We start from the raw sequence: 57,671 nt of genomic DNA on the forward strand, positions 1-57,671 counted from the left end.
TGCGCGGCAGCGCAGCCCTGCGCTAGATTGTCGGTCGTCCCTGCGAACTTGGTGGAGTGGCGGGTTCGTCCTGCGGTGCCGCGAAATATTTGTGGGTTTTGTTGAGTGATTTGGGAGCTTTTGGTCTAGTCACGGCTCGCGAGTACGCTCGCCCTCCCATTAAGTTGGTGGGAGGCGTTGGTGGGGAATTATGTTGTTGAACGTAGTCGCCAGGCTTCGGGCGATCCGGTAGCTTATCGGCAAATGAATCGCGTTTACTTGGTCCTCGCGTTTTTGCTGCTTGCATTGCTTCCGGCTTACGCCACCGATTGGCCGCAATTTCTTGGCCCGACGCGCAATGGCGTTTATCCCGGCAAAGACCTCGCCGCGACGTGGCCTACGGACGGGCCGCCGGTGGTTTGGCAGAAATCCGTCGGCCAAGGTTTTAGCGGGCCCGCAGTTGCGAATCATAAACTGATTCTTTTTCATCGCGTGGAAAATCAGGAGACGGTGGATTGTCTTGATGCGAAGGACGGCAAGACTCTTTGGACGTTTGCGTATCCCACCGCGTATGTGGATGACTTCGGTTTCGATGAAGGCCCGCGCGCGACGCCGAGCATCGCCGATGGCCGCGTGTTCACGTACGGCGCGGAAGGCAGGCTGCATTGCCTGGACTTCGCCACCGGCAAAAAAATCTGGAGCGTGGACGCCAAAAAAGTTTTCGGCGCGCCCAAGGGATTTTTTGGAATCGCCTGCTCGCCGCTGGTGGAGAGCAACGCGGTCCTGCTCAATATCGGCGGCAGCGATGGCGCGGGAATCGTCGCGTTCGATCAGGCGACCGGCAAAGTGTTGTGGAAAAGTTCCGAGGAAGCCGCGAGTTACTCGTCACCGGTGGCAGCGACGGTCAACGGGCGGCGATATGTTTTCTTCTTTACCCAAAGCGGACTTGTGGCCGTGGACCCGGCCGACGGGAAAATTCAATTTCGTTACACCTGGCATCCGCCCACGCGCACGTCCGTCAGCACAGCGACGCCGCTGGTCATCGGCGATTTAATTTTTCTTTCGGCGAGCTACGGAACCGGCGCGATTCTTCTGCGCATAAAAGATAATGCCGCTGAGAAAGTCTGGTCCGGCGACGACATTCTATCGAATCATTACGCGACGAGCGTCGAGCACAATGGATTTTTATTCGGCATAGATGGGCGTGCTGACCCGGGATTTTCGCCGGAACCGAGTTTGCGCTGCGTAGAATTGAAGACTGGAAAAATCCGCTGGAAAGATTCTTCTCTCGGTCCCGCCTCGGTGACGCTCGCCGGTGATGAATTGCTCGTGCTCACGGAAAAAGGCGAATTGATTCGCACACCCGCGATACCCGATGGTTTCAAGCCTGACGCTCGCGCACAGATTTTGCCATTCCAGGTGCGCGCGTTTCCGGCGATTGCGGACGGTTATCTGTACGCGCGCAGCAAGGACAAACTGGTTTGCATTAATCTCGGCAAGGCTGGAAATTAGAGGGTGTCTATGAATGAGGTAGTGTTCAGCGGAGCTTGAATCCGCGATCCTGAAGTTCAAATGTTATATAGCTCCATTCCTTTTGCTGCGTTACAACCCTTGATTTGGAAAGAGGTGGCATCCTCCAACTTCCAAAAAATACCTGGCCTGTGATAAAAAATCGCGCCACCGGCCACAACCTCGTTGAGGTTGGGGAACTTTTTCATGCTGACCCAAGGTAGGCCCGAAGACGGGCCAACCTTGGGCTGCGTTCCACAACATCTTCGATGTTGTCCAAAGGGAATGAAGATCAAGCTCTGCCGAACGCTATATCATTTATGGAAACGCTCTAATTTCCGCGTTCGCTTTTCATTGCTAGTCAGGCGGCTTTGAGTAAACGCCGTTTTGCGAGCCAGTTGTTGAATTGGTCGAGCACCACGGCAAGGATGACCACCGCGCCGATGATGATCTGGCTATAGTTCTGGTTGATCTCGAGGATGACGATGCCGGTGCTGATGAGTTGAATCACCAGCGCGCCGAGGGCGGCTCCCAGCGCAGAGCCTTTCCCGCCGGACAAGCTCGCGCCGCCCACGACCGCCGCCGCAATGACATTCAACTCGTAGCCCTGGCCATCGCCGGAGGTTGCCGCGCCGTAATAGCCGATGGAAAGCATCGCCGCGATACCCGCCGTCAAACCGCCGTAAATGAACACACTCAGTTTCACGCGATTGACGGAGATGCCGCTGTACGCGCTGGCAAGCTCATTGCCGCCGATGGCATAAATGCGCCGTCCGGACGCGAGGCGCGTTAGGTAAATTGCCCCCATCACCGTGACCAATATCATGACCATGAGCGGCACGAGCGACAGGCCATCGCCGACTTCCCAGCGGATGAGGTTGCGAAACGCCTGGGGGAAACCGCCGACCGATTGGCCGTTGGTGATGACGAAGGCGATGCCGCGATAAATAGTCATCGTGCCGAGCGTGATGATGAACGGATGCACGCGCAACGCCACGATCATGCTGCCGTTGAAAAATCCGGCGAGCGTGGCCGAGCCAATGCACACGAGAATTCCCAGCGTGACTCCCAGCCACGGCGGAGCGCCGCTGGCCGACCCGTCCGGGCCAAAATGTTGCAGCACCAGCGCGCCCAGCACGGACGCAAGCGCGTAGATGGCCGCGACCGACAAATCTATTCCGCCGGCGATGATGATGAACGTGGCACCGACGGCCATGATGGCGATGAAGCTCGTGTCCTTGGCGACTTGCGCGAGATTTTGGGCGTTGAGAAATTTATTTTTGGTGATGACGACCGGTTCCTGTTCGCCAGCGGCGTTGGTGCGGAACACGCGGACGCGTTCGCCCTGGGCGTTGGTCTCGAATTTGGGAACCTTGACGCTGCCGCCGAAAATCGTGAGCAACGCGGCGAGCACGAGGATGACGACGATGAGGCCGCCTTCCTGAAGGCGCAAAGCGGACCGGCGCGGCACGGCGTGGGTATTTTGGGTCATGCGACGGGGGACGGTAACAAGGTTGGAGGCGGTGATTCAAGCGGCGAGCCGATACAAAAGCGGGGATGCCTATTTGTCTGATTTCCCTGATGCTTAACCGCGGAGGCGCGGAGGTCCTTGCGGACGGCCACTGGGGGAGGGATGGGGAGATTCTGCGGAGTTTGGATTGGTAATAGGAAATACGAGCTTTTATTCGTTTGGTGCTGGCGTACGGGCTTGCCTCGCTGCGCTCGGAATAGTGGGTTTGATGTGGGTGCGGATTCCCCCGGCTGAAGCCGGGGGTTAATGAGAAGCGGTGGGGTTTTTGGGTGTTGATTTAAAAAATTTGGAGTGCTGGCGAGTCGTATTTGGCTTGAGGTCGAAATTAACTGGGAGGGTCCTTGCGGACGGCCACTAGGGGGAGGGATGGGGAGATTCTGCGGAGTTTGGATTGGTAATAGGAAATACGAGCTTTTTTCGTTTAGTGCTGGCGTACGGGCTTGCCTCGCTGCGCTCGGGATAGTGGATTTGATGTGGGTGCGGATTCCCCCGGCTGAAGCCGGGGGTTAATGAGAAGCGGTGGGGTTTTTGGGTGTTGATTTAAAAAATTTGGGAGCAATGGCGAACCGTGTTTGTCTGGCATGAACTCAAATTAATGGGTCCTTACGGACGGCTATTGGGAGAAGGGATTTTTTTAGAGCAAAAAGAGAATGAGAGAGTGCGCCTCTCTTTAGGCGTCATTTATCGGGAAATGTAAAAGAGGGAGGCGATGATTCATAAGATACTAACTATCAGTACTTTGTGCATTTCAACCTCCGCGTCTCCGCGGCTCCGCGGTTAAAAACGGCTCAGCGGAAATTATTTTGAAAAAATTATTTTGCAATTTCGGTCGTGGTGGTTAAAAATTTAGTTGACGTTAATCAAGTAACGCTTGGGCGACCTAATTCCTCACGACCAAGTAAACGTGGTTTCAATCGTGACGGAATGAATGTACCAATTTTCCTCGCCGCATTGAGCGGCGACAAGTCCAACACACCTGAGTTGCTCTACGTGTGGCAGCAAGCCACACCTGAGGCAAAGATCATCATCTTTTGCCTCTTCGTCTTTTCCATCATGGCGTGGTTCGTGATGTTCACCAAGGCGATCCAGATGCGCCGCGCGGCCAAGCTCAACCAATTTTTCGGCGCGGAATTCAAGAGCCAGAAAAATGTGCTCGGCATGTTCGACCGGCGTTTGCAGGTCGAGGGTTGCCCGCTGTTCATGGTTTATCAGGCGGGCAGCGTGGAATTGGACACGCGCTTAAAAAATCCTGAAGGCGGACGCAAACAATACGTCTCACTTAAAGGCATCGAACACGTGAAACGCTCGCTCGAAAATACCGTGGCGCAGGAATCGCTCAAGCTGGAGTCCGGTTTGATCCTGCTGGCGATTGCGGTCAGTGGCGCGCCGTTCCTCGGTTTGCTGGGAACGGTCTGGGGCGTGATGAGCACGTTCGGGCACATCGCGCAGCAGGGCAACGCGAGCCTGGCGGTCATGGCGCCGGGCGTGGCGGCGGCGTTGATCACGACCGTGGCGGGGTTGCTCGTGGCGATTCCCTCGATGTTCGGCTACAACTGGCTGGTTCACAATTTGCGAGTGATGACCGTGCAACTGGACAATTTCGCGCAGGAATTGATTTCGAAGATCGAGACGGAATATCTCGAGGACAACTGATGCGCCGCTTTTCCCAACGGAATTCGCTGGTGACGCTGAGTGATATTAATATCACTCCGCTGCTGGATTTGGCATTCGTATTGCTGATTATTTTCGTCATCACGACGCCGTTGCTGGAGAAAGGGCTGGATCTGCAACTGCCCGCGGGGGTGGGCAGGCAGGACAAGACGCTCCAGAAAAAAGATATTCACGTCGTCGAGGTGAGTTTGGCGGGTTATTACGTTCTCGATCATAAGGCGATGAAGCTCGACCAGATCAGCCGCGTGCTGGAAGACGAATTTCGGGCGAACCCGAACATGCTGGTATTCATCCGTGCGGATGAAAACGGGAAATATAAATTGGTGGCGGATATTTTGGATCGGTGTGAGCGGATTGGGATCACGCGGCTTTCCCTGCGCGGAGATGCGCGGGAAAAATAAATGAATCGGCTGGAAAAAAAATGCATTATGGCCAGCACGGCGTTTCACGGGACGCTGATCGGCATTTTATTGTTCGGTTCGGCGTTGATGCCGAGCCCGGACGACAAGGCTTTCAAACCGTTGACGGTTTATTCCGCCGCCGCGGTTTCCGATGCGCTTTCCAGCGGTGGAAATCCCGAGGCACGCGTGGCTCCGAATCCACCCGCGCCGGTCGCGCCGCCGCAGGAGCAAACTCCACCGACGCCGAAGCCGCTAGTCCAGCCGCCCGCGCCCAAACCGGTGGAGCAAATCGAGCCGCCCAAACCGCGGCGGGAAATTCCCAAGCCGCAGGAAGAGCGAGTCGAAATTCCGAAGGTTGAAAAAATCACCAAGGCGGAGAGGTTGAAGGCCGAGAAAATCAAGCTCGATCCCAAGCCGGAAAAGGCAGCGCCGGTCGAACCGCACAAAATTGTTTTGAGCAAAAATAATTTGAAACAGGCCGTGCGCAAAACGGACGACCGCGAACGCGTCGCGCGCGAAGCGGCGGAAAACGCGGCGATCGCGGCGCGCCGCAATGCGGCCAAGGAATTTACCTCGGCCTATCGCAGCCTTAGCAAAACTCTTTCGTCGAGCACGGTCGTGGAAGCGCCGGGCAACGGGGCGCCGGGCGAACTGTCCGTCAATTATCGCGACCTCATCGCCAGCAAATATTATAATGCCTGGACCGCGCCGACCGACCTGGACGATTCCACGCCCGTCGTCACCGCGTCCGTCACGATTGACCGCGATGGCAATGTGAAAAGCGCGCGCATCGTCACGCCTTCGGGAAATCGCTCGATGGACCGTTCCATTTTAAACGTGTTGAGCGCGGTGACATTTTTTGAACCATTCTCTGCGTCCATGAAAGAGCAGGAGATGACCGTCAGCATTAAATTTAATCTATTGGCCAAACGAGGAACTGGATGAACAAATTATTCGGAAAGAAAATTTCAATCGCGTTGCTCGCGATTGCGCTCGGATTCGCGCGATTGTGGGCGGAAGACATCATTGTTCAAAAGGAAAATGATTTTGCCGGGTTGACGCCGCCGGTTCCGATCGCGGTCATGGGTTTTACCGGCGCGGTCGCGAAAGCCTTGAACTTCGATTTGACGGTGATGGGTTTCAAGGAAGTGCCAGCGGAATCTGCCCAATACGTTTTGTCCGGCAACAACAACGGCCAGGTGCAGGGACAATTAAGCTCGGGGAAAAATGTTTTGCTCTCAAAAATTTACAGCGGCGGTAGCGAACGCGTGCAGGCGCATCGGCTCGCGGATGACGTCGTGTTGAAACTGACCGGCGTGAATGGAATCGCGAGCACCAAGATTGCATTCAAGGGAACGTCCGTCCGAGGCGAGGGGGAAATTTATATTTCAGACTTCGACGGTTACAATCGCCAGGCGATCACGCAGGACAATGTCATTGTCGCCGCGCCGTGCTGGGTTCCGGGACATTTCGCGCTTTATTACACGTCGTATAAAATGGGTTCGCCGGATATTTTTTATCAAAATCTTTCGACCGCCGAGCGCCGCAACTTCGCGCATTACGGCGGCATGAACAGCAGCGCCGCCGTCTCGCCGGACGGACGCCGCGTGGCGATGGTTCTGAGCAAGAGTGGCAGCCCGGATATTTTTGTGTGCGATGCCGACGGCAGCGGTTTGAAACAACTGAGCACCACGCGCGAGGCGTCTTCGCCGTGCTGGTCGCCGGATGGACGATGGATTTGTTTCGCGGCGCGGGTCGCGGGACGCCGTGCGCTTTACAAAGTGCCAGCGAATGGTGGACAGATGGAACGCATCCCAACCAGTGGCATTTCCAATCCCTCGGAACCGGATTGGTCGCCTGACGGGAAGTGGATCGCGTTCACGGCGCAGATGGGCAGCTTCAGTATTTGCGTGGTGCCGTCGTCCGGCGGATCGGCCACGCCGCTGGTCGAGGGAGAAGACCCGAGTTGGTCGCCGAATTCGCGGACATTGGTATTTGTGAGGCGCGGGAGTGGTGGAAATCGCCAGTTGTCTTTGCTTGACGTGCCTACAAAACAAGTCAAGGATGCTGCCCGGGTTTCGGGAAGCAATTCAAGTAACTCACAACCCAGTTGGGCAAGATAAACTTCCCACGGAATAACAATGCACATGAAACTCACGAAGATAACTCATTTATTGGTGTTGGGGACTGCCCTGACAATCACCGCAGTTGGCTGCAAAACCCATCCGTTAAACCCGACGCCGCTTCAGGGTTCGCGCCAGCATATCGGTGATGCCTCTGGTCCTGGCAACGGCATGCCCATCGGGCAGAGCGACATTAACGCCAATCCCATCAGCACGACGAATGGCATTCCTCCGAACGAAAATGACAAACATAAAGATTGGGTGGAAGACCCGGGCGCGCTCAAGGCGCAGACGATTTATTTTGATTTCGACAAGTCATCCATCAAAACCGGCGAACAATCCAAACTGGATGACGTGGCCAATTATCTCAAGAGCAACCCCGCCGCCGCCGTGAAGGTGGAAGGAAATTGCGACGAACGCGGCACGGAAGAATATAACCGCTCGCTCGGCGAACGCCGCGCCCTCGCCGCCCGCGAATACCTCGTGAACCTGGGCATCGAAGCCTCGCGCGTGGACACCATCAGCTTCGGCGAAGACAAGCCCGTGGACCCTTCCCACAACGAAGCCGCCTGGTCCAAAAACCGCCGCGACGACTTCGTGGTGCTCACACCGCCGAAGATGTAATCGCGAAAAATTCTGAGTTTCGAAAAGGTGCGCTGGCATTCGGCGCGCCTTTTTTATTTACGATGGACGATTTACGATTGACGCGCGATGGGCGCACCCATCGCGAAGAAATCTCCGTGGAACCAACACATCTCAGATAAATTTTTTTTAAGCTTCAAACTCCGTTGCCGTCAAACTATTGCATCACGCGAATTTGCGAATGAAAATAAACCCCATTATCGGATTGACGACCTCTTTTTAGGCCCGCCAAAAGCTCAAAACCACCTAAATCCCCGATCACAAATCGTAAATAAAGAGTCTTTACTATCGTTCCGCGATGGCTTAACTTATTTATAACTTAGGAAAGTCTATGAATGCAATTTTAGGTCTGTTCAATCTCGGTGGCGGCGAAATCATTTTGATTCTCGCGGTCGTTCTCCTGCTTTTCGGCGCGAAGAAATTGCCGGAATTGGCCAAGGGTCTCGGCCAGGGCATCAAGGAATTCAAGAAAGCCACGCGCGATGTGAGCGACGAAATGCACAACGCCATGCGCGAGACTCCCGAGCCTCCACCCCAGCGCAAGCTTCCCCCTGCGGTCATCGCTCACGAGCCTGAGCCCACCGTGACGCCGACGCCTAGCCAGAAGGCTTGATCCTGCAGTAACATTGCGTCATGGCAATTGAGCCCGAAGAGGACCGTACTCTGGAGGAGGACGAGGGCGGGCCAGTTAAATCCTTTCTCGAACATCTCGAAGATTTCCGCTGGGCTTTGATCAAAAGCGGCGCGGCGGTCTTGATCGGGGTCATCATCTGCCTGCTCGCGGGCAATTACGTCGTAAAAATCCTCACGCGTCCGCTCACCAAGGCTGTTTCTGCCCGGCCCGGCACCAACCAGGTCGTCTCGGTATTTTTTGGCACAAATCGGCTGAGCATCTTTGACCTGAACAGCGCGCAGCAAAAATTGTTGAACCTCGGCACCAACCGGTTCGTCGCGCTGGACGTTACCCCCATCACGATTTCTTCCGGCACGAATCAAATTCAAGTGCTCGGCCTGACGGTGAACACGAACCTGGAGTTCACCGATCAACCCAAACACATGGAGATGAGTTTGCTGGTACTTGGCCCGGCGCAGGCGTTCCTCGTGGGTTTTCATCTAGCGCTCTACGGAGGCATCGGGCTTGCTTCGCCATTCATTTTTTATTTCCTGGGGCAGTTCGCTTTTCCCGCGCTTAAGCTGCACGAGAAAAAATATTTCTATCGCGGCATCGGCTTTGCGCTGCCGCTGTTTATTTGCGGCGTGACCTTTTGTTATTTCGTCCTCCTGCCCGCGGCGCTGGCGGCATCGCAAGTCTATGCGAATTGGTTCGGTTTCACTTCCACGATGTGGGAGGCGGGAGATTATTTTGGTTTCGTCGCCAAATTTTTGCTGGGTATGGGACTTGGCTTTGAACTGCCGGTCGTGATTTTGGTGCTCGTGAAAATCGGGCTGGTGGATTACGCGCTCCTCTCGAAGATGCGGCCCTACATGATCGTGATCAACCTCGTGCTGGGCGCGGTGCTCACGACGCCGGAAGTTCTGACGCAAGTTTTGATGGCCGTGCCCCTTCAGTTACTTTACGAAATCAGCGTATGGATCGCGTGGTATTGGGAACGCCAGGAAAAGAAACGCGCCGCCGCGCAGGAACGTGACCTGGGCAACCGTCCATAATTACTGATGGCGGTAGAAATTTTGGAATGCATTCCTGGGGAGCGCGCGCGTCTCGCGTGCAGTGGCTGGCGTCCCGTCAGCCACATATCTCTTATCTCTTCGTGACTCAAGTCCGGCTCACTCACCAACAGCCGCCAGGGCGCGTACGTTCCTTAGGAAATGGCGGTTCGTTTCCAGCCATTCGATTTTAAACCGATTCGCACAAAATTATCGCCTCGGTTGAAAACCCCTTTACAAAAGCACGATTGCCGATAGAATATTTTTAACAGACACAAATTTTTATGCGTAACACTGTATATCTGCTCTTGGGTTCAATCACCCTCGCCCTGTTTGCCGCCGGCTGCGCCGGTCCCGAAGAAAAATTAGGCCGTGGTGTCAGCAACATGGGCGAAATCGTCCGCCAGAGCGAATTGCAGCGTTCCGTTGAGCAAAGCGGAACTTTTGGCGGCACTGATGTCGGCCTGACCACCGGTTTCGTCAAAGGCGTTGACCACACGATCGTTCGCACCGGCGTGGGCATCTACGAAATCGTGACCTTCCCGATCCCGCCGTATCATCCCGTGCTGACCGATTATATGCCGCCCAAGTCCCTTTATCCGGACGGCTACAAACCCCGCAAATGGTCCGACGCCACGTTTGATACCGACCGCATGATTGGTTTCAGTGGCGGCGACGTAGCTCCGTGGTTTCCGGGCAGCAAGTTCCGCGTGTTCGACAATTAATATCCGGATTTGAATTTTCCGAATCGCGCCAACATTCGTGTGTTGGCGCTTTTTTTATGTCCGTAAGCCTGCAAAAAGATTCGCCCTGCAAAGTCAATCTGTTGCTCAACATCCTGGGCAAACGGCCCGATGGTTTTCACGAATTGGAAACCGTCATGCATCCCGTCCAATTCTGCGATCAACTGACTTTTTCGCGAAGCGGGCAGGGGATCGAACTCACTTGCAGCGACGCCACCCTGCCGACCGATTCCCGAAATCTCGTGCATCGCGCCGCGTCGTCATTTCTACAAGCCAGCGGCATCACCGACGGTGTGCGCATCCATCTCGAGAAAAAAATTCCCCAGGCTGCTGGGCTCGGCGGCGGCAGCGGCAACGCCGCCACGACCCTGCTCGGCTTGAACGAACTTTTCAGCGCGCCGCTGTCCTTGGAAAAATTGCACACGCTCGCCGCCGCCCTCGGTTCGGACATCAATTTCTTCCTGCAAACCAAGCCTGCCCTTGCCACCGGCCGCGGCGAAAAAGTAATTTCCTTCGAGCCATTTTCCGCGATGCGCGGCGCGGCCTTCGTGCTCGTCCATCCCGGCTTTGGAATTTCCACCGCGTGGTCCTATCAAAACCTCGCGCGCTTTCCCGCCGCGCTGAATGGCCAACCCGGCCGCGCCCAACGCCTGATCCAAGCGCTTCAGAAAGAAACTTTGCCCGCCGCCAGCCGTGAATTTTACAATTCACTCGAAGCGCCCGCGCTGGAAAAATTTCCGCTGCTCGTCTTGTTTCAGGATTTTTTCCGCGAGCACGGCGCGGCGGCAACGCTGATGTCCGGCAGCGGTTCTACGACCTTTGCCGTCGCGGAAAATCTTACGCTTGCCGAAAAACTGGCCGAAGAATTTCGCAAAAAATTCGGAACGAAAAACTGGCTCGCCGTCGTGCCCGCTTAGAAAGCCCGCTTTATTTGCGCGCGATTCCCCTCCCAGCGGATCGCGGGTCTATGACCCGCAGCAATGCACGAATAAGATTGCCGCTCAAGGCCGAATCAAGCGCGGCTTGACCGGATGGACCTTGCTGCGAGGTCATAGACTGCGATCCGCCAGGACTTCCTAATTCTCCTGCGACTTGCGCGGCGGCGTCATCTTCACCGGCTCATTGGCTTTCCGGTGCGCTGCCTCGATGCGCGGATTCCAATCGTCCCAGCTTGAAGCCCAATCATCACCGGTAAGTTTCATCCGCGCGCCCGGCAGGATGTCATCAAGATTTTTTAAATCCCGCAAAGCCCCATTGCGATCGCCCCACTTCAATTCCGCCTCGATAAGATTAAGTTGATTCTCCGGATAATCGGGAAATAATTTTACCGCCGCTTGAAGATGCGTCCGCGCCTTGCTTTTATTGCCATTGCCAATCGGCCATCCTGGCGCTTCAAGATAAAGCAAACCAAGATTGCGATCCGGCCCTGCAAAATCAAATGTAGGATCGAGCTTCAAGGCGATTTTGATTTCCGATTCCATTTGCCCAAGAATTTTCAATGCGCCAATGGTTTTGGTCTGCGCCAGCTGGCCGAGGTTCATGAATAAATAATAGTGCGCGGCGGCGGAATCAGACTCTCGGTTGATCACTTTTTTGCACGCGGCAATGCCCTCAGAAGCGATCATGGCACGCTGGCTATCGGAAGCGGCGAAGTCCGCCCAATCAAAACAGGCGCGGGCAAATTGCCATGCGGCTTCGTCATTACCGGGTTCCGTCTCGAAACGATGCTTGGCGGTTTGATAGGTTCGGCCAACTCGAACGGCAAACTGAGGCTTGCCAGGATTCGTCTGCGGATTGTCAGCTTTTGCGGAAAGATTTGAATGCAGAAGCAAGCCCAGGCATCCAATGATATGGCAGATGCTCCAAATCGTGCGAAAAGGGGCATCCCGCCGTTGAATGGAGGCCAAAGGACGCTTGGAAAAGGGCCAATTAAATATTGCTAACATAACGCTTTAGACGTATATAAAGTAGCATCGAGTGAAATTAAATTGGAAATATAGCACGTTCGCCGTCGTCATAGCCATGACGATGTTGTGTTCGGGTTGCGGGGGCTTCAGTGCTTCACGCGGCGTATCTCCGTTAAACATCTTGATGCCCGCTACTTTGCTTCAGGCAGATCCCAAGCTGCCCTCATCCGAACCTGTTCCGCAAACTGCGCCGATCCAGCAACTGGCGCAAAGCCAATATTAAAATCTAAAATTATTTATGCGATTCCCCTTGGCCCTGACGGCTAAAATCGCCGGGCACATCATTAAACAACGAGTCAAGCGCACACCGAAATTCGCGATGGTGCTGCAACTCGAGCCGCTGCACACCTGCAACCTGACCTGCACCGGTTGTGGCCGCATCCGCGAATATTCCACCAGCCTCAAGGACATGATGTCCCTCGAGGATTGCCTCGGCGCAGCCGTGGAGTGCAACGCCCCGATGGTTTCCATCTGCGGTGGCGAGCCGTTGATTTATCCCAAGATCGAGGAACTCGTGAACGGTTTGCTCGAGCAAGGCCGCATCGTTTACATCTGCACCAACGGCATGTTCATGCGCAAAAAAATGCGCGATTACATGTCGAGCATTTACAGCCCGGAGTTCGAGCCCACCCTCGCGAAGTTGCTTGAAGAAAAATTGGTTTCCGCCAAGGACGCGGACGAAATTCGCAAAGGCAAAAAAGATCGTGCCGTCATCAGCCCGAGTAAATGGACATATTGGAACGTCCATATTGACGGCCTCGAATACATCCATGATTTGATCGTCGAGCGCGAAGGCGTCTTCAAGGAATGCGTGGACGCCATCAAAATGGCGAAAATCCTCGGCTATCAGGTCGCCACGAACACCACCGTTTACAAGGAAACCGAAGTCACGGAAATCGAGCAGATGTTCGAATATTTTTCCTGGCTCGGCGTGGATGCTCACACCATTTCGCCCGGTTACGAATATGACGCCGCGAAAAAAGACATGGTGAAGCGCCTCGACAAGCAGCCGGAAGATTTCTTCCTCACGCGCAAGATGACGCGCCAGAAATTCGCCAAGATGGAAGAATGGGCCGAGAAATACACCATCATCGGCACTGCCGTTTACCAGGAATTTCTCGCCGGCAAACGCGATTTGACTTGCACACCGTGGGCTATTCCCACGCGCAATATCCGCGGCTGGAAAGCCCCCTGCTACCTGATGACCGATGGTCACTACCCCAAGTATCAGGAGATGCTTGAGAAGGTGAATTGGGACAAATACGGTGTGGTGGACGGCGTCGCCCGCGACCCACGCTGCGAGAATTGCATGGTCCATTGCGGTTACGATCCCAGCGGCGCGCTCGGCACGAATTATCAGAGCGGTGACACTTGGAAAAACCTGAAATATAATTTCAGCGCCAAGCCCAAGCCTTCCGAAGCCGGCAAACACGTGAATGCTTTCAACGGCTTCTCCATCGGCAAAGGCCATCTCGCCGAAGCCAAAGCCGCAATCAATTCCCCTCGCGCCGCGATGAATGGCGCGCAGGCAGCGTTCGCCAAACCAGCGGAATCGCATGACCACGCCGACGGCGGCAGTTGCGGCACAGGTGATACCACCCAGCGCGACGAGTTGCTGGCGAAGATTGCGCAGAAGAAGGATGCGTAAGTATCTCAAGATGATGGACGGAGATACCTTTCCTTCTGCACCCAACATTTTTACAAAGAAGAAGTAATGCGCGAAAGCATTGAGTCTTGTCGTGCATCGTGACATCAAAATTTAAACTATGAGCAAAACTCTATTCTTAAGTCCTCCTTCGTTTGACGGTTTTGATGGTGGCGCCGGTGCGCGTTACCAGGCCAAGCGCGAGATCCGCTCGTTCTGGTATCCCACATGGCTCGCGCAACCCGCCGCGCTCGTGCCGAACAGCAAGCTCATGGACTGCCCGCCGCATGACATTGACGTCAAGACCTGTCTCGCCGAGGCCAAAAATTACGACCACGTCATCATCCACACTTCCACGCCTTCGTTGCGCAATGATGCCCGCGTCGCCGAAGCCATCAAGGAACAAAAGCCCGGCACGACCATTGGTTTTGTCGGCGCGCACGCCGCCGTGTTGCCTAGCGAAACGCTGAAAGCGTCGCCTGCGATTGATTGGGTTGGCCGCAAGGAATTCGATTATACCTGCAAAGAAGTCGCCGAAGGCCGTCCGATTTCCGAAGTCACCGGTCTCTCGTATCGCAAGGACGGCAAAGTCGTCCACAATCCCGAACGCGAACTCATTCACGACATGGACGCGCTCCCGTGGGTGACGGACGTTTACAAACGCGACCTCGAAATCGAAAAATATTCCATCGGCTACCTCAAAGACCCCTACGTCTCGCTTTACACCGGCCGCGGTTGTCCCGCGCAATGCACCTTCTGTCTCTGGCCGCAAACCATCGGCGGACACAAATATCGCGTTCGCTCGCCTGAAAACGTCGCCGCCGAAATGGCCCACGCTAAAAAACTTTTCCCGCAAGTGCAGGAATTTTTCTTCGACGACGACACCTTCACCGCGAACCTCCCGCGCGCGCGCGAAATCGCGACGCAACTCAAGCCGCTCGGCCTCACGTGGTCGTGCAACAGTCGCGCGAACGTCAATTACGAGACGATCAAGCACATGAAGGATTGCGGCCTGCGCCTGTTCCTCGTCGGCTACGAATCCGGCAATCAGGAAATCCTCAACCGCATCAAGAAGGGCATCCAAATCGAGGAAGCCAAACAGTTCACGAAAAATTGCAAAGACCTTGGCGTCATCATCCACGGCACATTCATCCTCGGCTTGCCGGTCGAGACGCGCGAGACCATCGAGCAGACGATTCGTTACGCAATGGATTTGGACGTGTTCAGTATCCAGGTTTCACTCGCCGCACCCTATCCCGGCACCGAGCTTTACGAAATGGCCCGTCAAAACGGCTGGTTCGCCAAAAAGGACAAGACCGACATCATCCACGACGACGGCTTGCAGCAATCCACGCTCGAATATCCCGGCCTGACAAAGGAAGAAATTTACGAGTCGGTGGATCGTTTCTATCGCACCTATTATCTGCGCCCGAAACCCATTCTGCGCATCATCAAAACGATGCTTGAGGACAAGGACGTCTGTGTGCGCCGCCTGCGCGAAGGCTATGAATTCTTCAGCACGCTCAATCAGCGTAAAAAAGACGCCGCGTCGGCAGCCTCGGCGGCAGCGTAAGACACAATTATAAAACTTGGCGGCGCTCAATCGAGCGCCGCTTTTTTTTGCATTCAACGCAGCTTTACTTCGTTCCACAACCATTCGACTTTGTTCTTTATCCGGCGCATGATAACTTAAAGATAACGGCCAATCCTTTTCGAGCGGTCGCCATTTTTAGAAAGCCCATGCGCATCTTATTGATTGAGGACGAGCAAAAAGTCGCAGAATTTGTCGCGCGCGGCCTGCGCGCGGAACGCTTCGCGGTGGATACCGCCAGCGACGGACTGCGCGGCTGGGAAATGGCTTCCGCGTATAGTTACGACCTCGTCGTCCTCGATCTCATGCTTCCCGGCCTGAGCGGCACGGAGGTGTTGAAACGCATTCGCCGTCAAAAATCCCAAGTGCCGTTACTTGTGTTGACGGCGCGCGACGGCACGGCGGAGAAGGTCGAAACTTTTGAAGCCGGCGCGGATGATTATCTTACCAAGCCTTTCGCTTTTGCCGAATTGCTCGTGCGCGTGAAGGCGTTGTTGCGCCGTGGCACGACCGATCGTTCGAGCATTCTCCGCGTCGGCGATCTCGAGGTGGATCGTCTCGCGCAACAAGTTCGCCGCGCGGGCAAGCGCATCGAACTCACCTCAAAAGAATACGGCCTGCTCGAATATCTCGTGGCCAATGCCGGACGCGTCCTTTCACGCACGATGATCATCGAGCATGTCTGGGACGAAAGTTTTGAAGGCCTCACCAACATCGTGGATGTTTACGTTCGCCACCTGCGCAGCAAAGTGGACGTGCCGCACGAGACAAAATTGATCCGTACCATTCGTGGTGTCGGCTACAGCATCAGCGACGAACCCGAGCCATGAACACGCGCTCGATCCGATTTCGGCTCGTGGTTTGGTACGCCGGTTTGTTGATCGCGGTTTTTGTTTTGCTGAGCGGATTGATTTACGGCGGCCTGAAATTGTATCTTGAACGCAGTCTCGCGCAGTCGCAAATCCGCCGCGCGCGGCAAATCGCCGAGACCCTGCTGGCAAATATTTCCGCCACCGGGGAAGCGCACGTGATTGACGAAATCAATTCGTGGTTCGCGCCCGAGACGAACGACCGTTTCATCCGCATCACCGGCGAAAACTCCACCGTCCTGTATCGCTCGACCAACCCGCGTGACCGCAGTTTTGACGTGAACGCGGTGCCACCATTTGCTGATACCGGTGATAAAATTTTATGGCGAAAACAAATATTGCCCGAACACAAAGATTTGTTGATCGCCGCGGTGCCGTACATAACTGCCAGCGGAAAACATTACCTCGTTGAAGTCGGCGCATCGCTGGAACCGGTGAAAGATGTGTTGCATCAACTGGTCATGTTGCTCGCGCTGGGGCTGACAGGCATGGTTGTGGCAGCGATTGGCAGTGGCTATTTCTTGGTGACTCGTGCCCTGGCGCCGGTGGACGAACTCAGCAGCAGCGCGCGCCGGATTACCTTGAACAATCTCAAGGAACGATTGCCCGCTGCGCAAACCGGCGATGAATTGGAACGCCTCGCCATTTCCTTGAACCACATGATCGCGCGCCTCGACGATGCTCTCGAGTACAATCGCCGTTTCATTGCCGACGCATCACATGAATTGCGCACGCCGCTGACCATCATGCGCGGCGAATTGGAATCGGTCGTCGAACAAATAGATCCGTCGCCCGAATTGCAGCGCAAAGCCGCCAGCGTGCTTGAGGAAGTCGAACGCCTCGCGCGCATTGTTGAAGGACTGTTCGCCATTTCGCGCCTCGATGCCGGTGAAGCGCAAAAAGAATCCGCACCGTTCGACTTGGGCGAACTCGCCACCAGCACTGCCGAACAAATGTGTCTGCTCGCCGAGGACAAGGACATTACCATCACCGCCAGCGCGCCCGAAAAAGTCATCGTCAAAGGCGACCGCGCGCGCGTGAAACAAGTCGTGGTCAACCTCCTCGACAACGCGATCAAATACACGCAATCCGGCGGCAAGGTGAATTTGCGCGTCTCTCCTCACGCCAGCAAAGCGATCCTCGAAGTTGAGGACAATGGCATCGGCATCCCGACCGATGCCCAGCCGCATATCTTCGAACGATTCTTTCGCGTCGAAGCCGCGCGCTCCCGTGAATCCGGCGGCGCAGGTCTTGGCCTCTCCATCGTGAAATCCATCTGCACCGCCCACGGCGGCCACGTCTCCGTGCAGAGTACCGAAGGCGCGGGCAGTTGCTTCAAAGTCGAACTTCCCCTGGCGCAATAGCCGTTCGCAACTTATTCCATCGCCCTCCCCGGAATAGAGGATTGAAAATAGAATGTGCCGTGGAATAATTCGGCATGACCAAAATTTTTGCATTTCTTGTTCTCTTTTTCTCGCTGCTCTCTCTTCACGCGGATGACGTGAAACCTCCTGTTCGTTTCGCGATGATCGGTCTTGAGCACGACCACGCCAAGGGATTTATTCCCCTCACGCGTGGCCGGCAGGATGCGCAACTCGTGGGAATTGTCGAACCCGACCAAAAATTAACCGCGCTTTATGCCCGGCAGTTTCATCTCAACACCAATTTATTTTATCCCACCCTCGACGCGCTGCTCGCCAAAACGAACATCGAAGCCGTCGCCACCTTCACCAGCACATACGATCACCCGCGCGTCGTTGAAATGTGCGCGCCGCATCATCTTACCGTCATGATGGAAAAACCGCTGGCCGTGGACATGGCCGCCGCCCGTAGAATCGCCAATGCCGCGAAGTCTGGTGGCATCCCCATCATCGTGAATTATGAAACCACTTGGTACGCCGGCAACCATGCTGTTTATAAAATGGTGAAAGACGGCGAGTTTGGCGAAATACGGAAAATGGTCGCGCACGATGGGCATCGTGGACCGGTGGAAATCGGCTGCTCGCCGACTTTTCTCAGTTGGCTGACTGATCCGAAATTAAATGGCGGCGGCGCGTTGATGGACTTCGGCTGCTACGGCGCTGATTTGATGACATGGCTGATGGATGGCCAGCGGCCCACGTCCGTCTTTGCCGTGACCCAACATATCAAGCCGGACATTTATCCCAAGGTTGAGGACGAGGCCACCATCGTCATCACTTACCCGAAAGCGCAAGGCATCATTCAAGGTTCCTGGAATTGGCCCTACAATCGCAAGGATTTGGAAGTCTATGGCAAAACCGGTTGCGTCACCGTGCCCAGCAAAAATCTTCTCCGCGTGCGCCATGGCGATACCGCGGAAACCGAAACCAAGGTTTCTGATTCATCCGCGATTGAGGGTCCCGCCGATCAGCTTGCGTATCTCGCGGCGGTGGCGCGGGGAGACATTCAGCCTTCCGGCCTCGCCTCGCTTCACGTCAATCTGGTCGTCACCGAAATACTCGACGCCGCCCGCAAGTCCGCTCACACCGGCAAGCGGATTGATTTGCCGCACGACCCGGCTTTTTGATGCGGGTTACTTTGCGAAACGGGCAAGTAATGGATTACTCGACCGTGACGCTCTTCGCGAGATTGCGCGGCTTGTCCACGTCACAACCGCGCGCGACCGCCACGTGGTAGGAAAGTAATTGCAGTGGCATAACCGCCAGCAGCGGGAACAGGCATTCCAAAGTCGCCGGGACGTAAATAATATCGTCCACTTTCCCCGCCAGCGTCGTGTTGCCTTCCGTCGTGATCGCGATCACCGGGCCCTTGCGCGCTTTCACGACTTCAAGATTGCTCAAAGTTTTGTCATACATCGCATCGTTGGGAATCACCACCACGCTTGGCGTGTGTTCATCAATCAATGCGATGGGACCGTGCTTCATTTCCGCTGCCGGATAACCTTCTGCGTGGATGTAGGAAATTTCCTTGAGTTTCAACGCGCCTTCGAGCGCGACGGGAAAATTATATTGGCGGCCGAGAAAGAAAAAGTTTTTGGCCGTCGCATATTTTTTGGCGAGTTTCGCGATGGCGTCGTTGTGCTTGAGGATTTGTTCCATCTGGCCGGGAATGGCTTCAAGTCCCTGGATGATTTGCCGCCCGCGATTTAGCGACAGCATCCGTATGCGGCCCATGAGCAACGCGAGCAAAGTCAGCACTGTCACCTGCGACGTGAATGCCTTCGTTGACGCGACGCCGATTTCCGGGCCCGCGTGCAAATAAATGCCGCCGTCCGCCTCGCGCGCGATGGTGCTGCCGACGACATTGCATAACGCCAGCACCGTGTGGCCGCGGCGTTTGGTTTCGCGCAAGCTCGCAAGCGTGTCCGCCGTTTCGCCAGATTGGGTGATGGCCAGCACCAAAGTATTTTTCTCAATCGGCGCATTGCGATAGCGAAACTCGCTCGCGTATTCCACCTCGACGGGGATGTGCGCAAATTCTTCGAGCAAATATTCACCCACCAGGGCCGCGTGCCAGCTTGTGCCGCAGGCGGTGATGACGATCTGATCAATCGCGCGCAATTCTGCCGATGAAAGATTGAGCCCGCCAAACTTCGCCGTGCCTTCTTCAAGATCAACCCGGCCGCGCAACGCGTTCTCGACCGTGCGCGGCTGCTCAAAAATTTCCTTGAGCATGAAGTGGGCGAACTCGCCGCGCTCGGCGGCTTCTGCGCTGAATTCCAACTGACTGATCTGCACTTGCGCCGTGTCCGTGCCGAGACTGGAAACGGTGAAGCGCTCGCGCGAAAGCGTCACGACATCGTAGTCATTCAGGTAAACAACCTGGCGCGTGTGCGGCGCGATGGCGTTCGCATCGCTCGCAAGAAAATGTTCGCCCTCGCCGATGCCGACAATTAATGGCGAACCGCGCCGCGCGCCGATGATGACATCAGGATAATCCGAGCAAACCACCGCGACGCCGTAAGTGCCGATGACTTCGCGCAACGCCGCCGTGACCGCTTGCGCCAGCGGATGCAGCGAATCGTCGGTTTCTTTTTTTAAATTTGCGTAGTGCTCGCCGACCAGATGTGCGAGGACTTCGGTGTCGGTTGACGAATGAAAGCTGTGCCCCGCCTTGAGTTGGCGTTCTTTGAGGCGGTCATAATTTTCGATCACGCCATTGTGGACGACGGCAATTTTCCCAGACTGGTCGAGATGCGGATGCGAGTTTTCATCAGATGGCTGGCCGTGCGTCGCCCAACGAGTGTGGCCTATGCCCAGCGACCCATGCACTGGTTGTTCCTGCAGCAGCCGCGCGAGCCCCTCGTCTATCTTTCCCTTTTTTTTGCGGATGGCCAATTCGCCCGCCTCGATGATGGCCATGCCCGCGCTGTCGTAGCCGCGATATTCCAGCCGCCGCAATCCCTCCAGGATAATTGGAGCCGCAGATTGTTTACCGATATAGCCGACGATGCCGCACATAATAGATTTTATCGCAATCCAATTTTGACTTCCCCAAAACGCCGCTCTGGCCGCCGTGGCATCGGCGGAAAAGGCATTTGACTTTAACTTCCCGCCGCCCGAAAAATAGTTTCACACTCAATGCCACTTGCCCTTGCGGGTCATCGCGGCTTATATACACGTATAACTAACTATCAAAAGGGACCATCTATGTCAGCACAAACCGGAAGGCAGTCGGTCAATACCAGCAATGTCCTCTCGATCATCATGGGCGGCGGGCAGGGCACGCGCCTGTTTCCGCTGACCAAGGAACGCGCCAAACCTGCGGTTCCGCTCGCCGGCAAATATCGCCTGGTGGACATCCCGATTTCCAACTGTATCAATTCCGGTTTGCGCCGCATCTATTTGCTCACGCAATTCAATTCCGCCTCGCTGCACCGGCATATTTCCCAGTCGTATAAATTTGATCATTTCACCGGCGGCTTCGTCGAAATCCTCGCGGCCGAACAAACTTTGTCCGATGCCTCGTGGTATCAGGGAACCGCCGATGCTGTGCGGAAGAATTTGATCCACATGCTCAATCACTCGTTCGATTACCTGTTGATCCTGAGCGGCGACCAGTTGTATCGCATGGATTTTCGTCCCATCATCGAGCAGCATGCCGAATCGCGCGCGGACCTCACTGTCGCCACGATTCCCGTGAGCCGCCAGGACGTTGCGGGCTTCGGCATCATGCACATTGACGCTGACCGTCGCATTACGCGTTTTGTCGAGAAACCGAAGGACCCCGCATTGCAGGACGCCATGCGCCTTGACCGCGGTTCGTACGCGAAGCTCGGCATCAAGGACGACCGCGAATTATTTCTGGCGTCCATGGGCATCTACGTTTTCAACCGCGATGTGCTCGTGAAGATGCTCGAAAATACCCTCACGGATTTTGGCAAGCACATCATCCCGAATGCGATCAACACGCACCGCGTTTTTTCGTATGTCTATCAGGGCTATTGGGAAGACATCGGAACTATCCGCTCGTTCTTCGAGGCTAATCTTGATGTGACTTCGGAATTGCCACGCTTCAATTTCTTCGACATGAGCGCGCCGGTCTTTTCGCGTCCGCGCTTTTTGCCGGGCTCGAAAATCAACGGCGCGCAGATTGACCACGCGGTTGTGTCGGACGGTTGCATCATCAATCACGCGCGAATTTTTCACAGCATCATCGGCGTCCGCAGCATCGTTGGCGCGGGCAGTGAACTGAAACGCGTCGTCGGGTTGGGCTGCGATTATTATGAATCGGAAGCCTCGATTCGGGAAAGCAATGCGAAAGGGCGTCCGCGCGTCGGCATTGGGTCCAACACGCGCATCGAGAATGCCATCATTGATAAGAACGCGCGCATCGGCGACAACGTCGTGATCTCACCTGCCGGAAAGCCTGAAAACATGGACCACGAATCCTATTTCATTCGCGACGGCATTGTGGTCATCCCCAAAAATGGCGTTATCCCGCACGGGACGGTGATATAATTTGGAATTCTTCCGCGCACTCGATAGACCGCGATAAGTTTAAATTTTTTTATGCAAGTCGGACAGAAAGTCGTTTGCGTTGACGACAGTTTTCCCGGACCGCTGGCGAAATATTACGCCAGCCTGCCAGTGAAAGGACGCACTTACACAATCCGCGCCGTGTTCCTTGGCCGCGGCATTATGCACACGAAGCCTGGCGCTTCCGACGGCGAAGTCGGTGTGCTGTTGAAAGAGTTGCAGAACGGTCCCGACCCGCGCAACAAATATGGGCAAGAGCTTGGTTTCAATTCACAGCGGTTTCGTCCGCTGGATGAATTGGAGAGCACCGAGGCGCAGGAGCAGGAAGAAGAATTTGTTTTGGTGCACGATCATTGATTGCGCGATGGAACGACTATCTGGTTCAAGGTGAATTATGAGTAGTGATATTTGGGAAGCGCGTTATCAAAGCGGCGATATGCCGTGGGAAAAAGGCGAGGCATCGCCGGGCCTGGTGGATTTTATGGCGGCGCACCCAAACTTAGCACGCGGAACAGTGGCAGTCCCCGGCTGCGGAACCGGACACGATGTGCGCATCTGGGCGCGGGCGGGTTTTGACGTGTCGGGTTTTGACCTCGCGCCGAGCGCCATTCGTTTGGCGCGCGAAAAAACCTCGCTCGTGGGACTGACGGCTGAATTTATCCAGGGAGATTTTCTGCGCGATGAGCCGCCGCAAAAATTCGCGTGGCTTTTTGAGCACACACTTTTTTGCGCAATAGACCCGGGCGATCGGGAGCAATATGTAAAAGCCGCTTTGCGCTGGCTCGCGCCGCAGGGAAATTACCTGGCCGTGAATTATTTGATCCCCGACAAGGACGGCCCGCCTTTCGGCACGACTCGCGATGAATTAATCAAGCGATTCTCGCCGCACTTTGATTTGATTCAGGAATGGGTTCCGCGCTCGTATCCGAACCGCACCGGCCTTGAACTAATGTTGTGGTGGCGGAAAAAGGCGCAATAAAAAACGCGCGCCGGGATTTCACCAACGCGCGCTTGAAATTAAAATCTTCGTCCGTTACTTCGCCTCGCCGGCCTTAGCCGACAAGCCCACCACCCAGTCAAAAGAAATCTTCACACCGGGGTCGGTTTTGAAAACGCCAAGCTTGACCGGGGGCTTCACGTTGAAATCCGCCATGCTGACAGGGACGGCTGCGGCGCTGATCTTCAACTTCGTTTTGTCCAGGCTCGTGATGCTCACCGGCATGGAAACCTTGTTGGTCACATTGTTGAAACTGAGTTCGCCCTTGGTATCGAATTGAAATGGCGTGCCGGGAGCGTGCGGTGTTTTCAGCGTCATCTCAGTGACGTGATATTTGATCCAGGGAGAAGTGGAAGCGTTCATCGCGTCCTGCATGACGTCGTCCATGCCTTCGTAGCCGTGAATATTCTTGATCGAAGAAATGCGGATGGACACGTCGGCGGTGGCCTTGAGTTTTCCATCAGTGACGCCGCCTACATCCGCCTGTGAAGAATCCAGCACCACATTCGCCGGCACTTCGAGATAGCCGCCGATCAGCGAGCCTTCCATTGTCCAGTCATGCACGTTCGCCACGCCATCAATGCGGACCATGCTGCCAATGGGTTTCGCGCGATAGCGAACCATATCCTCCGCGCGCGCGGAAAGGGACAGCGCGAGCGACGCGGCAACAGCTAAAGTAACAGAAGCGATTTTCAGTTGATTCATAAATGAAGTGAAAGGTTTGCGGTAAATTAAATTTCGAACATGTCTTTGGAGAACTCCAGCGGCTTGCCTTCGACGATGGATTTGTTGGTGATGATGGCGGTAACGGTGGCTTCAAAACCTTCCTGATACGTCGCCGCCGCCGTGCGGCTCTTCGCCAACCCAGTGATATAATCGGCCAGACCCGAAGGGTCATCGCCAAAATTCGCGGCATAATCCGTGAGGCCCGTGCGCACCAAATGGCAATTTTTAACGAATGCCTTCAACGCATAATGCAGCGTGGATTCGGCGTAAGGCGACTCCTGCAAATTGTCGCCCGCCTTCACCGATTTTGTCGAACCCGCCGCCAGCGCGAGACCGCTTTCGTGGCGGAACTGTTCCTTGGACGCATAAATTTCCCAGCCGATCAACGGCGCGTCCACTTCCTTGAACATCCACGCTTTGCTTTCACGTTTGGAATTAGCGGAACTGGATGCCGCTTCGTAACGCATCATCACCGCGGCGAAAGTTCCATAAATCATGTCGTATTCGCCATCAAAAGAATTCGCGAGCGTGGCGTCATACATGAAATTCGCTTTGCCCGGATATTGAATCAGGGATTGAATCGTATCCGCGACATCGCGGCCATCACTCCAATTCATGATCGCGCCAAAACCCGTCACCGCCGTGGGCCGCTCGTTGATAAACCAGTTCATCAAATCAATTTGATGAATGCCGATCTCGCCGATGAGACCGAGCGAAGTGGTTTTATCGAGACGCCAATTAAGCGCCTTCTCGCGCTCGGGATTCGGCGAAGTGCGGCGCCAGCTTTGTTTGTTGTGCGATTGCGAGCGTGCCATGAGTGATTTGCCGATGGCGCCGTTGCGGATGAATTTCAAAACGTCATGCTTCACCGGATCGGAACGCATCTGCAAGCCCGCTTGAAAATTGCACTTCACTGCCGTCTTGGCGGCCTGGGCAATCGCGCGGGCGTCCTCGATGGAATTGGCCAGCGGCGCTTCGCAATAAACATGTTTGCCCGCCTGCAACGCCGCGATGGTGATCTCACGATGCAAATGCGACGGCGTGCAAATGATCACCGCCTCGACACTTTTAAGTTCGAGAACTTTTTTGTAATCGGTGAAAGCCTCCGCCTTCGGCGCAAACTCTTTCGCGCGATTCAGCCACGCCTGATACGTATCGCAAATCGCCACGACCGGTGCGTTGAAAATTTTCGCATCCGGCTTCGGCAGCAGCGCCAGCGTCTGCAACACCTCACGGCCCCAAACGCCGCAACCGATGACCGCGCACGCGACGGGCGGCACTTCGGAATTATAATGGGTTTCACCGGAGTCGGCGGTGTTCGTGTTGCTTTCGGCCAGGAGCGGCACACCGCCCATTGCCAGCATGAGACTGCCCACGGACGCGCCCTTGATGAAATGGCGGCGGTTGAAATCAGGATTAGACTTCTCGATGTCGTTTTGCGTCATATTGGTCCGGCGATTTAACCACCCTGAGACTGCCTTAGCGAGGCGAAAATTCAATCTCCCGCAACGTCGTGAATTACATCTTTTTGCCCACCCAGTGGTTTCCGTCGTCAAACCCAGCGCCACCGGTCTTGTCACCATTATTTTTTTCCTCCGTTATGCGAGCTGAAGCGAGCTTAAGCGGACTTATCCGAACCATCATCCGCTTCCGCCCGCTTTTGGCTCGGTTAACGTCTTGCGAAATCGCCTCCTCAATGGCGTTTTTTAGCCATTCATCCTTTTGAAAGCCTGATCGCCAAAAATCTCCTCGGATCTTCATTTCAAAGAACCGTCCCCACGATGCCACAATTCTCAAAGACAGTCCACCCTTCCATAGGTTACAAACGCACTTTCCCAATCCCGCATTTCCGCTAACGCCTTCGATGAAAAAATTCACGTAACAGCTTGCCCTGAAAACTTTTGAACCAGTTGGGCAAATATTCTGGAACATGCGCCCGCTATAAAAGGTCATTGCTTTAGATGATAAAACATTACACTTGCCGGGTGATGATTGAAGGGTCGGTTGTCGCGGTCTATGACGCATTGACGACGGAAGCCGGACTGCGTGGTTGGTGGACGCGCACCTGCGAGGTGGGCAAACGCGTAGGCGAGCAATCCACCTTCCGCTTCGGCAAAATGCATAACGTGATGCGCATCGAAAAACTACGGCCCGACAGCGAAGTTTGCTGGCATTGCGTCGAGCAACATCACGACGGGCTCCAGCAGGTGGACGAATGGAAGGGCACGCAGGTTTCTTTTCGCCTGATGTCGCAAACGCCGGGGCGTACGCTTTTGGACTTTGAGCATCGCGGGCTTGCGCCGCAGCTCGAATGTTTCGCGATCTGCGAACGCGGCTGGGACCATTTTCTTAAAACCAGCTTGAAAAATTACGTGGAAACCGGCCGTGGCGAACCGTTCATCCCGGAAACGTGATTGCAGACTTTAAAACCTGGCAGAGCAATCTACCTCCTCTCCCATTTCCTCACCATCCGTTCTCCGCGGCTCCGCGGTTAATTTCACTCACTGCTGCATCTCAGCGGCCACTGATTTTTCGCGCGACTCGATGAGCAGCTTTCTTGAGCATCTCGGATCGGGAGAGCACGAAGACGCGGTTCAACTCAAAGCTCGGCGTGCCCGAGGTATTGACGCCGAATTCCGTCGTGCAGGCGGTCGCATAACCCGCCTCACGCACGAGATCGCGGACGGCAGGCGTCCATTTGCCATGCGGATAACAGAAGTGGCGGATCGGCACGCCAAAAAGATCCTCGAGTTTTTTCTTGCTGGCGAAAACTTGTTCGCGCGCATCGGCAGTGGAAAGTTTCGCCAAATTGCGATGCGTCAGACTGTGCGAACCGATTTCCTGCCCGGCCTGCAGCCATGTGCGAATTTGCGCGGCGTCCATCAACGGCTCCGGCACGTCACCGTGGACGACGTCCCATTCATTGCGCGTGCCGATCAAATCCGCCACGATGAATTGGATGGAACGCGCACGATGGTGAACGAGGATTTCGAGCGCATTATCCAGAACATTGCAGTAACCATCGTCGAAGGTGATGACAAATTTTTTGTCTGCGTTGGCGGACGAATGAGCAATGTCATCCAGCGAGCCGGAACTGAAACCATGCTTTGCCAGCAGTGTGAGTTGCTCGTCGAAGCGTTCGGGCGTGACATAAAGAAACGGATCGCGAGCGCCGCGCGGTGCGGTGGCGATGCTGTGATACGTGAAGACCGGCATGCCCTGCGCGAAGAGACGCCGCTGTGCGGGCGCGAGAAAAAATTGGGAGGAAAGTTGGGCGAGCACGTCAGCTTTGGGCACGGGTGTCGCAAACTCGCGCTCCGTGCGGCAGGGCCGGATTAGCCTTGCATTTGGTCGTGAGTTTCATTCTATTGCCGCTGTCGTTTAGGCCCGAAAAATCAGGGCCAAATGGCGAAGCACAGCGTTTCTTTTATTTCAAAATGACTGGCGATTCCAGAGAATTTTTCCGGTGATGAAAAGCGAGCATCAGCCGACGGGGCTTTGCCTCGCGGTGCTGGGATCAGACGGCGCCGGAAAATCCACACTGCTCGCGCGCCTGCAGGAATTATTGCGGCCAATTTTTCCCGAGCAGCAAATCATCCATTTCCGGCCCAAGGTCTGGGAAAAGAAAACCGACGGCGTGGTCACCGACCCGCATGGCCGCCCGCCGCGCAATGTCCTGCTGAGCTGGTTGAAAGTCATTTATTATTTCCTGGACCACTGGGCGGGTTGGTGGAGCATCGTGCGCCCCGCGAAGAAGCGCGGCACGCTCGTCATCTTTGACCGCACCTTCGATGATTTGCTGGTGGATGAAAAACGCTACCGGTTGCAGGGAACCGCGCCACTCGTACATTTTTTACGGCGCATGCTTCCGCGTCCTGCTGCGACCTTCGTGCTTTCCGCGCCGGCAAAAATTCTGCGCGCGCGAAAATCTGAAATATCTTTGGAGGAGCTTGAGCGGCAGCGGAAAGTTTTTGAACGGCTGGCAAAATCAGACCGGCATTACGTTCTCGTTTCAGCCGCGGACGCTCCCGAAAAAGTGGCGCAAACGGTCTGGCACGACGTCCTGATCTGCCTCGCGGAACAAAAAGAGAAGGAAAATGGACCCGCATGAGCGCGCCGATTTTTCGCAGCGAATTGTTTGAGACGTCCGGCGGTGCGGATTTTATATTGGCGGTGCGCATCATCAAAAAATCCGGTGAACCGTGGCTGATTTTACCACAGGAACGCGAATTGGCGGTGCAAGGCTTGTCGCTCTATCCGGCACAAACGGCCTTTGCGAAAAGAGCGCGTCAGATGCTGGGCATCGCATTGCGACTCGGACTGCCGATGAAATCCGAGCGCGCCGAGATGCAGCTTTCGCGTGAAGATTCGTTCGTCCGGTTTCTTCGGGGCTTGACGCCCGGCGATGAAAAATCCTTTCCATCCTTCGCGATGCTCGCGGGAAATCCAAAAGCCACAGGACGTCGGTTTATTCTACTTTTATTTTTCCACGGCAAACCAGTCTGCGTAGTGAAAGCGGGCGTCGGACCGGAAGCGCAGGAATTAGTGCAGCGGGAGAATTTATTTTTTCGAGCCGTGCCTCCGGGTACACCGGGTTTGCCAAAAGCGCGGTCGTTATTCGCATCGTCGCGCGTGAAAGCCTTGGCGATGGATTATGTGGCGGGAGATTCACCGGCGGTGGATGCCTGTCAGGAAATCGGTGTCCTGCTATCAGCGTGGGTGAATCGCGAGAAGCGCGTGCAGTTGGAAGAAATCCGCGCGTGGCAACGCCTATCAAAAGAACAAAGCGGCGACCCCATTTTTCTCAAACTGAATAGCGCATTCAAAGACACGAAATTCTGCGCAACCTTATTTCACGGAGATTTCGCGCCGTGGAATATCAAAGTAGCGAATGGCACATGGACGGCATTGGACTGGGAGCGTGGCGAAGCTGTGGGTTTTCCGGGTTGGGACTGGTTTCATTACGTGGCGCAATCGGCCATCCTTGTAGAAAAATTATCCGCGGAAGCTGTTGCGCGAAAGTTGGAAAAGTTGCTGGCCGGTGAATCATTCCAAAAATATGCCGCGACGGCTGGAATTTCTGGTCAGGAAAAAGTTCTGACCGTCGCTTACTTATTTTATTGCGCTAAGATTTTGCGTCCCACGGAAGGCGCTGAAGTAGGAGAAAAAACCCTCTCTATATTGGTTGAGCGCTGGTTGAAATAACGCCGCAAACTCGCGGTTAATTTTTCAATTTCACGAGCAGCCAATCTTCCGAACCAAACCCGGCTCGGATGGTCATGGGAATGGTTTGCACCACTTCAGCATTTATTTTTGCAAGCCAGTCGTTGAGCGGCAGGCCGATGACCTTGAAATCGCGTTGATTGAGGAGAATGTATTCGATGCCGCGTTGTTGTAAATTTTCGCGGTCGTCGTTGGCCATGATGTGTTCGATGCGCCGCAAACCGAATGGACGCCAAAGTGACGTTTCGGGATAATCGGTGGCGATGAGTCCAAGGACTTTCACATCCGCGGGCACGACCGAACGCACCGGCGCAAAAGCGTCCGAACGCTCGCCATACACCGAATAGACTACCCGTGCGCGCTCGATCAGGCGGCTCGAAGTGGGCAGCCGCGCAAGAATCGTTTGCGCCGGCCATAGCGGGCGCGGCGGCGACAGAATTAAAACCACCGCCGCCAGCAGAAACACGATCAACGCGCCTGTCCGCCACCAAAGAGTCTGCACGATGCGTTCAAGCGAGCGCGGAGATAGGAGAAGCGGCATCAATAATCCGTAGTAAGGCGTCGCCAGGCGCGCCTCGGATGACAAACCGGATTTCGCCATGAACACCGCGAGCGAAAACCACGGAGAAAGGACAAGAGCCCAATGCCACAGTCCATTCGGCGGGCGCGGCAAAATGGTCCGCGTCCGTGAATATTTCCACGTCGCAACCAGGCTGAAGATCAACAACAGGCTCACGCCAAAACCCAGCCCGGCCGTTTCTTCCATTTGCAGTTCTCGCAGGACGATATGCGCCTGACTCGGCTCAAAATTTTCCTCAAGCTTCGCTTTGAGTTCGGGCGATTGCAACCGAAGCACCATGCGGTTCCATGCGGAAGCGATTGGAAAAACCGGCGGCGTCAAATTCTGCACGGTCATCAAAATCGTGTTGTGCGTGAGATGCAGCGCGTAGGTCGGATGATCGAAAGGCATGCCCTCAGCGGCAAAACCGGTCCAATCGTGACAATACTCGTAATTCACCACCGCTATCGGCAGGAAAGAACAAACGATACTGGCGACGACGACCGCGGCGGTGGCAAGCCATTTCGTTTTTAAAAGTTCGAGCGAGGGCAAAGTTGCGAGGAACCACGGAAGCAACAGCGGAAGATTGCTGAGTTTGCTGCCGGCGAGCAGCGCGGCGGCAAGCGCGGCAAGGTAAAGATCAACCCGGCTTTTTGAATCGCGGGCGCGCAAAGCCAAATCAAATGCGGCCAGCGCAAAGGTCGCGCCAAAAAGGTCGTTGCCGATGCCGCCGGACTGGATCAAATAACTGTAGCCCGTTGGGAGAATCCACATCCAGCACCACGCCACGCGGCGTCTCACGCCGAGCCGGGTCAAGGTGCTGAAAAAAAGTCCGGGCAACAAAAGGAACGAAGCAATATTGATGAGAAAGACCCAGCGATCCGTGCGCGTGAAAAGGATCATCGGCGTGGCGAGCCATTCGAAACCGACCGCGCGGGTGTTCAGGCGATTGAAAGACGTATGAACCCAATGCCAGCGGTCCGCCGCAATCCAGTGCAGAATCCGCGGCATGCGGTAGGCGAGGGCATCGTAATTAGTCGGCGCATAAAGCAGCGCGCCGAGCAGCGTCATGCCCGCGATGATCGAAAATCCCAGCGGCAGAAAACGGTGAAGACGTTTTTTCTCGCGATAAAAAGACCACGGTTGAAAAGTTTGCGGATGTTTTTTTGCCCACAAAAAAATGGCGATTGCGGCCAAGGCGAAAAGGCATAGATAGCCGGGCTGATTGAGTTGGTGAACGCCTGAGAGCAGCCACCCGGCGCAATTCAGGAACGCGCTCAGGAGGATCCAGGCGGCCAGAAGCAGCGGCGTCTTCGCAACGGATTTGGACATCACCGCTCTTGAGCGAAAAACTTCGCGCGGGTGGGCGATGGGCGGAGTTCGGTTGTTTTCATGTTCAAGCTGATTTGACCTGACGCGATGACGCTATTAAACGGAGATGACATTCGCAACGCAAATTTTGGTTGGGCTGTTTCGCACACGGCAGGGGTAAAAATTACTTTTTAAATCTTCTGATGTTTTCGGCAACCGAGAATAATGAACCGGATCGGACGCGAGCTTGAACCGGCGGCCCGATTTGTCCAACATGGCCCGGCTGAATGCCAACCAAGCTAAAAGTCCTGATTTCCGCGTATGCCTGCGAACCCAACAAGGGTTCCGAACCCGAGGTGGGCTGGCAATGGGCCTTGCAGATGGCGAAGTACCATGACGTGACGGTGCTGACGCGGACGAACAACCGCGCGACCATCGAAAAGGAAGTGGCACTGCTCGAAGGCAAACAACCCCTGCCGAAATTTTTCTATCACGATGAAGCGCCGTTTTTCCTGTGGCTGAAAAAGCGTTTCAATGCCGTGCGATTCTATTATGTGTTCTGGCAAATTTCGGCGGCGCGCGTGATCGAACAGCTCAACGCGCAACACGACTTCGACGTGTTGCATCACGTGACGTTTGCCGGATTCAGGTATCGCACCGCGATTTGGAACCAGGGCGTGCCGTCGGTGTGGGGGCCGGTCGGCGGCGTGGAATCCATTCCGTGGGATTTGCTGCCGTGGAAACACCCGCAATCGCTACTGCCGGAACTCGCGCGCAATGTAAATAATTTCATCCAGTCCGCGCCGTTCCACGTGCTGCCAAAACGCGCGCAGGAAACCACCGTGACGCTCGTCTCGACGGAGGAGATGGAACGCGCCTTTCATCATCTCGGCCTGGAAGCCTTGCTGATGCCGACGATCGGTTTGCACATCAAGCCGATGTTGCCGCGCCACGGGCGTCCGCTTACGGAGCCGTTGCGGTTTTTGTTTGTCGGCAATGTGATCACGCTGAAAGGAATTGATCTCTCGCTTCACGCGTTGAAAGAGGCGCGCATCAATGCAGTTTTTACGATTGTCGGAGACGGGCCGTTCCTCGCCACCGCCAAACGAATGGCCGCGCAACTGGGGTTGGAGAAGCAAGTCATTTTTCGTGGCCGAGTGCCGCGCTCCGAGGCGCTCAATCTCTATCCCGAGCACGATGTTTTTTTATTTCCGAGCTTGCACGATACGGGCGGTTACGCGGTCATCGAAGCAATGGCCTGCGGCCTGCCCGTCGTGTGCCTCGACTGCGGCGGTCCGCGCGTCGCGGTAAAAGATGGCGCGGGCGTGCGTGTCCCACTCATCTCGCGCAAGCAAGTGATCAGCGGCATTGCCGAAGCCATGCGAGGCTATGCGCGCGACCGCGAGATGGTGGTCCGGCATGGGTTGAAGGCCCGTGAAGTGATCGTGGAACATTACGATTGGGAAAAAAAAGGCGAACACCTCAACGAAGTTTATCTGGCGGCGGCGAAAGAAAAGGCGTCGTTTCAATCCGCCAAAAAAACAACCTTCACCGGGACGCTGAGAAATATTTTCAATCGCATGTTCCCGGTGCGGGGGCTGGCGGTCTCGGCGTTGATTCTGTTTATAGTGGGCGCGGCGGGATTTCTTAGCTTGAATTACCTGAAGCGGGACGCCTCGGCGATCGTGGAAAAAACTTTGCCGGAACTTTCCAGCGCTGGCGCCGCCAATTCGTCATTGGCGGAATCTTTCAATCGCACGTTGTTGCTGGCGATGGCGGAGACGCCGGAGGAGCGCGCGGGGTATCGCAAGGAATTGGATAATTTCAACCAGCAGACCGAGAAGTCGCTGGAGTTGTACCGGCGGAAAATTTCCACGCGCGAACAGGAAGAGTTGTACGATCGCCTGATGGCGCAAAGGAAGAAATACGTGGCATTGCGGGAGCGGGTGTTGCAACTGGTGGATGCGAAAAAATCTACCGAGGCGCTGGCGTTGTGCAAATCAACGGTGTGGCCGGCCTACCTGGATTACAAATCGGCGGCGGAAAAAATGTTAAACGCCAACACGCAGGAAGGAAGAGCGCGGGGCGATACCATCCTGAAAATCTGCACAATCACCCAATACGCCGTGGCCGGGGCGGGCATCCTTTTGTTCGCGATCGGCTTTACGATTGGGCTGCTAAAATAAACGGCGGGGAATCCGGCTGCGCGGCCGGTGAATTGCGTTCGATAAATGTGGCGATGCGCGGCCAGGCATCCTCGAAACTCACGCCCGTCAGGCAGAAGGGAGTCGAGAACCGGCAGTAATCAGAACACGGTTTGTAAGGACAAGCCTTGCCCTCGAAGAATTCAGATCTTTGATGGATCGGCATAAACCACTCCGGCACCTGCGGGCCAAACAGCGTGAAAGTCGGGAGGCCGCAAATAGCGGCAAGGTGGCCGGGACCCGAGTCGTTGCCGATAAAAAGGCCGGCTTCATCAATGACGTTGAGCAGCTTGCTGATTGAGTCGGGCGCTAAGCAGGTTTTTTCGCCGGCATTTTGCCACCACGCCAGTTGATCGGGATTGCACAGCACCCGCACCTCATTGCCCAGGGCGCGAAGCTGTTTCACGAGCCGCGAATAATGCTGGAGCGGCCAGACGCGAATGGACCGGGCGGCGCCGGTGTGGATGAGAATGGCGCGGCTGCCGGAGCGCGGCTGAAAACGGAGGTCATCGCGGCTTTCAAGATCCAAATCCAGCGCTTGCGCGATAAGCCGCCAATGATCATACCGGTGTGCGTGAAGATCCCGGATGGCCAGGGCATCAGTGAGAAAAGCCTGGCTGCCAATGCGAGGAAAACCCAGCCGCCGTTTGGCGCGGCTCATTTTAAGCAGAACGTGGTCGCGGGGATCGTCGCGGCGGGCGGACAGGGCGGTGTCGAAATGTTCGCGCCGCACATTTTTCCGGAGAGCAAACATTTCCCGCCAGGGCCAGTGAAACAGATTGTATTTGCTGGCGTGGGCAAAGGCGGTCCAGGGAGCATTAAAAGGCAGGATTTTCACTGATGGCCAAAACCGGGGTTGCAAATCAAAAGCGAAAGGTTTTGCAAGCACAGTGACATCAAACTGCTCGCTGGCTTTGCGGATGAACGGCGTGGCGATGGCGAGATCGCCGACGCCCCACAATTCAATAATCAGTAATTTTGGCTTCACGTCATACGCGAAATTATTTCGCGAACTTAGCTTAGACCTTCAGGCTAACGCGCTCGTTCAAGTGTGTAAAGCAACGGCGCGGCAAAATGGCAGCGGGACCATTAAATTTTCCAGCGGGACTTGGGATGCGCCACTTTGTGAATCGTGCGAACGCCCGGATTTGCGGCGGTGTAAAGCGAGTAGGAAAAAGGTTTCTGGGAATAGATGCCGCCGGCGAGACGCCGCGCGCGATGGCCGGCGACGAACAAGGGTTTCATTTTTCGCGCCCAGGCCGGGGCGGTGGCGGCGAGCATTTTTGCCTCGCGCTGGCCGGCTTCGCCCGCGCCGAGATTTGAGCCGGTGAAAGTGAAGGCGGAGGTGAATCGGCGCAAGACGCCCATCGGCGTGCGTTGTTGTAATAAGCGGACGACCCAATCCGCATCACCCGCCACGCGGAATTTGGGATCGAAAAAAATCTGGCGTTCGGAGATCACGCGCCGCCGAAAAAAAGTTCCGCAGGTGAACGCGGCAAGATGTGAAATCCAGGTATGGTAAAGCCGCGGCGTCTGGACTTTTCGATGGAACAAATAATTTCCGGCGGCATCCACGACAATGAAATCGCCGAAGACGACTTCCACCTCGGGATTCGCCTCGAAAAATTCCCGCACCGCGGGCAACGCACTCGGGAGATATTGTTCATCGCAGTTAAGGTAGGAGAGAATATCGCCCTCGGCCCGGCGAAGGCCGCGGTTGATGGCGTCATACATGCCATCATCGTGTTCGACGAAAGCTTTTACGCGAGGGTCGCGCGGGAGCCAGTCGAGTGTGCCATCATCGGAGACGGCGTCCTGAACGATGTGTTCGAGTTCGACGCCCTGATCGGCGACCGACGCAATACAAAGCTTGAGCCAGTTGGAGTTGCGGAAACTGGGCGTGATGACGGAAAAGCGCACGTTAAGTTACGCGACAGCGAAGCGGCCAAATTGCCGCCAGCCGCAGTGATGCGAAACGGGCGGAGTCATGTGCATCAGCGGGCAGCGTTGGCGAGTTTGAAACGGCTCATGGCTGGTCGCGCGGCGGGTTGCAGAGCTGGCCCCAGAACCCCGCCGTTCAGTGCAATGCTCAATCCCACCGGGCCGGTAAAGAAAACCACGTCCGAATAAAGCGAGCCGAAGACAAACATAAACATGAGGACCTTGACGATGAAATACGCCAGCAGGAAACGATTGTAACGCGCAAAGTCAGGATTGCCGTAGCGATTATTGAGTTGAAGCGCACGAAAACCCGCGCCGAGAAACCAGAGGAAAGTAATCGTGCCACCCAGGCCGAAGGGAATGATGATGGATAAAGGACCGTTGTGATAATCACCGGCGAGGGTCGCGCCGGCTCCGGAAGTGCTGTCGGGACCGCGGTTGAAGCTGGCGCTGCGCATCATTTCGAGATCGCGCATGTCCATGGCCAGGCCTTTGCCCATCAGCAGGTATTGTGGCACGGTGGGCAACACTTCAGACCAGATGGCGAGCCGCCAATCGGTGGAAGCTTGGGCATTGAGTTCCGCTTCGACATCCAATTTTAGCGGCAAAAATGTCAGCGAGCGTTGGACCGTGAGCGGCAGTTTGGAAGCAAACGGAAGAACCAGGGCAAGCCCCAGCACGCCGGCCAAAAGGACCGCCGGCAGCAGGCGGCTGCGGAACAAGCCTTCAAAATAAAACAAGACGGCGAATGCCGCGGCAAGCTCGATCACTTTGGAGCGATAGCCACCGAACAGGCTCGTGACCGCCAGGGCAATGACCAGCAAAATACGCCAAGCCTTGCGCACGTCGAGAATGCCGATGATGCCATAGCGCGCCAGTAAAAGATAAACGATACCCACGCACGCGGTAGCCAGGCTCCCCAAACGGGTGATGCCGGAGCCCGTTTCAATCAGACCGGTGTTCGTAGCGGCATCCTGGGGGAAAAGGTAAGCCAGGAAATAAAGGGCCGGGCTGAGCAGATAAAGAATATTGCCGATGGCCGTGATCACAAAGCCGATGAAAAATAGATTTACGTAAAGGGCAGCCTTTCGCACGGGAATCCGAACTGCGGTAAGCGCAAAATACCCCACCACCCCTGACAGCAAAAAGATATAGCGTTTGCCGCCGCTAACTTCCGAACCCAGCGCGTTGAGTCCGATGCCGCCGGTAAAATAGGCGGTCCCTATGACAACTCCGGCGAACAGCAGCAGCGGGCGCGCCACCCAGGGCACGGATATAAATTTCAAATCCCGGTTCATCACGTACGCCAGAAACGAAAACCCGAAGCTGATAAAAATCATCATCAGGCAGAACGACGGCCGGCCGGGGAGGAAATAAAGGCCCGCGCTCGAATTCCAACAGAAGATCAGCCAGGGATAATGAAAACGCAGAAAAAGCGGAACGGACATCAACACCAACAGCAGGCCTAAAGCGCCGTAAGTGGTCAAATCCTCAGGAGTCGCCAGCAGATAACCGACAAAAATCGCCAGGGGCAGGCAAATTCCGTAAATGATCAGCGATTTAAAAAGTGAAAAGGCATTCGTCATGCGTCAAACAAAGTTAAGCAAAATCATGGGGATCAACAATCATTATCTTGGTGCGAGTCACAATTTTTGAGGCGGTTAATCGGAAGACTTCAGAGGGCTCCGGTGAGGGTTCGGGCCACCGGCGCCGGGCGATTTTTTTTATTTCCACGAATGTAATTCAATAAGGGAAATGAAAAAAAACGATAAACCAAAACCGACAGGCCAAACGTAAGCGCCATCGGCAGAACCGTCACTTCGAGATATTTAAAAATGGATCCGTTTGCGGACCCAAATTCTCCGCGGAACCAGAACAACACGGGTTGGTGGAACAGAAACCATTCGTAGCTGACAATGCCAATAAAGCGGAGGTACGAGGCGGACAAGATGCGCGCCGCCAGGCATTGCGGATCGAAGACGAAAAATAACAGAAGAAACGAAGAGGTTCCCATGAGAAAATGGGTTGATTCCGTGCTCCACCGTGTCGGTGTTTCCACGCTGTTAAACAGCCCTGTCCAAACTACCAGCATGCAAAATGTGAAAATTAAAAACACAATTCCAGTATAGCCGACGCAGGCCAGCGGTCGCCGCGAGGAATCAGCGTTGCCCAGCATCGTGAAGATCCCGGCAAAAAATACTCCCCAGGCGAAGAAGTCGAGCTGGCAGGGAAAGCGTTCCGTAAGCAGAAGCAATTCTTCACGCCCGCCGGAAACTGGCCACGTAACCTGCCGGACAATGAGGGGAACCGCTAACAAAATAATGGAGATGGTTAAGCAAGTCTTCGACAGATTAAGCCCCCGGTTGAGGAAAAATAAAATGGGCAAAAAGACATAGAATTGCGCTTCCACTATCAGGCTCCAGTAACAATCATTTATCGGGACGGAAGTTTGGATGAAATTGGCCAGGCCGGTGACCCATAATCCGGCGGCTTTTAGATACTCCGGATTCCGGTAATGGAAGTAAAGTATGGCGGTGAATATCGAGAGGGATAGATAAAAAGGAGGCAGGATTTTGCCAATGCGCCTGCGCCAGTAGCCCGGAACATACCAGGCACGAGCATCCGCATGCTTTTTTCGAAAGAAGGGATACGAAATCAAAAAACCCGAAAGTACAAAGAAGATCGGCACTCCTTCGTTCAGGTTTTGGATCACTCTGCCGCCGAGCACTTGGAAAATGCTCGTGGATTTGGGGTTTACATAAAAGCCGTGGAAAAAAACCACCATTAAAATCGCAATCCCCCGAATGCCATCTAAAACGTCAAAATGCGCTCCCGTGCTTGGCTTAACCTCCCATCCTTTATTTGTATCTTTAGATTTTCCGACGTTCATACCAGCATCTGATTGCAAATGCTTTCCACTATGAGAAGCAATAAGGGATGAAGCAACCTTAATTTCAGGCGGAGCCGGCGCAATCCGTTAGTGGACCGCTGGGATTTTTGCGAAATGCGCCTTGAGTCTCAACATCGGTTGTTCCAGGCAATAGTAAGAGAGCATGGCCAGCAGGAACACGAAGCCAAGATTTTGGGGAAAGGTGGTTGCCCACTGCGCCAGTGACCACTGATCCGGAAAAGTGTTGGCCGTGTGTGGAATCAAGGCAATTTGCTGCCAGATGTAGAGACTGTAGGAGAGGCGGCCGATCCATTGCACGAACGCGAGATTGAGCAGCCAATAGGAAACCCCATTTTGATTCAGCACCCACGAACCCATCAGATAACAAATGGAAATGCACTGCACGGTCGGATGAAGCATCACGAATAAGTGAAGCGGAAACGGGATGTCTAAGCGGCGGCAAGCCGAAGCCAGCAGGATATTCAAAAAGATCAGCACCAGGGCAGTCGCGCGGAATAATGCCGGAAAAAATCCAAATATTTTCGACATCTGCGGGCGGCGGCGGTCCAGCAGGAAGGCGAGCAGACAACCGCTGGCAATCGAATCGCCCTGGAAATAGAACAAATGATCCATCAAAGGATCGTGCCACATAAAAAAACGCAGGCATGGCGGCATCAGCATTAGAATGGGAATCCATATCCGGCCGGCAAACCGCGGGCCGGCGCAGGCCAGCAGCACGGGCCAAGTCAGGTAAAATTGTTCTTCCATGGCCAGGGACCACGTATGTTCCAGGGGCCAGGTGAATGGCTTGCTCCACACTCCCCACCAATTCGTGGTGAAGGTGCTTGCGGAAATATAAGTGGACGCAGGAATCTCATGCAGCATCAGACCGCAGACGATGGCGATGACCAGGATGTAAAAATAATACACCGGCAAAATCCGCAACACCCGGCGTTTATAAAATGCCGTTAAACTGATCCTGCCGGTCTTCGCTTTTTCTTTCAGCAGAAGGGTGGTGATAAGAAAACCGCTGATGACAAAAAAAACGCGCACGCCCAGCTTGCCGTCCGCCAGCAGGGACAGGCGATGAACGGAGAGCGTGGGAAAATTTTTGGTCTGAAAAGCGTGCGCAAACAAAACCACCATTATCGAGACCGCGCGCATTCCGTCCAGCGAGGGAATGCGATTCGAGTCGGGTCGGCTGGTGCTCATGTGCTTTCCGGTCAAGCGGGCGACAACCTAACAATCGGCACCTGCCTGTCAATGGAAATGAAAATCGCGACTGCGGTGATGCACGGTCTCAGGCACGGATCGTTCCCGGACGCAATACTCGGCGATGCGGCAATGCCCGGATGGAAATAACTGGGTCGGATTCGGCTGGGCGGACGGGTTTTTTCTGGAGTTGGCCAAGCGGTTGGTTAGTCTTTTTGAATGGATCAGGCGGCAGGATTGGCAAAAAGGGACGAAAATGACCGGCGTGCAAAACGCCACGGCCAGCGGCTGGTGTGGTTTTTTCAGGCTTTATTTGTTGTCGTAATGCTTTTCCAGTTGGACGAACCGTTTTTGGGCGCCCATAACGAACGGCAAAATGAAACCTTCGACATGGCCCGCCATGTCTATCGCGACGGCTGGCGGTCCGTGCTTACCCCGAAGGTTTCCTATAGCTGGCCAAACGCGCTCAAACAACCGTACACGGCCATGTTGATGGAAGTCCCTTTCCACGGGATCATTGCGTGGCCGTTCACCTACATAACCAGCCACGAGCGTGCTCTGATGCGCCTCGTCTCAACGGCCTTCGCGCTCATGTCCATTCAGTTGCTTTACTGGATACTCTACTTGTGGGTTTCACCGGCAGCGGCGGCGGCGGCGGCAGGTTGCTGGGCTATGGCACCATTGGTTCTGCAATTTGGACAGGTGCCGATGCCGGACATCATCAGTACCGCGGGATTGTTACTGGCATTTTGGTTCGCCTTGCGCGGCAAACTTCCGGCGGCGAGTCTCGGATTCCTTTTTTCCATGCTGGCCAAGCCAAACAGCATCGTTTTTGGTTTGCCCGTGCTGGTGGCGCTGTTGCTCGCGCGGAATTGCCGCTCGGTGCGAGACATCCTGCGCGTCTCAATCTTATGGGGCTGGCTGCCGCTCGTAGGAATCGTGGCGTGGGAGTTCCTAATCAATTATTTTACGCCCCCCACCGACATGACGATTCTGGATGTCATGGGCCGGTCGGGCGAAAACCGGCTGTTGCGGTTGTCGTTCTATAAATTTTTGTTCGGCTGTCTGTTTCCGATGGGCACGGGTGTGCTGGGATTTCTTGGAATCATTTTCGCGTGGAAAGGCGGAATCAAACGCCTCGCTCCCTGGCTCAAGGTCGCAATTATTTTATCGAACTTCGCCTTCATCGTGCTTGTCGTGCGCAAGGTGGCGGAGGTGCAATACACATTGATCATATTGATCTGGTTGATCATGGCCGCGTCGTTCGGCTTTGAGTTTTTACTGGCGAAATGGTGCGAGAGCCGCCTGTGGCGAACCGGCCTGGCTGCGGCGATGATTGTCCATGTCCTCATGGCGATTTTTTTCACAGTGGACCTCAAGGGCTCGCGCGCACCCAACTATCCTGACATTGTCCGCGCGGGAAGTATACTGCCGCCCGACGCGCGAGTGATCGTTTTGTACCGCTATTACGGAGCGTCACCAGCGATCTGGCTGAATCGCAATGTCGTGGCGGTCGGCGGTTACAGTCCGTCATTTTTTCCTTCCTTTTGCGAAAAGGCGTTTGCCGCCGGATTCACTCATGTGATGATTCTGGACATGGAAAGCTGGCACGATCCCCATTCCCACGACAGTCCACTCGCCATGATTAAACGGGTGCTGAATGTCGGGCATCCGAATCAAGACGCGAGCGTCACGGGTTTGACCAGTCCCTCCAGCCTATTTCGCCAATATTGTGATCTGGTATTCGAGCCGATATTTTCGGGATCGCGGGTGGTGCTTTATTCAATGGCATCGTTTCCAAAAAACAAGCAGCTTGGCGAAAAAATAATCCCGACTCAGCCAGCGAAATAAAAAGCCTGGGTGCGTTTTTCAACGCCGATTCGGCCACAACGGCGTCGGCTTGGCGACGTGTTGTGTCACGCGCTGGCCCGGAGAAGCGGGCGTGTAGAGTGAAAAATCAAATGGCTTCTGTGAAAAGGCTCCGCGTTTGAGCATGCGCAGGCGATGTAACGCGAGAAAAATCGGCCAGGTTTTCTTGATCCAGCGCGGAGTGCTGCCGGCTTTCGTCTGGCTTTCGCGGATGCCCTCGGCATTCAAGTTCAGGTTGGCGCCGGTCTCATAAAAGACAGAGGTGAAATGATCAAAAACTTTCATGCGCGTGCCGCGTTTGATCATCTCCATCACCCAAAAAACATCGCCGATATTCCGCCAGCGAGTATCGAAGTAAAGATTGCGTTCTTCGAGTGTCTTACGGCGAATAAAAATCGCGCAGGTTAAATTCGAGAACCGAACCCAGATGTGATTTGGCCGCGGCAACAGCGATTTGCGATGGCAAAGATAGTTGCCCTGCGGATCCACCACGATCGTGTCCGCGAAAACCGCCTCGACCTCGGGATGCCGCGCGAAGAAATTGTGGACGGCCTTAAGTCCGCCGGGAAGATATTGTTCATCGCAATTCAAGTAAGCGACGATCTCGCCCTGGGCGCGTTTCAAACCACGATTGACGGCGTCATACATGCCCTGGTCTTTTTCGATGAAAGCCTTGACGCGTTTATCGTGCGGCAGCCATTCCTGCGTGCCATCATCCGAACAGGAATCCTGGACGATGTGTTCGACCGTCACGCCTTGCTGATCGGCAACCGAGGCGATGCACAGTTTGAGCCACGCCGAATTGCGGAAGCTGGGGGTGACGATGGAAAAATTCACGGATGCAGCGCGGGATGGGTTGCGGGCTTGGCTTCAGCAGCGCCCGCGCCAACGGAAACCGCTTCGACGCTGTGAAACGCCGCGGCGAGGTTGGCGAGATGTTGTTCGAAGTTGAATTGACGCCGGAAAATTTCCCGGAAGGCCTCAGCCGTCTGGCTCGTTATGCCCGCCAGGAGAGCCCTGGCGATTTGTTCCGGCGAGCGGACATCCACGAGCCCGGAATAATCCGTGGAAAATAATTCCGGGATGGAACGCCAGCGCGTCGTGAGGATCGGTAGTCCAAAAGCCATCGCCTCGATCAGATTCACCGGCTGATTTTCATTTCGGTAATAAGTGGGAAAGCAAAAATAATCGCTATTGCGCAGCGCCACTTTTTTTTCCTCGCCGCCCACGAAACCGAGATACTTTATGTTCTGTCCTTCGGGAGTGGCGAGCAAGCGGTCGAATTCTTTTTTCTCCGCGTCATTCACAAAATTTCCCGCGATCATCAGTTGAATCGAGAGCCGCGATTTTTGCGCAGTTAAGGTTTGGTTCGCCTGGATGACGCCTTTCGCACAGTCAAAAAGCCCTTTTTCGGCAGTGCAATGGGCGAGGTAAAGCACCTTGAAGATATTCGGATCGCCGCCAGCGGCAACAATTTCTTCAGGCGTGAGAGATTCTCCCGCGTTTAATTTTTTGCGGGCAGACAAACGCGCGCGCCGGCGGGGAAGAATCGTTTGATCGAAATCTGCGCACGGATCGGGAACGCCATTATTCACCACGCGGATTTGTTTGGGCAAAAGTTTCTCGGCATCGGCGCGGTTGTAACGCGAGAGCACGATGCTGAGGTTCACGTCTTTCATCCAATGATACGTCAGGATGCGGGTGCGCGTGTGGACATGGGTTTCGAGCCATTTGCTCAGCCCGGCGGCGTGCCAGTGCAGGATAATTTTTTTGAAGAACGGCCGGCATAACAGCATCACGAACCAATCGCGGTAGAGTGCGGAATGTTTTCCCGGCGCGGGAATATAATAGAGCGTGGTCACGCCGTAGCGATACCGGCACCAGATCGCCTGCAGGCAATAGCCAAATAGCAGAAAGATTTTGCCGACTTGCAAGTTCCCGATGTCTTCGAGTTCCTTGGAGACACGGGCGTTGACGTGATAACAGGCCACGCCGAAAGGCGAAGTGGATTTTCGATTCCGGCGGAGCCGCTGGTCACCGCCAAAACCTTCCAACATCAGTTGCACCATGTAACTTTGACCATGGTGCGGCGGCGGCGTATGTGCAAAAATCAGCAGCTTCATATTTCCCAGCCCGGCCTATCAATGCGCCCGGACGCGGGTAGAAGAAAAATTCCGTTTGCAGAAAATACCGCGAGCAGATTCCTGAATAAAGCCAATTTTTTGGCTCAAGGCAACATTCGGTCGGCGTAATCGAGGAAAAATTTCCAATCCAGAGTGGTCATGGAATGTTTGCCGGGCCGAATGAAATAAGCGAGATGATCGCCCACGAGTTGGTTGGTCTCGGGCATGGCTTGTTGCGCATCCAGTCCATTAACACCGAGCAAACGATAAACGGGTTCAGCGGCCTGCAGCATTTCAAACGTGCCGGTGGGATTGCTCCAGGTGTCCTCAGTCGTCTGGCCAATCACAACTGGACGCGGCGCCACAAGTGCGATGAGACAATCCTGGTCAAAGGGCAGGTGACTGGGATCGCCGCCGAATTTCTTGAAGGCATCGTTGAACCAATGGGGAAAACTCTGGTTGATGACCTTCACTGACTCGCCGATTTTTCCACGGCTGGGCGCAGTTCCACCGCAACCGGCTTGCAGCGGCATGGCCACCGCAAAACGCTCGTCAAAAGCGGCGGCGAGAATCGTCGCCTTGCCGAGCCGCGAATGCCCCACCACCGCGATACGCTTGGCATCCAGCGTCTGATCCGTCACGAGATAGTCCGCCGCGCGCGAGAGACTCCAGGCCCAAATCGCAATGTCGCCGCCGGCGGTCGGCGGCATGCGGTTGGGCGCGCTGCCGGCGTGTTGGGCGAGCCACGCGCGCAAACCCGTCGTGGCGTTGTTGGTATCGGGCTCGATGTCGCCGTAATAAAATGTCGCCACGGCATAACCACGATCGATGGATCGCTTGATATTCCAGACATTCACTTGCGCGCCGCGTCCGGCGTCGGTGGCGTGATAATCAATGCAACCCGGACAACCCTCCGCCATCCAACTGGCCGGCAGCGCAATATTCGTGTCGCTTGCGAGCGTATGATTGCCGCAAAAATTCATGCCCAGGAAAACGGGAAAGCCGCGCGACTTTTTTTCCAATGATGACGAACTATTTGGATGCGTATTGGGCGTCACGACCAGCAAATGAATGGCAGGCGCATTGATATCTTTGAAAAGTTGAATGGTTACTTCTTTCGCCGTCGCTTTGCCGCCAAAGAAATGTTTATCCACGCGTTCGATTTTGAAATGCTCGTACTCCGGCGCGCTCGGCATCACTCCATACATGTAATTTTGAAAAAGTGCTTTGAGTTCGGGCCGACGCTGCTCGAACCATTGCGTCGCGTTCGTCACCGGCGTGCCGTCAAACATGACCAGCGGATTCGGAATTTCGGGATGCGATGGAAGCGCAGCCACGTCGGGAAAAGAATTTGCGGCGCGCATATTCGCGATGCCAACGGCCAGCGCAAGGATTAAGACGAACGAGCGAAAAATTTTGGCAAATGGGTTCAAGTGCATTTGATTTGTGAAAATAAATAGTTACGTGATGAACTGGCGCGACTTGCTTACCGGCAGGGGCGCGAGATCGGGTTCGATGAATTGTGCCTTCGCTTCCCACGACCTGATGCGATCACGCGAATAAAAAAGCCGGAGGATTTTTTTCTCCAGCAACTGCGGTTGCCCATCGAGAAAAGCGTCGGCGGTTTCTGCGGGGCCGTATTCCTGAAGCGCCGTGTGCAGGATGCGTAGCCACGCGATGGTGATGGTGTGATGATAACCGCGGTCGAGTCCTTCAGGAGTATTATGCGCAGCATTCAGCGCCTTGATGGCCAGAGGCATTTTTTCTGAAGCTTCCACCAGGCCATGCCGCCGCAAATAAAGGTAAGCGACTTTGAGATGCGAACGATGACGCCATTGTTCCGGCGTCAAGGCGCAAGCCTCGAAAGCGCGAAGAAAGGTTTCGTCGTCCACGAGGACTTTAAAGCGTAAAGCCGCGGTGAGGTCTAGCTTTTCTATCTAATAAACTTTTTTTGATATATCTCAAAAGTATCCAGTCTTGAATTACATCCTGAAATCCTGTAGTATTCTTGCATGAGTCAGATCACCTATCCGCTTGGATTGTCTAAGGATCTGCTGGATGAAGTAGAGCACACTGCGAAAGAGACTGGATTATCCAACGCAGACGTGATCCGGCAAGCAATCAAGTTTGGCATTCCGCAAGTTCGGCAAACGGTATCTCACGAAGAGGATATATCCGAGGCGCTAGCCGAGACATGGGAAAAACTTGGGCCCGCTCCGCGCATCAATTATGACGCCATTGAACCGAGGTGATGTTTGCCTCGTTGACCTGGGGATGGCGGCTAAAGCGCGCCCATGCGTAATTCTTTCCATTTCAAAAGCGGACAGCCAGCGCAATATGTCCGTGATCGCTCCTTTGACCAGCCAGCCGCGTGGCGGTGAATGTGAGGTGCCGTTTACCAAACCTCCGTGGCTGTTTGATGTGTCAGTGATCAACTTGATCGGCTTAGGCGGGGTGGACAATGCAAAGCTCGGGCGTTTCATCGGCCGAATGAAGCCGGAAACGATGGAGGCGGTTTCAAAAAGCCTCGTACGGATGCTTGGGCTTTAAGATAATTTTGTGCACCTTATTTCTTCTGCTTTTTGCCCACTTCCTTATGGCGAAAACAATCCACCGTGTGATCGTTCACCATTCCGGCGGCCTGCATCATGGCGTAGCAGATAGTTGAGCCAACGAATTTAAATCCCCGGCGCAAAAGGTCTTTACTCATCGCATCCGACTCAGACGTGCGCGCGGGAACTTCGCCAAAATTTTTTCGCGCATTCGCAATCGGCTGGCCGCCGGTGAATTGCCAGATGTAAGCGTCGAAACTTCCAAACTCTTTTTTCACCGCGAGAAAAGCCTGGGCGTTTTTTATCGTGGCGGCGATCTTGAGCCGATTGCGCACGATGCCGGGATCGCCGAGCAACTCTTTGGTTTTGCGCTCGCCATAACGGGCGACCTTCGCGGGATCAAAACCATCAAGCACTTTGCGATAATGCTCGCGCTTTTTGAGAATGGTATCCCAACTCAAGCCCGCCTGCGCGCCTTCAAGGATGAGAAACTCGAACCACACGCGGTCGTCGTGGACGGGCACACCCCATTCCTCGTCGTGATAACGGATGGAAAGCTCATTGCTCGGCCAGTGGCAGCGTTGTTTTGTCATGCGGTTTTAGAATCACCGGCGGTGTCGCAAAATTCAAGTTCTTCGGCGACGCGTGCCCCCAACGCACTTGTGCGCCAGCCTGACGCATGAGCGCGTCAAAATTTACGCGCTGGCGCAATTAGAACAGCAAAACCGGCCTGATTTTGAAGAAATCTCCATGGCTTGGATTATGCTGAAATAGAAGCATGTCCAAAGTTTCAAATTCGGATACCGACCATTCAAAAATGGCGGAACCTACAAAGTATATTGTTCGTGCCTGTGAAAATCGGAAACGTCGTGAAGTGAAATCAGCGCCCGTGAACAGTCGTCCGCGTGTTCGCGTCAGCGTTGAAAATTAAAGAAAGTTTGGTTTCCCTGTTGGGAATTAGTTTGTCATTGGCCAGCCGTTTTACCGGCTTGCTCATCACAAAAACTTCAGCACTTTCTCCACTTCCTGTTTGCTCCCGATGATTAGCGGTGTGCGCTCGTGCATTGCCTTCGGCTGCTTGTCGAGGATGCGTTGTGTACCGTCAGTGGCAAGGCCGCCGGCCTGCTCGGCCATGAACGCGAGCGGATTGGCTTCATACAGCAAACGCAACTTTCCTTCAGGCGCCTTCTTGGTCTGCGGATAAAGAAAAACCCCGCCGCGAATCAGCGTCCGGTGAAAATCCGCAACCAGCGAACCGATGTAACGCAAACTATAACCGCCCGATTCATCCGACTCCGCCCAATCCAAATAGTTCTGGATGCCGTCGGGAAACTTGCGGCGATTGCCATTATTCACGCTATAAATTTTTCCACTCTCGGGCATCTGCACATTTTCCTGCGCCAGCACGAATGCCCCAATGCTCGGATCAAGCGTGAACATGTGCACGCCAAAACCCGCCGTGTAAGCGAGCACCGTGCTGCTGCCATAAATCACATAACCCGCCGCCACTTGTTTGTAGCCCGGCTGCAACACGTCTGACTTCACGTCGTCCGAACTTTTTTTCGGGCGCTCCATGATGGAGAAAATCGTGCCGATGTTGACGTTCGCATTGATGTTGCTGGAACCGTCTAACGGATCGAAGAGAACAATATATTTTCCCTGGTCGCCGGAGTCAGAAATCACATGCGGCTCTTCATCTTCCTCCGAAACCAGCAGGCCGATATTGCCGCGATAACCTAGGCAACGGACCAGCGTCTGGTTCGCGATGACATCCAGCTTTTGGACTTCCTCGCCCTGCACGTTGACCTCGCCAGTTTCCCCCACAATCTCCAACAATCCCGCGCGCGAGATTTGCGACGCGATAATTTTGCACGCCAAAGTGATGCCCGAGAGCAACCACGAGAATTCAGCGGTCGCGTGAGGATTGCGGCCCTTGCGCTCCAAAAAATGCCGTTCAACCGTCTTAATCATTGATTTTTCGATCATATATAAATCGGAACGTGATTGTAGGGTGATTCCGTTCTGGGCGCAAACGGGAACCGGAGTTTTTTCTCCGGCGGGAAGAGCGTCAATGTCCATAAGTATTTTATATCAAATATATTATATCTATTCACCAACGGGTTAATTTTAATCCCGAGCGATTAATACAGCCGATCTCTTCTCTCATCGGACGCTTGCGGTTAAAACTTTAGCGAATTCAACAAAACTCTTCCGAATCTCGCCGTTCCCTTTTCTGGCAATTCGCCAGAACCGCCGCCTTATCGAGCATCCATTCCCCCATCCGATGCGTAAGTTAATTAGAAGTTTATTATATGGTAACTTGTCAACTCACGCGCCGGAGGTTATGAATTTGGCCGCAACATGCGATTTGGGCAGCCATTCGTTCTGGTCTTTTTTCGACCAGCCGCTGGCAATGTCGCGAATGGACCACGTGACCGAGGCAAGAACCGCAAATCACGAACACGAAATTGACCTGCTGCGCCGCATCAGCGACGGCGACCGCGCGGCGTTCGGCGAATTTTATGATCTCTATTCCTCACTGCTTTTCTCCGTGGCAGTGAAGATCTTGCGCGATCAAAAGGAAGCCGAGGACGTCCTTCAGGATGTCTTCGTTCAAATCTGGGAAAAGGCCCGCAGCTTCGATTCGCGCCTCGGCAAGCCTTCCAGTTGGGCCGTCACTTTCGTCCGCAACAAATCCATTGACCGCATCCGCGCCTCCCAACGCCGTTCGCGCCTCGTCGAAGATGCCACCGCCGAAATCGCGCCGTTGCAAGCCGATGCCCCCACCGCCAACGACACCGTGTGCGGCAAAGAGAAAGCCGAAGTCATTCGCTCCGCCGTCATTAATCTGCCGACCGAACAACGCCAGGCCATTGAAATGGCCTTCTTCTCCGGGCTCACACAAAACGAAATTTCCGAACGGCTGCGCGAACCGCTCGGCACGATCAAGGCGCGCATCCGCCGCGGCATGCTCAAGCTCCGCGAAAAACTGGAGGGCCGTCTATGATAGATGAACGCCTTCAGGAACTGGCCTCACTGCATGTGCTCGGCGCCTTGACGCCCGAAGAATCGCACACCTTCGAGGCCGAGTTGCGTGGCAACGCCGAATTGCGCGAATTCGTCACCAGCCTTTCCACCATTGCGGATGCCGTTGCCGGTTCCGTGCCACTGGTCACGCCGCCGCGTTCGTTGCGCGACAAAATTTTAGCCCAGGTCGAGTCGCAACAAAAAATCGTTCCCCTCGTGCAACCAGACGAAGACGACGACGACGAGAAATCCGTCACGTGGTTCCCGTGGGCGCTCGCGGCGTGCTTTGCCGTTTTGTGTGGCTTGCTCTTCATGCGGCAGAACACCTTGAACGGCCGCCTGAACGACTTGAATCAACTCACCGCCGCCCTGCAAGCCACCACCAACGGTTTGCAAAGCACGGCAATGGCCTTGCAGACCACCAACACAACCCTGCAATCCGCCGTCACCACCTTGCAGGCCAACAATACCGAACTCGAACACGCCCTCACCGAACTTCGCAAAAACAACAGCCTTGCGAACATCAAAGTGACCGTGCTCAATGCGCTGCTTGCCGATGAGCCCAAAGCCGTTGCCGTATCCTTGTGGAACGAGAAAACGCAAACCGGCGAATTCATCGGCCAAAGCCTCACCCCGCTGCCCGCCGACAAGGACTACCAGCTTTGGGTCATTGACCCGCAATACGGCACGCCCGTGGACGCCGGTGTTTTCCAGGTAGACAGCGACGGCAAAGTGCGCATCCAATTCAAAGCCAAGCAGCCGATCAACACCGCCGCCAAATTCGCCGTCACCCGCGAAGTCAAAGGCGGCTCGCCCACCCCCAAAGGCGAAATGGTCCTCATCGGCGGCTAATCCCCCCAGCACGGCAGAGCCGTCGCTCAGCCGCCCGAAAGTCGGCAGAGACAACTGATATCCTAACGCATTGTAGGGCTGCGCTGCCGCGCAGCCGTCCGAAGTCCCGCAGGGACGACAGACCTTAGCCCAGCAATTTATTGCTGGGTTGATTTCCTCCACAAACCAAGTCCCGACCGGGACGAAAGAATTAATCACTTTGGAATAAAATCCTTAATACTCGCCCATGACTTCTCATTAACCCCCAAACTTTGGCTGGGGGGGGGAATTCCATCACCCTAAAGACCTTCTTCTATATCGAACGAAGCGAGGCGAGCATCCTCTTATCACCCGCACGAATTCACGCCGGTCAAAAATTTCCTCCCACAATTTGCCGCGTTGGATTCGTTTGAACCACGTCGCAGGACGACCGAATTCAGCTTGCCTTTCCCCTCAATTATTGCAAAATACACCCCGCTACTGAAATTGGTAGCGGATGCGGCTCGCGGCAAATGACCGCCATCTCTTGTCTTGCGACAGGTGATCGGCGATTTTTTTTCGAGTGATGCGGGCGCAAACGGTGATGATTCACCGGGCCGGTCGGTAGGATACCCAAGTGGCCAACGGGGGCAGACTGTAAATCTGCTGGCTTACGCCTTCATTGGTTCGAATCCAATTCCTACCACCATTTTTAAACTTCGCTAACAATTCATTTTCCACTTGCTTTGCCCCTTGCACGTTTGCCATCGGTTAGCCACATTGGGCCAATCATGGATACCGATTCGCCTTCCTCGCTCGAATCAACCCCAGCACTTTGGAATCCGAATGCTGCGGCCTGCTGGTGTCTCGTGTTTACCCCGGTTTTTGGAATGTTCTTGCACGCCCGCAATGCGGAAAGTTTAGGGCGGCTTGCGGAAGCCAAGGCAAACCGTATATGGCTTTATGTTGCAATCACATTTCTGGCCGTTACTTTGTTTACCATTTTTATTCCCCGGTTTCCACCAGGCATCGTGAGACTGTGTGGACTTGGAATTCTTTTGGGCTGGTACTTCAGTGTGGCAAAGAAGCAGGTTCAATACGTCAAAGAAACCTGGCAGGACCAATATCCCCGGAAAACGTGGGGAAAGCCGATCTTAATCGCGATCGGAGGCTTGGTTGCCTATTTCGTTATCGCGATAATTCTTGGCGTCATCAATGCCGTTGTCTTTGGTCGGATCACTTCCGGCAATTAAGCATCATTTGCCCGCATGACCGACTGTCTAAAAAATATCTTAAATAGAAGCAGCGAATTGTCAGTTCAACGCATGAAGTCCAAGCACTTCTCATTAACCCCCAAGCTTTAGCTGGGGGAATTAACGCGAACGAATACACGAAACTGTTTTAACAGTTTCGTCCCCAGACACGTCTCCACCCCTAAAAACTCACCGCGAATTTCACCGGCTGCGATTGATTGGTAAACCGAATCCGCAACAATTTCTCCACCGGCGAATACTCAAAATTCTGAACCACTTGCCCTCCCTGTGTGATGCTCTTGGGAGCCTGCGGCGATCGCAACAAAATCAATCCCGGAGTATCCGCCACCCCTTCAACCGCGAAAGAAATCGCATAGTCAGACCGGCTCGTTACCAAAGCCCGCGCAGCCGACGCCAAAATCTGCGGCTGCCGACCCTTCGCCGCATCCAGGTCGCGAAGAAAATAGCGTTTGCCCGGTTCAATTTGAATGTTCGTCTGCATCCGCAATTCCGAATCGAATAAATTAACAAAATGCCCCGAAAGCACCTTCGGATCACCCGCCACCGATTCATCCAACCCAGCGGCAATCACGTACGGTCCGCGCCGAAGCAAAAGATAATTCGTCTCCCGCCATTTCAATTTGGCATCCGCCGCCGCTTGCTTCACCAACCTGACGACCGTTTCGTCTCCCTCCACACTTGCGGCCAAACGCGCCGGATTTTCGCGCGCCCAAATCACTTTTCCCCGACCGCATTTCCATTCCGTCGGCGTCGTTGAATCGTGGACAGCCGATTTGAAATCCAACCTTTCAAACAGATGTTCCCGCGGCGTCGCGTAATGATTTGTGCCGCTGTTCCACCAATCACGCACGCGATTGTAAGGATCGGAATCGTCATCGCAAACCACCAGCACGCCGCCTTGTTTCACCCACTTGGCCAAAGCGTTGTGATACTCGGGATCCAGCGGCTTCATGCCCTGATAAGTCAGCAGCAGCACCTTGAAACCCTGGAGATAATCCGGCGCGGTCACATTTTCCAACTGCACCGGCGTCACCGGCAAACCGCGTTTCAACAAAGGCATCGCGAGGCCGTACATCTGGCTCAGATGCGGATCACTCGGCGTCGGATCGCCGCGCTCAAACATCAGCGAATCACTCGCGAGCACTCCAACCCCGCGCGTGCCGCAATCCCATTCAATTTCCTTTTGATCCAAATCATTCAGCGTATTCATCACCGTCTGCAACTCCGTCGCGTACGCGGGCGGAATGGATTTACGATTTTCACGGCTCGCGGAACGCGGATAGCGCCCGTTGAAAATGCGCTCCGGCCACGGCGCAATTTCGTAATGCGATACCTCCGGTTGAAACAGCGACGCCACCAGCGTTGACTCCCAATTCCGCTGATAATCGTTCCAATCATGATTGGGATTGTCCTCGATGGGATCGTTCAAATACCAAACGCGCCTTCCCGTGGCCCGCACGAGATTCTGCATCGCGCCATATTCGAGAAACGCCGTTTCAAACGTCCGGCTGCGGACCTCGCCGCGAAAACGATTCGGCTCGCGCGATGTCCCCGTCCACACCTGCGCAATGTAACCATCGCAACCATTCAATCGCGCCAGGCTGGACTCCGGACTGACGATCCCCCATTGCGCATAATTAAGCAGGCTGTGAGTAGGCACGTAACATCTCACCTTTTTGCCCGTGCGATGATTAAAGTCCTGTACGTAATCGAACACCTGTTGCAACGCGCGCCGATAAAGAAAATATTTCAACTTGGAACTGCGCCACTGGGCGTCTACGGAACTATTCGGCGGCTGCCACGCTTCGCCGTAATAATTCTGCCACTCGCGCTTGAAACCCTCCGAATACCCGCCGCGCACCCAAAATTCCGGCTCCTCCAAATGAATGGCTTCCGCTCCCGAATCCAGCGCGCGCTGAACTCCCACGCACAGAAATTTTCCGTAATTCGTGCCGGGGCACATGTAATAGACATCGCCGCCGTGGCCGATCTTGTTTCCGTTGCGCTCCGTCTGCGCTTCGTCCTCGTGGCTGATGCCGTCGAAGCGACCGTAAAAATAATCCTGATAATTCCCCCACGCGACGCCCGTCATCACGTGAATGCGATACCCATGATCGCGCCACGTCTGAATCCGCTCAGGCAAACTCGCATCAATGCCATAAACCAGTGCCACGTCCGCGCGCAAATTTCCAAAACTGCTCCACGGCTTGCTGGTTTGAAAACAAGTGCGCTCCAAAATCTGTCCCGGATCAGTGGAAAACGGCGCTTCAAGATCCTCCGCCAGCGAGGACGATACCACCGAGAAAAGGGCAAGCAGGCTTAATTGTAAAAGGCGCATGGGACTTTGATGCTAATGCGCCGCGGCATATTCATGCAACTCTCCTGTAGCAGCGGTCATAGGCCGCTACAGATCGAACTCGATATAAATAGTCTTGAGATATTCGCCCTCCTTGAAATTCGCCGCGTGATCGGGCGCGTGCCCAGTCGTCGCAAGTTGAGAAAATTTCCGGCCCGACTTAGTCGCCGCATTACGCACCGCGTCGAAAAATTCCTCCGATGAAACATGTGCCGAACACGAAGCCGCTACCAAAATACCCCCGCGATTCAACGCACGAATACCGAGCACCGCCAACCGTTCATAAGCGTGAATGGCCCCCACGCGCTCCGTCTCACGCTTCGCCAGCGAAGGCGGATCGAGGATGATCAAATCAAATTTATTCTTGGTCTCTTCCAACCAGTCAAACGTGTCCGCCTGAATAAATTCGTGCGGACATTTTGAAATCGCCTTCATTTCGTCGTTCAGTGAAAAATTGCGACGCGCACTCGCCAGAGCGTGCGCGCTGATGTCGAGATCACTCACCGATGCCGCACCGCCACGCGCAGCGTAAAGCGAAAACCCACCGGAAAAACTAAACGCATTCAGCACCGAGCGCCCACGGGCAAGCTTCTCGACGCGACGGCGATTCTCCCGCTGATCGAGAAAGAAACCAGTTTTTTGACCACGCAAAACGTCGGCCTCAAATCGCAAACCCGTCTCGAGAAAAATCACGGGGCCGTCAAGCGGCGGGCCATGCAAAATTTGTCCGTCAGTAAATTTAAATTGCGCGGCCGCGAGTGACTGAATATTTCGGCTCAAACGCAGGACGGCGCGTTCATGCGGGATATGTTCACGAAACGGTGAAATAATTTCATTCAAACGCGGTAACCACGCGGCGGTATAAATTTTTAAAACCAGCGTGTCGCCATAACGATCCAGCACAAGTCCCGGCCACCCGTCGCTTTCGCCATTAATGCAGCGATAACCCGTGGTGGCCGTATCGAAAAGATTTTCGCGCCGCGCGAGAGTTTCCTTGAGACGCGCGAGCCACCAGTTGGCATCCACCGTTTGCGGCTTGCCGGCATGAAGGATGCGCACGCGAATGGGCGAATCAGGATCAAACAAACCAATCGCGAGAAAAGCATCTTTGCGGTCGTAAACAACGGCGAGTTCGCCCAGTTCACCGGCCCGATTTTGTTCGCGCACACTCTCAGCGAACAGCCACGGATGCCCGCCGCGCACGATGCTCTCCGCCGTCGCCGTCACGCGCAATCGAAGACGTGGAGAATTGCGGCTCGATGAATCGTTGGCTCTCAAACGCCGCGATCATGCCGTCCGATTTGTGGGAAAGTCGAGGCGATTGCGCGCGTTCACCGCTCAAGCGTTGATGGTCGGCTTCTCGGCGAGGATGACCCAATAAAGGTGCAACGCACGCATCATCTCAACGAGTCCTTCAAAGTTCACCGGCTTGACCAGATACGTGTTCGCGCCGAGTTCGTAGGCGCGGTTGACATCCGGGTCTTCCTTGGAAGAAGTCATGACCACGATGGACAGGCGTTTCAGGCCGGGCTGTTCGCGCACCCACGCGATGACCTCAAAACCATTTTTGCGCGGCATCTTGAGATCGAGCAACATCAGTCCAGGCAGTGGATGGAGAATGCGGTCGTGAAATTGTTCTTCGCCGCGCAGATAAGTGATGGCGTCCTCACCATCGCGCACGCGATGAAGCGGATTGCTGATCTGGGCTTGTTTGAAGGCTCGTTCCAGAAAGAAGACGTCGTTCTCGTCGTCGTCCACCAATAAGATAGGATGTATAGTTACAGCGCTCACAATTTCCCTCATGCCCGCGTCTCCCAGGCAAATCCGGAAGACATTTACTCCGAGACCGGTCGAACTTCAAGAAGTTCCAGATTAATTATTTTTTGGAGCGTTTGCTGCATACATAAATGACCTTGGGCGCATTCAGTTTTGGCAACCCGGAGGGTTACTTCCGCGCGCTGGGTGATCCCGCAACGGTTTCTGATTGCGCCTGTGTTTTATTTTTTGTCCAGAAGCTCCCGCACTTTCAGCGCGAGCGCATCAATCGTGTAGGGCTTCGTGAGAAATTCGCGGTCCTTGCCCAGTGTGCCGCGCAGGTTCATCGCTTCCTCCGTGTAACCGGAACAAAAAAGCACTTTCGTATCCGCAGAAATATTGTGCACGTAATCCGCCAATTCTTTTCCACCCATCTCAGGCATCACGACGTCGGTCACGAGAATGTCTATTTTACGATTCTTATTCGCGTGCAATAAATTCATCGCCTGCCGTCCGTTCGACGCCGAAAAAACCGTGTAGCCAAGCTGCGTCAAATACGCCACGCCCAGTTCGCGCACCATCGGTTCGTCTTCCACCAGCAACACCGTTTCCGTCCCGGTGCGGCGTAATTTGATCGTCTCCGATTTTGCTTTCGTTTCTTCCACTGCATCCACGCGCGGCAAATAAACTTTGAAAGTCGTTCCCTGGCCAACCTCGCTGTACACCGCGATATGTCCGCCACTTTGCTTGACGATGCCGTGACAGGTCGCGAGGCCGAGACCCGTGCCTTTGCCTTGTTCCTTGGTCGTAAAAAACGGCTCGAACAATCGGGCGCGCACGTCAGGCGTCATGCCGCTGCCGTTGTCGCTCACCGCGAGCATCACGTATTCGCCGGGCGCGACTTCGCTGCGCATCTCGGCATATTTCTCGTCGAGCGTGACGTTCGCCGTCTCGATGGTGAGGCGCCCGCCCTTGGGCATGGCATCGCGGGCATTGACGGCAAGATTGAGAATGACCTGTTCGATCTGGCTGAGGTCAGCTTTCACGCGTCCCAAATTTTCGCCGGGATTGGTCACGAGAATGATGTCTTCGCCGAGCAGGCGGCGCAGCATTTTTTCCATTTCGGAAATGCTCAGATTCAAACTCACGACCATCGGCTGCAACATTTGTTTGCGACCGAAGGCGAGCAGTTGCCGCGTCAACGCCGCTGCCCGATACGCCGCCTGTTTCACGCCGGTCATGTGGCTGTGCGAAGGATGGCTCGGCTCCATGCGCAACAGCACCATGTCTGAATAACCAATGATCGCCGTCAAAATATTATTGAAATCATGCGCCACGCCGGCGGCAAGCTGCCCAATGGCCTGGACTTTTTGCGCCTGCAAAAATTGTTGCTCCAGGCGTTTGCGTTCCGTCACGTCGCGCGAGTTGAAAATAATTCCCGCCACATCAGTGTCGTCCAAAAGATTTTGCCCCATCCCTTCGAGCGTGCGATACGTACCATCCTTGTGGCGAAAACGAAACGTGAGCCGTTCGGTATCGCCATTGGTTTTCAAGGCTTCGACGAAAGCTTTTTCGACGATCTGCACATCGTCGGGATGCACGAACTCAAACGCATTTTTGCCGCGATATTCTTCCGGCGCGAAACCGAGCACCGAATAGATCGAGTGGCTTTCAAATTGGATCGTGCCGTCCGCGCTGAGAATGGTGATGAGATCAAGCGCATTTTCCGTCAGCTTGCGGAAGTAAGCTTCGGTGTGCTGCAACTTCGCCGCCGCCTGCTCGCGCTCGATCACGCGGCCAAGTTGCGCGCCGACCTGCGACATGATTTTCAACAGCCGCGTGTCTGGCTCGTGTTCCACGCGCGAAAAAAATTCCAGCACGCCCGCCACGCCCGGCCCGATCACCAGCGGAAATGCGAACGCCGATATTAATTCCAGTGCTTTCACTTCGCCGGCTTTGGCAAGGGATTCCTCCTCCTGGATATTTTTCACCCAGACCGCTTTGCCGGTTTTGAAAACGCGCCCCGCCAATCCCATTCCTTTGGTCAAGCGAGATGCCTGCGTGGCGCGGCGAAAATCTTCGAACATCCTTGTTTGCTCGCCGTGCCAAACATCGAGCGGCACCAAGTCCACCGAGCCGTCTTCCGCCGTGAGATACACATGCCCAATCGGCCAACTGGTATAACCACAAATTTGATCGAGCGCGATTTGCATGGCTTCCACCACGCTCGCCGCTTGGTTCGCCGCCACGGTGATGGCCTGCAACAACTCCTGTCCCTGATGATTGTCGTTGAGATGTTGCACCGCGCGCTTGGCGATGGCTTGCGCCTCCAGACGCGCCGCGTTCTCGCGCGCAAGCTCAGTCTTGAGCCGCGCGATCTCCGCTTCCATTTCGTCCGCGTTGTGCATCATCTGGATTTTCATGGCCTGCACCAGACACTACGCGCGCCGCGGCTTTTTCGATGCCTCAATCGCGCGTATTCGCCCACAAGCCCACTCACTTAATTCGTCAAAATCCCCCTTTTGCCTAACCCCTTAAAACCAAGC

The 57,671-nt window shown here is 54.8% G+C and carries 52 protein-coding genes and 1 tRNA gene; 30 read left to right on the forward strand and 23 right to left on the reverse strand.

The genetic code is table 11. The features are described 5' to 3' along the window. The first annotated feature begins 243 nt into the window (after positions 1-243). A complete protein-coding gene (locus tag VH413_12555; protein HEX3799522.1) occupies positions 244-1,491 on the forward strand; it encodes a PQQ-binding-like beta-propeller repeat protein in 1,248 nt (415 codons plus the stop codon). A gap of 358 nt (positions 1,492-1,849) precedes the next feature. Here VH413_12555 and VH413_12560 read toward each other — a convergent pair whose 3' ends face one another. Beyond that, the gene (locus VH413_12560; GenBank protein ID HEX3799523.1) at positions 1,850-2,980 is read right to left on the reverse strand and encodes an ABC transporter permease; all 1,131 of its coding nucleotides are present in this window, start codon (positions 2,978-2,980) and stop codon (positions 1,850-1,852) included. A 963-nt stretch (positions 2,981-3,943) separates the two neighbouring features. Here VH413_12560 and VH413_12565 point away from each other — a divergent pair. The 9 genes from VH413_12565 to ispE all read left to right on the forward strand — a co-directional run bounded on the left by VH413_12565 (position 3,944) and on the right by ispE (position 11,181). Further along, positions 3,944-4,672 (forward strand): MotA/TolQ/ExbB proton channel family protein, encoded by a 729-nt coding sequence (locus VH413_12565; protein ID HEX3799524.1) that lies wholly within the window; start codon positions 3,944-3,946, stop codon positions 4,670-4,672. Beyond that, complete coding sequence (locus tag VH413_12570; protein HEX3799525.1) at positions 4,672-5,091, forward strand: biopolymer transporter ExbD; 420 nt, start codon at positions 4,672-4,674, stop codon at positions 5,089-5,091. The genes VH413_12565 and VH413_12570 overlap by 1 nt, the downstream gene beginning before the upstream one ends. After that, positions 5,092-6,036 (forward strand): TonB family protein, encoded by a 945-nt coding sequence (locus VH413_12575; GenBank protein HEX3799526.1) that lies wholly within the window; start codon positions 5,092-5,094, stop codon positions 6,034-6,036. Next, a complete protein-coding gene (locus VH413_12580; protein ID HEX3799527.1) occupies positions 6,033-7,214 on the forward strand; it encodes a hypothetical protein in 1,182 nt (393 codons plus the stop codon). The genes VH413_12575 and VH413_12580 overlap by 4 nt, the downstream gene beginning before the upstream one ends. A 24-nt stretch (positions 7,215-7,238) precedes the next feature. Continuing rightward, on the forward strand, positions 7,239-7,838 hold the full coding sequence (pal, locus tag VH413_12585) for a peptidoglycan-associated lipoprotein Pal (protein HEX3799528.1): 600 nt from the start codon (positions 7,239-7,241) through the stop codon (positions 7,836-7,838). 367 nt (positions 7,839-8,205) lie between these two features. Next, positions 8,206-8,469, forward strand: coding sequence for a twin-arginine translocase TatA/TatE family subunit (locus tag VH413_12590; GenBank protein ID HEX3799529.1), 264 nt, complete (start codon positions 8,206-8,208; stop codon positions 8,467-8,469). A gap of 20 nt (positions 8,470-8,489) precedes the next feature. Further along, the gene (locus VH413_12595) at positions 8,490-9,524 is read left to right on the forward strand and encodes a twin-arginine translocase subunit TatC (GenBank protein ID HEX3799530.1); all 1,035 of its coding nucleotides are present in this window, start codon (positions 8,490-8,492) and stop codon (positions 9,522-9,524) included. Between the two features lie 281 nt (positions 9,525-9,805). Continuing rightward, complete coding sequence (locus VH413_12600; GenBank protein ID HEX3799531.1) at positions 9,806-10,246, forward strand: exosortase system-associated protein, TIGR04073 family; 441 nt, start codon at positions 9,806-9,808, stop codon at positions 10,244-10,246. Between the two features lie 56 nt (positions 10,247-10,302). Next, on the forward strand, positions 10,303-11,181 hold the full coding sequence (gene ispE, locus VH413_12605) for a 4-(cytidine 5'-diphospho)-2-C-methyl-D-erythritol kinase (GenBank protein ID HEX3799532.1): 879 nt from the start codon (positions 10,303-10,305) through the stop codon (positions 11,179-11,181). A 159-nt stretch (positions 11,182-11,340) separates the two neighbouring features. On the opposite strand, the gene VH413_12610 is transcribed toward ispE, so the two are convergent. Then, positions 11,341-12,210, reverse strand: coding sequence for a hypothetical protein (locus VH413_12610; protein ID HEX3799533.1), 870 nt, complete (start codon positions 12,208-12,210; stop codon positions 11,341-11,343). A gap of 31 nt (positions 12,211-12,241) precedes the next feature. Here VH413_12610 and VH413_12615 point away from each other — a divergent pair, with 31 nt between their 5' ends. From VH413_12615 to VH413_12640, 6 genes are all read left to right on the forward strand, one after another. After that, positions 12,242-12,454 carry a hypothetical protein gene (locus VH413_12615; protein ID HEX3799534.1) on the forward strand — a complete coding sequence of 71 codons (213 nt, stop codon included), beginning with the start codon at positions 12,242-12,244 and terminating at the stop codon, positions 12,452-12,454. A 15-nt stretch (positions 12,455-12,469) separates the two neighbouring features. Beyond that, positions 12,470-13,879 (forward strand): DUF3463 domain-containing protein, encoded by a 1,410-nt coding sequence (locus tag VH413_12620; protein HEX3799535.1) that lies wholly within the window; start codon positions 12,470-12,472, stop codon positions 13,877-13,879. 118 nt (positions 13,880-13,997) lie between these two features. Next, positions 13,998-15,449 (forward strand): hopanoid biosynthesis associated radical SAM protein HpnJ, encoded by a 1,452-nt coding sequence (gene hpnJ, locus VH413_12625; protein HEX3799536.1) that lies wholly within the window; start codon positions 13,998-14,000, stop codon positions 15,447-15,449. Positions 15,450-15,616: 167 nt separating this feature from the next. Then, positions 15,617-16,297 carry a response regulator transcription factor gene (locus VH413_12630; protein ID HEX3799537.1) on the forward strand — a complete coding sequence of 227 codons (681 nt, stop codon included), beginning with the start codon at positions 15,617-15,619 and terminating at the stop codon, positions 16,295-16,297. After that, entirely contained in the window at positions 16,294-17,700 is a 1,407-nt protein-coding gene (locus VH413_12635; protein HEX3799538.1) for a HAMP domain-containing sensor histidine kinase, read from the forward strand. Before VH413_12630 ends, VH413_12635 begins: the two co-directional genes overlap by 4 nt. Before the next feature lie 74 nt (positions 17,701-17,774). After that, the gene (locus VH413_12640; protein ID HEX3799539.1) at positions 17,775-18,884 is read left to right on the forward strand and encodes a Gfo/Idh/MocA family oxidoreductase; all 1,110 of its coding nucleotides are present in this window, start codon (positions 17,775-17,777) and stop codon (positions 18,882-18,884) included. 34 nt (positions 18,885-18,918) lie between these two features. Here VH413_12640 and glmS read toward each other — a convergent pair whose 3' ends face one another. Next, complete coding sequence (gene glmS / locus VH413_12645; protein ID HEX3799540.1) at positions 18,919-20,778, reverse strand: glutamine--fructose-6-phosphate transaminase (isomerizing); 1,860 nt, start codon at positions 20,776-20,778, stop codon at positions 18,919-18,921. Between the two features lie 189 nt (positions 20,779-20,967). Between glmS and VH413_12650 the strand changes: the two genes are divergently transcribed. From VH413_12650 to VH413_12660, 3 genes are read left to right on the forward strand one after another with little or no spacing between them, the layout of a single operon-like run. Next, positions 20,968-22,278, forward strand: a complete 1,311-nt coding sequence (locus VH413_12650; GenBank protein HEX3799541.1) for a glucose-1-phosphate adenylyltransferase — start codon at positions 20,968-20,970, stop codon at positions 22,276-22,278. A gap of 51 nt (positions 22,279-22,329) precedes the next feature. Next, positions 22,330-22,653 carry a hypothetical protein gene (locus VH413_12655; GenBank protein ID HEX3799542.1) on the forward strand — a complete coding sequence of 108 codons (324 nt, stop codon included), beginning with the start codon at positions 22,330-22,332 and terminating at the stop codon, positions 22,651-22,653. 37 nt (positions 22,654-22,690) lie between these two features. After that, positions 22,691-23,275 (forward strand): methyltransferase domain-containing protein, encoded by a 585-nt coding sequence (locus VH413_12660; GenBank protein HEX3799543.1) that lies wholly within the window; start codon positions 22,691-22,693, stop codon positions 23,273-23,275. Positions 23,276-23,329: 54 nt separating this feature from the next. Here VH413_12660 and VH413_12665 read toward each other — a convergent pair whose 3' ends face one another. From VH413_12665 to VH413_12675, 3 genes are all read right to left on the reverse strand, one after another. Then, the gene (locus tag VH413_12665; protein ID HEX3799544.1) at positions 23,330-23,998 is read right to left on the reverse strand and encodes a YceI family protein; all 669 of its coding nucleotides are present in this window, start codon (positions 23,996-23,998) and stop codon (positions 23,330-23,332) included. A 26-nt stretch (positions 23,999-24,024) separates the two neighbouring features. After that, complete coding sequence (locus VH413_12670) at positions 24,025-25,464, reverse strand: Gfo/Idh/MocA family oxidoreductase (GenBank protein HEX3799545.1); 1,440 nt, start codon at positions 25,462-25,464, stop codon at positions 24,025-24,027. A gap of 73 nt (positions 25,465-25,537) precedes the next feature. Further along, positions 25,538-25,807 (reverse strand): hypothetical protein, encoded by a 270-nt coding sequence (locus tag VH413_12675; GenBank protein HEX3799546.1) that lies wholly within the window; start codon positions 25,805-25,807, stop codon positions 25,538-25,540. A 173-nt stretch (positions 25,808-25,980) separates the two neighbouring features. On the opposite strand from VH413_12675, the gene VH413_12680 reads away from it, so the two are divergent. Then, positions 25,981-26,433, forward strand: a complete 453-nt coding sequence (locus VH413_12680; protein HEX3799547.1) for an SRPBCC domain-containing protein — start codon at positions 25,981-25,983, stop codon at positions 26,431-26,433. A 100-nt stretch (positions 26,434-26,533) separates the two neighbouring features. Here the strand turns inward: VH413_12680 and VH413_12685 are convergent, their stop codons facing one another. Then, positions 26,534-27,316, reverse strand: a complete 783-nt coding sequence (locus tag VH413_12685) for a polysaccharide deacetylase family protein (protein ID HEX3799548.1) — start codon at positions 27,314-27,316, stop codon at positions 26,534-26,536. A gap of 172 nt (positions 27,317-27,488) precedes the next feature. On the opposite strand from VH413_12685, the gene VH413_12690 reads away from it, so the two are divergent. Further along, the gene (locus VH413_12690) at positions 27,489-28,130 is read left to right on the forward strand and encodes a hypothetical protein (GenBank protein ID HEX3799549.1); all 642 of its coding nucleotides are present in this window, start codon (positions 27,489-27,491) and stop codon (positions 28,128-28,130) included. Further along, a complete protein-coding gene (locus VH413_12695; GenBank protein HEX3799550.1) occupies positions 28,127-29,224 on the forward strand; it encodes a hypothetical protein in 1,098 nt (365 codons plus the stop codon). The genes VH413_12690 and VH413_12695 overlap by 4 nt, the downstream gene beginning before the upstream one ends. 16 nt (positions 29,225-29,240) lie before the next feature. On the opposite strand, the gene VH413_12700 is transcribed toward VH413_12695, so the two are convergent. Further along, positions 29,241-31,133 (reverse strand): hypothetical protein, encoded by a 1,893-nt coding sequence (locus tag VH413_12700; GenBank protein ID HEX3799551.1) that lies wholly within the window; start codon positions 31,131-31,133, stop codon positions 29,241-29,243. A gap of 266 nt (positions 31,134-31,399) precedes the next feature. Between VH413_12700 and VH413_12705 the strand changes: the two genes are divergently transcribed. After that, positions 31,400-33,298, forward strand: coding sequence for a glycosyltransferase (locus tag VH413_12705; GenBank protein ID HEX3799552.1), 1,899 nt, complete (start codon positions 31,400-31,402; stop codon positions 33,296-33,298). On the opposite strand, the gene VH413_12710 is transcribed toward VH413_12705, so the two are convergent. The 5 genes from VH413_12710 to VH413_12730 all read right to left on the reverse strand — a co-directional run bounded on the left by VH413_12710 (position 33,276) and on the right by VH413_12730 (position 39,359). Beyond that, positions 33,276-34,304, reverse strand: coding sequence for a glycosyltransferase family 9 protein (locus VH413_12710; GenBank protein HEX3799553.1), 1,029 nt, complete (start codon positions 34,302-34,304; stop codon positions 33,276-33,278). The two genes, VH413_12705 and VH413_12710, sit on opposite strands and share 23 nt — an antisense overlap. 101 nt (positions 34,305-34,405) lie before the next feature. After that, positions 34,406-35,236 (reverse strand): glycosyltransferase family 2 protein, encoded by an 831-nt coding sequence (locus tag VH413_12715; protein HEX3799554.1) that lies wholly within the window; start codon positions 35,234-35,236, stop codon positions 34,406-34,408. A 74-nt stretch (positions 35,237-35,310) separates the two neighbouring features. Next, the gene (locus tag VH413_12720) at positions 35,311-36,843 is read right to left on the reverse strand and encodes a hypothetical protein (GenBank protein ID HEX3799555.1); all 1,533 of its coding nucleotides are present in this window, start codon (positions 36,841-36,843) and stop codon (positions 35,311-35,313) included. 89 nt (positions 36,844-36,932) lie between these two features. After that, a complete protein-coding gene (locus VH413_12725) occupies positions 36,933-38,147 on the reverse strand; it encodes an acyltransferase (protein HEX3799556.1) in 1,215 nt (404 codons plus the stop codon). Between the two features lie 87 nt (positions 38,148-38,234). Further along, positions 38,235-39,359 carry an acyltransferase gene (locus VH413_12730; GenBank protein HEX3799557.1) on the reverse strand — a complete coding sequence of 375 codons (1,125 nt, stop codon included), beginning with the start codon at positions 39,357-39,359 and terminating at the stop codon, positions 38,235-38,237. Positions 39,360-39,683: 324 nt separating this feature from the next. On the opposite strand from VH413_12730, the gene VH413_12735 reads away from it, so the two are divergent. Further along, positions 39,684-41,210 (forward strand): hypothetical protein, encoded by a 1,527-nt coding sequence (locus VH413_12735; GenBank protein ID HEX3799558.1) that lies wholly within the window; start codon positions 39,684-39,686, stop codon positions 41,208-41,210. 18 nt (positions 41,211-41,228) lie between these two features. Here the strand turns inward: VH413_12735 and VH413_12740 are convergent, their stop codons facing one another. The 4 genes from VH413_12740 to VH413_12755 form a co-directional block, all read right to left on the reverse strand. Continuing rightward, on the reverse strand, positions 41,229-42,065 hold the full coding sequence (locus tag VH413_12740; GenBank protein ID HEX3799559.1) for a glycosyltransferase family 2 protein: 837 nt from the start codon (positions 42,063-42,065) through the stop codon (positions 41,229-41,231). Continuing rightward, complete coding sequence (locus tag VH413_12745) at positions 42,062-43,351, reverse strand: glycosyltransferase (protein ID HEX3799560.1); 1,290 nt, start codon at positions 43,349-43,351, stop codon at positions 42,062-42,064. Before VH413_12745 ends, VH413_12740 begins: the two co-directional genes overlap by 4 nt. Positions 43,352-43,455: 104 nt before the next feature. Then, positions 43,456-44,784 (reverse strand): acetylxylan esterase, encoded by a 1,329-nt coding sequence (locus tag VH413_12750; protein ID HEX3799561.1) that lies wholly within the window; start codon positions 44,782-44,784, stop codon positions 43,456-43,458. A gap of 27 nt (positions 44,785-44,811) precedes the next feature. Beyond that, entirely contained in the window at positions 44,812-45,243 is a 432-nt protein-coding gene (locus VH413_12755; protein HEX3799562.1) for a hypothetical protein, read from the reverse strand. A gap of 120 nt (positions 45,244-45,363) precedes the next feature. Between VH413_12755 and VH413_12760 the strand changes: the two genes are divergently transcribed. Both VH413_12760 and VH413_12765 read left to right on the forward strand, forming a co-directional pair. After that, entirely contained in the window at positions 45,364-45,603 is a 240-nt protein-coding gene (locus VH413_12760) for a ribbon-helix-helix protein, CopG family (GenBank protein HEX3799563.1), read from the forward strand. After that, on the forward strand, positions 45,581-45,901 hold the full coding sequence (locus tag VH413_12765) for a type II toxin-antitoxin system PemK/MazF family toxin (protein ID HEX3799564.1): 321 nt from the start codon (positions 45,581-45,583) through the stop codon (positions 45,899-45,901). Before VH413_12760 ends, VH413_12765 begins: the two co-directional genes overlap by 23 nt. 16 nt (positions 45,902-45,917) lie before the next feature. On the opposite strand, the gene VH413_12770 is transcribed toward VH413_12765, so the two are convergent. Both VH413_12770 and fbp read right to left on the reverse strand, forming a co-directional pair. Further along, positions 45,918-46,496, reverse strand: a complete 579-nt coding sequence (locus VH413_12770) for a DNA-3-methyladenine glycosylase I (protein HEX3799565.1) — start codon at positions 46,494-46,496, stop codon at positions 45,918-45,920. Positions 46,497-46,899: 403 nt separating this feature from the next. Continuing rightward, complete coding sequence (gene fbp, locus VH413_12775) at positions 46,900-47,889, reverse strand: class 1 fructose-bisphosphatase (GenBank protein HEX3799566.1); 990 nt, start codon at positions 47,887-47,889, stop codon at positions 46,900-46,902. A 358-nt stretch (positions 47,890-48,247) separates the two neighbouring features. Here fbp and VH413_12780 point away from each other — a divergent pair, with 358 nt between their 5' ends. The 4 genes from VH413_12780 to VH413_12795 all read left to right on the forward strand — a co-directional run bounded on the left by VH413_12780 (position 48,248) and on the right by VH413_12795 (position 50,993). After that, the gene (locus VH413_12780) at positions 48,248-48,910 is read left to right on the forward strand and encodes a sigma-70 family RNA polymerase sigma factor (protein HEX3799567.1); all 663 of its coding nucleotides are present in this window, start codon (positions 48,248-48,250) and stop codon (positions 48,908-48,910) included. After that, positions 48,907-49,782: an anti-sigma factor gene (locus tag VH413_12785; GenBank protein HEX3799568.1), complete on the forward strand. Its 876-nt coding sequence runs from the start codon at positions 48,907-48,909 to the stop codon at positions 49,780-49,782. The genes VH413_12780 and VH413_12785 overlap by 4 nt, the downstream gene beginning before the upstream one ends. A 581-nt stretch (positions 49,783-50,363) precedes the next feature. Continuing rightward, positions 50,364-50,449 (forward strand) — tRNA-Tyr (locus VH413_12790). 82 nt (positions 50,450-50,531) lie between these two features. Then, positions 50,532-50,993 carry a hypothetical protein gene (locus tag VH413_12795; protein HEX3799569.1) on the forward strand — a complete coding sequence of 154 codons (462 nt, stop codon included), beginning with the start codon at positions 50,532-50,534 and terminating at the stop codon, positions 50,991-50,993. A gap of 181 nt (positions 50,994-51,174) precedes the next feature. Here VH413_12795 and VH413_12800 read toward each other — a convergent pair whose 3' ends face one another. The 4 genes from VH413_12800 to VH413_12815 all read right to left on the reverse strand — a co-directional run bounded on the left by VH413_12800 (position 51,175) and on the right by VH413_12815 (position 57,548). Beyond that, complete coding sequence (locus VH413_12800; protein HEX3799570.1) at positions 51,175-53,352, reverse strand: hypothetical protein; 2,178 nt, start codon at positions 53,350-53,352, stop codon at positions 51,175-51,177. Positions 53,353-53,418: 66 nt separating this feature from the next. Next, positions 53,419-54,648 (reverse strand): 23S rRNA (cytosine(2499)-C(5))-methyltransferase, encoded by a 1,230-nt coding sequence (locus tag VH413_12805; GenBank protein HEX3799571.1) that lies wholly within the window; start codon positions 54,646-54,648, stop codon positions 53,419-53,421. Positions 54,649-54,708: 60 nt separating this feature from the next. Continuing rightward, positions 54,709-55,161 (reverse strand): response regulator, encoded by a 453-nt coding sequence (locus VH413_12810; protein HEX3799572.1) that lies wholly within the window; start codon positions 55,159-55,161, stop codon positions 54,709-54,711. A gap of 206 nt (positions 55,162-55,367) precedes the next feature. Then, the gene (locus VH413_12815) at positions 55,368-57,548 is read right to left on the reverse strand and encodes an ATP-binding protein (GenBank protein ID HEX3799573.1); all 2,181 of its coding nucleotides are present in this window, start codon (positions 57,546-57,548) and stop codon (positions 55,368-55,370) included. Positions 57,549-57,671: the final 123 nt, after the last annotated feature.

It is taken from the genome of Verrucomicrobiia bacterium, assembly GCA_036268055.1.
Lineage (GTDB): Bacteria > Verrucomicrobiota > Verrucomicrobiia > Limisphaerales > Pedosphaeraceae > DATAUW01.

Excerpts from the sequence above, each read along its gene's own strand:
- VH413_12800 (HEX3799570.1), bottom strand. The coding sequence starts at position 53,352 with ATGCGCCTTTTACAATTAAGCCTGCTTGCCCTTTTCTCGGTGGTATCG.
- glmS (HEX3799540.1), bottom strand. The coding sequence starts at position 20,778 with ATGTGCGGCATCGTCGGCTATATCGGTAAACAATCTGCGGCTCCAATT.
- VH413_12765 (HEX3799564.1), top strand. The coding sequence starts at position 45,581 with ATGACGCCATTGAACCGAGGTGATGTTTGCCTCGTTGACCTGGGGATG.
- fbp (HEX3799566.1), bottom strand. The coding sequence starts at position 47,889 with ATGATCGAAAAATCAATGATTAAGACGGTTGAACGGCATTTTTTGGAG.
- VH413_12690 (HEX3799549.1), top strand. The coding sequence starts at position 27,489 with ATGAAAAGCGAGCATCAGCCGACGGGGCTTTGCCTCGCGGTGCTGGGA.
- hpnJ (HEX3799536.1), top strand. The coding sequence starts at position 13,998 with ATGAGCAAAACTCTATTCTTAAGTCCTCCTTCGTTTGACGGTTTTGAT.
- VH413_12635 (HEX3799538.1), top strand. The coding sequence starts at position 16,294 with ATGAACACGCGCTCGATCCGATTTCGGCTCGTGGTTTGGTACGCCGGT.
- VH413_12705 (HEX3799552.1), top strand. The coding sequence starts at position 31,400 with ATGCCAACCAAGCTAAAAGTCCTGATTTCCGCGTATGCCTGCGAACCC.
- VH413_12760 (HEX3799563.1), top strand. The coding sequence starts at position 45,364 with ATGAGTCAGATCACCTATCCGCTTGGATTGTCTAAGGATCTGCTGGAT.
- VH413_12730 (HEX3799557.1), bottom strand. The coding sequence starts at position 39,359 with ATGAGCACCAGCCGACCCGACTCGAATCGCATTCCCTCGCTGGACGGA.
- VH413_12735 (HEX3799558.1), top strand. The coding sequence starts at position 39,684 with ATGCTTTTCCAGTTGGACGAACCGTTTTTGGGCGCCCATAACGAACGG.
- VH413_12695 (HEX3799550.1), top strand. The coding sequence starts at position 28,127 with ATGAGCGCGCCGATTTTTCGCAGCGAATTGTTTGAGACGTCCGGCGGT.
- VH413_12815 (HEX3799573.1), bottom strand. The coding sequence starts at position 57,548 with ATGAAAATCCAGATGATGCACAACGCGGACGAAATGGAAGCGGAGATC.
- VH413_12640 (HEX3799539.1), top strand. The coding sequence starts at position 17,775 with ATGACCAAAATTTTTGCATTTCTTGTTCTCTTTTTCTCGCTGCTCTCT.
- VH413_12780 (HEX3799567.1), top strand. The coding sequence starts at position 48,248 with ATGAATTTGGCCGCAACATGCGATTTGGGCAGCCATTCGTTCTGGTCT.
- VH413_12630 (HEX3799537.1), top strand. The coding sequence starts at position 15,617 with ATGCGCATCTTATTGATTGAGGACGAGCAAAAAGTCGCAGAATTTGTC.
- VH413_12665 (HEX3799544.1), bottom strand. The coding sequence starts at position 23,998 with ATGAATCAACTGAAAATCGCTTCTGTTACTTTAGCTGTTGCCGCGTCG.
- VH413_12670 (HEX3799545.1), bottom strand. The coding sequence starts at position 25,464 with ATGACGCAAAACGACATCGAGAAGTCTAATCCTGATTTCAACCGCCGC.
- VH413_12785 (HEX3799568.1), top strand. The coding sequence starts at position 48,907 with ATGATAGATGAACGCCTTCAGGAACTGGCCTCACTGCATGTGCTCGGC.
- VH413_12650 (HEX3799541.1), top strand. The coding sequence starts at position 20,968 with ATGTCAGCACAAACCGGAAGGCAGTCGGTCAATACCAGCAATGTCCTC.
- VH413_12600 (HEX3799531.1), top strand. The coding sequence starts at position 9,806 with ATGCGTAACACTGTATATCTGCTCTTGGGTTCAATCACCCTCGCCCTG.
- pal (HEX3799528.1), top strand. The coding sequence starts at position 7,239 with ATGAAACTCACGAAGATAACTCATTTATTGGTGTTGGGGACTGCCCTG.
- VH413_12560 (HEX3799523.1), bottom strand. The coding sequence starts at position 2,980 with ATGACCCAAAATACCCACGCCGTGCCGCGCCGGTCCGCTTTGCGCCTT.
- VH413_12575 (HEX3799526.1), top strand. The coding sequence starts at position 5,092 with ATGAATCGGCTGGAAAAAAAATGCATTATGGCCAGCACGGCGTTTCAC.
- VH413_12655 (HEX3799542.1), top strand. The coding sequence starts at position 22,330 with ATGCAAGTCGGACAGAAAGTCGTTTGCGTTGACGACAGTTTTCCCGGA.
- VH413_12620 (HEX3799535.1), top strand. The coding sequence starts at position 12,470 with ATGCGATTCCCCTTGGCCCTGACGGCTAAAATCGCCGGGCACATCATT.
- VH413_12700 (HEX3799551.1), bottom strand. The coding sequence starts at position 31,133 with ATGTCCAAATCCGTTGCGAAGACGCCGCTGCTTCTGGCCGCCTGGATC.
- VH413_12565 (HEX3799524.1), top strand. The coding sequence starts at position 3,944 with ATGAATGTACCAATTTTCCTCGCCGCATTGAGCGGCGACAAGTCCAAC.
- VH413_12720 (HEX3799555.1), bottom strand. The coding sequence starts at position 36,843 with ATGACGAATGCCTTTTCACTTTTTAAATCGCTGATCATTTACGGAATT.
- VH413_12595 (HEX3799530.1), top strand. The coding sequence starts at position 8,490 with ATGGCAATTGAGCCCGAAGAGGACCGTACTCTGGAGGAGGACGAGGGC.
- VH413_12660 (HEX3799543.1), top strand. The coding sequence starts at position 22,691 with ATGAGTAGTGATATTTGGGAAGCGCGTTATCAAAGCGGCGATATGCCG.
- VH413_12555 (HEX3799522.1), top strand. The coding sequence starts at position 244 with ATGAATCGCGTTTACTTGGTCCTCGCGTTTTTGCTGCTTGCATTGCTT.
- VH413_12725 (HEX3799556.1), bottom strand. The coding sequence starts at position 38,147 with ATGAACGTCGGAAAATCTAAAGATACAAATAAAGGATGGGAGGTTAAG.
- ispE (HEX3799532.1), top strand. The coding sequence starts at position 10,303 with ATGTCCGTAAGCCTGCAAAAAGATTCGCCCTGCAAAGTCAATCTGTTG.
- VH413_12580 (HEX3799527.1), top strand. The coding sequence starts at position 6,033 with ATGAACAAATTATTCGGAAAGAAAATTTCAATCGCGTTGCTCGCGATT.
- VH413_12570 (HEX3799525.1), top strand. The coding sequence starts at position 4,672 with ATGCGCCGCTTTTCCCAACGGAATTCGCTGGTGACGCTGAGTGATATT.
- VH413_12745 (HEX3799560.1), bottom strand. The coding sequence starts at position 43,351 with ATGAAGCTGCTGATTTTTGCACATACGCCGCCGCCGCACCATGGTCAA.
- VH413_12680 (HEX3799547.1), top strand. The coding sequence starts at position 25,981 with ATGATAAAACATTACACTTGCCGGGTGATGATTGAAGGGTCGGTTGTC.
- VH413_12770 (HEX3799565.1), bottom strand. The coding sequence starts at position 46,496 with ATGACAAAACAACGCTGCCACTGGCCGAGCAATGAGCTTTCCATCCGT.
- VH413_12795 (HEX3799569.1), top strand. The coding sequence starts at position 50,532 with ATGGATACCGATTCGCCTTCCTCGCTCGAATCAACCCCAGCACTTTGG.
- VH413_12610 (HEX3799533.1), bottom strand. The coding sequence starts at position 12,210 with ATGTTAGCAATATTTAATTGGCCCTTTTCCAAGCGTCCTTTGGCCTCC.